The sequence below is a fragment of the Bacteroides uniformis genome, assembly GCF_025147485.1.
GTDB lineage: Bacteria > Bacteroidota > Bacteroidia > Bacteroidales > Bacteroidaceae > Bacteroides > Bacteroides uniformis.
Map to the genome: position 1 here is coordinate 1 of NZ_CP102263.1, position 57,671 is coordinate 57,671.

Genomic DNA, 57,671 nt, shown 5'->3' on the forward strand with positions numbered 1-57,671 from the left:
ATGAGTGAAATAGATCATGTCGGGCTGTGGAACCGCTGTCTTGAAATCATCAGAGACAATGTTCCGGAGCAGACATACAAAACATGGTTTCTTCCCATCATACCTTTAAAATATGAAGACAAAACGCTGGTCGTACAAGTGCCCAGCCAGTTCTTCTATGAGTTTTTGGAGGACAAATTTGTTGATTTGTTGCGCAAGACTCTCTATAAGGTCATTGGTGAGGGAACTAAATTGATGTATAACGTAATGGTGGACAAGAGCTCGCGGAAAACCGTCGACCTGGAGTCTACACAGCGTACCATCATACCGCAAAAACAAGTGATGGACAAAAGGATTCCGCAGATTCCCGTCCCCGAACTTGACCCGCACCTTAATCCAGAATACAACTTTGAAACCTTCATCGAAGGTTACAGCAACAAGCTGTCGCGCAGCGTTGCAGAAGCTGTCGCTCTCAATCCGGCTAAAACAATCTTCAATCCGCTGTTCCTATACGGAGCATCAGGTGTAGGCAAAACCCATCTTGCCAATGCTATCGGAACCAAAATCAAGGAACTATACCCGGAGAAAAGGGTATTGTATGTATCTGCACACCTATTCCAAGTGCAATACACCGATTCCGTACGTAACAATACGACTAACGACTTCATCAACTTCTACCAGACCATTGATATTCTAATCATTGATGATATTCAGGAATTTGCCGGCGTGACCAAAACGCAGAATACATTCTTCCATATCTTCAACCATCTGCATCAGAACGGCAAGCAGCTCATCCTCACTTCCGACCGTGCACCGGTATTGCTGCAGGGCATGGAAGAGCGTCTGATTACACGTTTTAAATGGGGAATGGTGGCTGAGCTGGAGAAACCTACCGTAGAACTCCGCAAGAACATTCTGCGCAACAAGATACACCGTGACGGCCTGCAGTTCCCCCAGGAAGTGATTGACTATATTGCAGAGAACGTGGGCGACAGTGTACGTGACCTGGAGGGCATCGTCATTTCCATTATGGCGCATTCCACCATATACAATAAAGAAATAGACCTGGAACTGACGCAACGTATCGTCCGCAAGGTAGTGAACAGCGAAAGCAAGGCAGTGACTGTCGATGAAATCATCAACACCGTATGCAAGCACTTCGGATTGGAAACTGCCACCATCCACACAAAATCCAGAAAGCGGGAAGTGGTGCAAGCACGACAAATAGCCATGTATTTAGCCAAAAACCATACAGACTTCTCTACTGCAAAAATCGGTGCGCTAATTGGACATAAAGACCATGCCACCGTATTGCATGCATGTAAAACCATCAAAGAACTGAAAGAGGTGGACAAATCATTCCGTGCGGAAATCGACGAGATTCAAGCCGCACTGAAAAAAGGATAAGAATAAAGGATAAGGGATTAAATGCAGCTAAGTATGCATTAGCTTAACCCCTTATCCCTTATCCCTAATCCTTAATTTTCAAAATCCCTGCTTTTTCATTATCTTCCAAAGATTCTCCGACATTGCCTCACTGTCTTTCTTCGTATAACGCACATCTGTAAAGACCTGCGCCAGCGTTTCCTTATTGTTCTCCAAGATGAACTGCTTGTTCTCAGGAAGCGATTCTTTATAGGCATACAACCGGTCAATGTCCTGAGGAGTATAATCATGATAAACCTCTTCGTGTACAATGGCCTCCAGCGGCAAACGGTCCACTTGTTCCGGCTGTTCGGCAGGCCATCCCACTGTGACTGTCGTGATGGGAAACACCAATTCCGGCAACTCCAACGCTTCGACAATCATCTGAGGGTTGTAAGTGGTAGTTCCCAGATAGCAAATGCCCAACCCCTTCTCCTCGGCAGCCACACAAAAAGTCTGTGCCACCAGCAAGGTATCGACAGCCCCCGTCACAAACCACTCAAAGTTGTTGTATCCCGGCTCAGCCTTACGTTGCTCACACCACTTGCTGAAGCGGCGCAAATCTATGCAGAAAGTAAGCACTACCGGCGCCGTCCGAACCATCGGCTGATTGAAATGTGCAGGCGCCAGTTTGGCTTTACGCTCTGCATCACGCGTCACAATCACACTATAAACCTGCATGTTCCCGACTGTAGAAGCCCGGAAAGAGGTTTCAAGCAAATCATTTAACAAATCAGCAGAAATATCCTTCTGCTGGTATTTTCGGATTGTTCTCCTTTGTTTCAAGCTTTCCATTCTTTCTTTTTTTGCAAAGATAATGTAATCCACGAACAATTCATTCAAGAGTTCACACTTTTTTTATCATCATATATCCGGAATAAAATACATCTTTTCAACAAGAAATGAACAATTATTATCTCTACGAGCAGATAAAAGTAACCTTATGTTCGACTAAACCGAGAACCTTTCAGCCCAACAAGTTGTTAATAAATTCCATTTTGGAAAACTTATTCGTTTACTCAAATCATTAAAACATTATAAACCAATAAATTAATAGCAATCAATAGAAAACTATACATCGGTTGATAAAAACATTCATTTTAATTTTGCCAAGTTGAAAAACATTCATAGCTTTGCAAATGCATTTGTTAACGATAAGTACGACTTCTACAACTTTACTTATTTGTAACTAATCCTAAGAGATACAACATTGTGGAAAAGAAAAATTATTCTTATGACGAAGCCTACGGAGAATCTTTAAAATACTTCCAAGGCGACGAGTTGGCTGCCAGAGTTTGGGTAAACAAATATGCAGTCAAAGATTCTTTCGGAAATATTTACGAAAAGTCTCCGGAAGACATGCATTGGCGAATAGCCAATGAGGTAGCCCGCATTGAGGCCAAGTACCCCAATCCATTAAGTTCAGAGGAACTTTTCGGCTTACTCGACCACTTCAAGTACATTGTTCCGCAAGGAAGCCCGATGACCGGAATCGGAAACAACTATCAGGTAGCCTCTCTGTCCAACTGCTTTGTTATCGGTGTGGACGGCGAAGCGGATTCTTATGGTGCCATCTTCAAGATAGACGAAGAACAAGTACAGCTGATGAAACGCCGTGGCGGCGTGGGACACGACTTATCCCATATCCGTCCGAAAGGTTCACCGGTAAAGAACTCAGCACTGACCTCCACCGGCTTGGTTCCCTTCATGGAACGCTATTCAAACTCTACACGCGAAGTAGCTCAAGATGGACGCCGCGGCGCACTGATGCTCAGCGTATCCATCAAACACCCCGACTCGGAAGCCTTCATCGATGCCAAGATGACTGAGGGCAAAGTGACCGGAGCCAACGTTTCCGTAAAACTGACCGACGACTTCATGCAGGCCGCCATCGAAGGCAAACCATATACACAGCAATATCCGATTGACGCCACAGAGCCGGCATTTCAAAAAGACATTGACGCATCCGCATTATGGAAAAAGATTGTGCACAATGCATGGAAATCGGCAGAACCCGGTGTATTGTTCTGGGATACCATATTAAAGGAATCCGTGCCCGACTGCTATGCAGACCTGGGCTACCGTACCGTATCCACCAATCCATGCGGCGAAATTCCACTGTGCCCGTACGACTCCTGCCGTCTGCTCGCCATCAACCTTTACTCATACGTGGTCAATCCGTTCAAGCCGGACGCCTACTTTGACTTTGAGCTATTCAAGAAGCATGTAGCTTTGGCCCAACGCATCATGGACGATATCATCGACCTTGAACTGGAGAAGATAGAGCGCATCATGAGCAAGATAGATGCCGACCCCGAAAGTGAAGACGTGAAACATACAGAACGCGTTTTGTGGCAGAAGATTTACAAGAAAAGCGCCCAAGGCCGCCGTACCGGTGTAGGCATCACGGCAGAAGGCGACATGCTTGCCGCCCTGGGATTGCGTTATGGCACTGAAGAGGCAACCGAATTCTCGGAGCAAGTACACAAGACGGTGGCACTCAACGCCTATCGCTCCTCCATAGAAATGGCCAAAGAGCGCGGCGCATTCGAGGTATACGATACAGAACGCGAAAAGAACAACCCGTTCATCAACCGCCTGCGTGAAGCTGACCCGGAAATGTACGAGGAGATGAAGAAGTACGGACGCCGCAACATTGCCTGTCTGACCATCGCCCCGACCGGCACCACCAGCCTGATGACTCAAACCACCTCCGGTATCGAGCCCGTATTCCTGCCCGTGTACAAGCGCCGCCGCAAAGTGAATCCCAACGATACGAACGTCCATGTGGACTTCATCGACGAAACCGGAGATGCCTTTGAAGAATATATCGTGTTCCACCCCAAGTTCGTGACTTGGATGGAAGCACAAGGATACAACCCCGCCAAACGCTACACGCAGGAAGAAGTGGATGCCCTGGTAGAGAAATCACCTTATTATAAAGCAACCTCCAACGACGTGGACTGGCTGATGAAAGTCAAGATGCAGGGACGTATCCAAAAATGGGTGGACCACTCTATCAGCGTAACCATCAACCTGCCGAACGACGTAGACGAAGACCTCGTGAACCGTCTGTATGTAGAAGCATGGAAATCCGGCTGCAAGGGCTGTACGGTTTACCGCGACGGTTCGCGTTCCGGCGTGCTCATCTCTACCAAGAGCGACAAGAAGTCCGAGCTTCCCCCGTGCAAACCGCCTACAGTCGTTGAAACACGTCCCAGAATATTGGATGCAGACGTTGTCCGCTTCCAGAACAACAAGGAGAAATGGGTGGCATTCGTCGGCTTGCTGGACAATCATCCCTACGAAATATTCACCGGTGTGCTGGATGATGATGAAGGCATCATCCTGCCGAAGAATGTGGTGTCAGGCCACATCATCAAGAATGTGGATGAGCACGGAAACAAGCGTTACGACTTCCAGTTCGAGAACAAGCGCGGATACAAAGTCACCATCGAGGGTCTGTCCGAGAAGTTCAACAAAGAGTATTGGAACTATGCCAAGCTGATTTCCGGTGTATTGCGCTACCGCATGCCTATCGAGCAGGTCATCAAGCTGGTAGGTTCACTGCAACTGGACAGCGAAAACATCAACACCTGGAAGAACGGTGTGGAACGCGCCCTGAAGAAATACATCCAGGACGGCACGGAAGCCAAAGGCAAGAAATGCCCCAACTGCGGTAACGAAACACTGGTTTACCAAGAAGGTTGCCTCATCTGCAAGACGTGCGGAGCTTCTCGCTGTGGATAATCCCACGGCAAGCACAAACGTTTGCATAGGAATTTAAATGACTTAGATAACGGTAGCTGCATGATTATGAGGAATAATTTCTATACTTGCATAATCATTGCAGCTATTGCTATTTCTAAATCTAATATAATATGACACTAATATTCAATATCGAGTATCGCACCAGCTGGGGTGAAGAAGTCAGAGTCCTGGGTTCCATCCCGGAACTTGGCAACAACCAGCCCAACAAAGCCACCCCCCTGCACACTGTAGACGGCATTCACTGGACCGCGGAAGTGGATATCCAGATTCCCGGTAATGGAAGCGTCGAATACAGTTACCACATCTATCGAGATGGCAGAACCATACGGACAGAGTGGAACAGCCTGCCACGCATCCTGCACGTTGCAGACAATCCGAAGAAAGTTTACCGCATAGAAGATTGTTGGAAGAATCTGCCCGAGCAGCAGTATTTTTATACATCCGCTTTCACAGAATCCCTGCTGGCGCATCGCGAACGCAGTGCCGCCCCGAAAAGCTACAAAAAGGGGTTGCTGATAAAGGCGTACGCCCCCTGCATAGACAGTGACCATTGCCTGGCACTTTGCGGAAACCAGAAGGCGCTGGGTGACTGGAACCCGGACAAAGCTGCCCTTATGAGCGACATCGACTTCCCCGAATGGCAGGTAGAAGTGGATGCCGGTAAAATCAGCTTCCCGCTGGAGTATAAATTCGTCCTTTACAACAAGAAAGAGCGCCGTGCCGTGGCCTGGGAGAACAATCCCAACCGCTATATGGCCGACCCGCAGATAGCCGCCAACGAAACGCTGGCTGTCGGCGACCGTTATGTATACTTCAATCTTCCTGCATGGAAAGGTTCCGGAGTAGCCGTACCCGTATTCTCCCTACGCTCCGAGAAAAGCTTCGGTGTAGGCGATTTCGGCGACTTGAAGCGCATGATTGACTGGGCAGTTGCCACCAATCAGAAGGCGGTGCAGATTCTGCCCATCAACGACACTACCATGACGCATACCTGGACAGACTCCTACCCTTACAGTAGCATCTCCATCTATGCCTTCCATCCCATGTACGCCGACCTGAAGCAGTTGGGCAGCTTGAAGGACAAGAAGGTGATGGCCGAATTCAACAAACGCCAGAAAGAACTGAATGCCCTGCCCGCCGTGGACTACGAAGCTGTGAACAAGACAAAGTGGGAATACTTCCACCTCATCTTCAAGCAGGAAGGGGAAAAGGTGCTGGCCTCGGATGCATTCCGTAATTTCTACGAGGCCAACAAGGAATGGTTGCAGCCATATGCCGTCTTCAGCTACCTGCGTGATGCCTACAAGACCCCGAATTTCCGCGAGTGGCCCAAGTATGCCACCTACGATGCCAAGGAGATAGAGACATTGTGCCGGCCGGACTCTGCCGACTATCCGCACATAGCCATCTATTATTACATCCAGTTCAACCTGCACCGGCAACTGCTTGCCGCCACGGAGCATGCGCGCGCCAACGGCGTAGTGCTGAAAGGCGACATTCCCATCGGCATCAGCCGCAACAGTGTGGAAGCCTGGAAAGAGTCCCACTACTTCAACCTGAACGGACAAGCCGGTGCACCGCCCGACGACTTCTCCGTGAACGGACAGAACTGGGGCCTCCCCACCTACAACTGGGATGTCATGGAAAAAGACGGTTATGCCTGGTGGATGAAACGTTTCCACAAAATGGCAGAATACTTCGATGCCTACCGCATAGACCACATCCTCGGCTTCTTCCGCATTTGGGAGATACCGATGCACGCCGTACACGGGCTGTTGGGACAATTCGTCCCCGCCCTGCCCATGACGCGCGAGGAGATAGAAAGCTACGGGCTGGCATTCCGCGAAGACTTCTTCCTGAAGCCCTATATCCATGAGTACTTCCTCGGACAAATCTTCGGCCCGCATACAGACTATGTGAAACAGACCTTCATAGAGCCGACAGACACGTGGGAGGTTTACCGCATGCGTCCCGAGTTCGACACCCAGCGCAAAGTGGAAGCCTACTTTGCCGGAAAGACGGACGATGACAGCATCTGGATTCGTGACGGGCTTTACGCCCTTATCAGCGATGTGCTGTTCGTGCCCGACCGCAACAATCCGCACGAATACCATCCGCGCATCGGCGTGCAGCACGACTACATCTACCGCGCACTGAACGATTGGGAAAAGGCTGCCTTCAACCGGCTGTATGACCAGTACTACTATCACCGCCACAATGACTTCTGGGGACAGCAAGCCATGAAGAAACTACCGCAACTGACACAGTCCACGCGCATGCTGGTATGCGGTGAGGACTTAGGCATGATTCCCGATTGCGTGGCATGGGTGATGAACGACCTGCGTATCCTTTCCCTGGAGATACAACGTATGCCGAAAGACCCGAAACAAGAATTCGGCCACACTGACTGGTATCCGTACCGTTCGGTCTGCACCATCTCCACGCACGACATGTCTACCCTGCGCGGCTGGTGGGAAGAAGACTTCCAACAGACGCAGCGTTACTACAACACCATGCTCGGGCACTACGGTGCCGCACCGGCAACGGCCACGCCGGAGCTCTGCGAAGAAGTGGTTCGCAATCACCTCCATAGCAACTCCATCCTCTGCATCCTCTCCCTGCAAGACTGGATGTCCATGGACGGCAAATGGCGCAACCCGAACGTGCAGGAAGAACGCATCAATATTCCTGCCAACCCGCGGCACTACTGGCGCTGGCGCATGCACCTGACACTGGAACAACTGATGAAGGCAGAAAGCTTGAACGAGAAAATAAGGTGCATGATAGAAAGCACCGGAAGATAAGAAAGGATTCTTAGCAAAGTATTATTTTAGGCACGGATTACATGGACAATCACGGATAATATTGAAAGCAACCGTGATAACCCGTATAATTCCGTGCCTAAAATAGTTCGATAAGTTTATTCCGACCCTCACATAATTGTATTCTATAAAAAACAATTTCGCGCTATTTTTATATTTTACAGAATACAATCCGCAACCTGAATCGTAATAACCGGATACTGATTTGCCCGTACCACAAAATATCAGTAAGTTTGCACCCGGAAGTTACGAAAAGAGTGTAATTTATTGGAAATGAGCATTGGGTAATCGCTCATAATAGTAATAGGTTACGAATTAGTTAGTTATCTACTGCATTATTCTTCTGTGCGTTGCGTAACCTTCAAAGAACTCTTCGTATGCAAAAGTAACAATAAAACGGGAGATTTAGAAATGAATCTCCTGATTTTTTCTTCTCACACAAGTTTTTCCGTAAAAGCGATTTTATCCGTCAGCACACCATCGCCCAAAAAGATTTTGAACGAACGTGTGCCGACTGCCGCATAAGCGGAGAAAAGGGCTTTGCCTCACGCCTAAACAATAGTTTAGACTGATGAGACAAGGCCCCTTTCTTTTGTGCTTATGCCAAAGAGGTGCTTTTACGGGGTTTTGACGATTTTTCTTTTTTCGTTGTCCTTTTGAGCCGGAAGCGGAAAGCCGTGTATGACCGCACATTCCATAAATGGAACAAGCCGTCACTCACGGCAGACAAACCGGGAAGAATGATTTTATCCATCCGACCAAACACGTTTGGCCAAACAGATAAAAACATACTTCCTTGCCGATGGTTTGCCCGGTTTCACGCTACCGGCTATGTTCTTTTCTGTTGGGGATGTCTTTTTCACGGATTTCTCTTTTGAAGTTTTCCTGTCTAATCTGCCTCTACTTCCGTTTACCTCCATTTTCGCGCCTTTCAGTGAGCCGCATCAGGCAGTCATTTTCGTGCTGGGTGCAAAGGTAACTCCGGGATTGTACGGGAAAGCAAGGTCAAGCCTCCTGTTTTCTGGAAAAATCTCCAGCCCTTCGGGTAGTATTTTCCCGAAAAACCTTGCATTCCCTAATCCCTACCTTTTTAAGCACCCGAAACGAAAACGACCGATGCGACAGAAAGACGCATTAAAAAAAATGTCGGATAAACGAGAGGCAGATAAGATAGTTTGAAACTCAACTCCCTCAGCTCTTGAATCCGCATTAAAAAACAAAAAATCAAAAACAAAACGGATATGAGAACGGCAATAGCAACAAAATTCGTGGCATGGGAAGTACCAAGTTTGGAGAACCTGCAAGGCAGCAAGGTGTACGGACTTCGCACCAAACTGAACAATGGTGAGAAATTGAGCCGAGAGGAAAAGGATTGGCTTACACGCAATGTGAACAGCAACACCTATTTCAAGAGCGCAGTACCCTTGCAAGGTTGGATGTTTGACTTTTCCGACATTCTCCGAACCTACATTGTAAAGCAGTATGGACATTGGGCGGAATACAAGGCTACCGACAAGACCGCACTCCGCAGTTTCCTATACGGCAGGATAGACAGCATCGTGGAACTTAACAAATGATACGGCTATGACAGCAACGGTAAATTTCAGACAAATGGCGCAATACATAGGGCTTGCGATATGCACCCTAATCATGCGCACCGCCTTTTGGGTGTCCGGCATCCTTTGGTACATCGTCAGAGAGATAATAAACGGAGTGTTCCGAGTGGCAATAGGGTTAATCGTGGCTATTCTTTCCGTTATCCTGTTCTTCGGCTTCATTCTTTGGTTATTCACCCTTTAATCCCTACCGACATGGCAAAGAGAAGAAGCAAGACAGTGGAGCAACAATGCAGATACTACGAGGTGGGCAACATCTTCGAGTACATGGTGGAAACATACCTCAACGGCAATATGTCCGTGTTCCGTGGACTCTACCACGAACTGAACAAGAACGCACGGAAGGACTTTATAGACTTCCTATTGAGCGAGGTTGAGCCGATTTATTGGAGGGAGATTTTGAAACATACTATTTGACAACTCATAAAAACGACAGCGATATGAAAGGAACAGACCATTTCAAGAGAACGATACAGATGTATTTGGAACAACGTGCGGAGGAAGACACGCTCTTTGCGAAGAACTACCGCAATCCAGCCAAGAACATTGACGATTGCGTAACCTACATTCTGAACTATGTGCAGAAAAGCGGTTGTAACGGCTTCACGGACGGAGAGATATACGGACAAGCAGTACACTACTATGACGAGAACGAGATTGAGGTGGGCAAGCCTATCCAATGCCAAGTGGCGGTGAACCACATTGTGGAACTCACGGCAGAGGAAAAAGCAGAAGCACGTCAGCAGGCAGTCCGCAGATACCAAGACGAGGAACTCCGCAAGTTGCAGAACCGCACCAAGCCGACAAAGGCGAAAACAGAAACCCAAGTTCAACCCTCATTATTTGATTTTGGCTTATGAAACCGAGAAACAAATTTGAAAAAGCAGTTCTTGCCCAAAGCAAGAAACTACGCCCGATAACCCCGATACAGATAAATTGGGCATTCCGTAATTGCGTGGAGCATTATGCACACCGCTTGCCGAAAGGTCGTACCACTTGTATGGATTGCGGTCATAGTTGGGTAATGACGGAGCAGACCGAGCATTGTACGTGTCCCGAATGTGGAGCAAGTTTGAAAGTCTGCCTCACCTATCAGCGCAAGGTAAGACAAAAGCAGTATTTCACAACCCTTACCACAAGCGGAGAATACCAAGTGCTACGAATGTTCTTGCTTGTCGTGGGTATGGAGAAAGGGGTTAATGCCAAGTCCTATGCCCTTGAAATCGGGCAGTATTGGTGGAATGAACAAGGGCGTAAGGCTGTTGTTGCCATTCCACGCACATTGGGATGCTACATCGACACGTTCTCATTCGCTTCTCCTTTTGCTATCCGCAATGACAATGAAGCGTACCGCCATATCTCATATTCCCCGATATATCCAAGATATAAGGTGTTGCCGACGCTCCGCAGAAACGGCTTTAACGGCAATTTCCACGACATTGTACCCACCAAACTAATACCGGCATTATTGTCGGACAGCCGTGCGGAAACGCTGTTGAAGGCAGGGCAATATCCCATGTTGCGCTACTATCTGTATCACTCTTTCAATATTGGAGAGTATTGGGCTTCAATCAAGATATGTATCCGCAACGGCTATACTATTGAGGACGGCTCAATGTGGCGTGACACCATAGACCTCCTGCGTCATTTCGGCAAGGACACAAACAGCCCGAAATACGTTTGCCCTGCCGACCTCAAAGTTGAACACGACAAGTTGGTGGCAAAGCGCAACCTGCAAAGGAAACATGAGCGGACTGAACAGCAACGCAGGAAAGCGATTGAGGACGAGAAACAATATCTGAAAGCTAAGGGCATATTCTTCGGACTTGCCTTTACCGACAGCCTTATTTGCGTCAAAGTCATAGAGAGCGTGGAAGAAATGGCAGAGGAAGGAAGGACGATGCACCATTGTGTGGGCGGTTACCACAAACGAAAAGACTCCCTTATCCTATCCGCCACCATTGACGGAAAACGAATTGAAACGATAGAGGTGTCACTAAAAACTTTTGAGGTGGTGCAGTGTCGTGGCGTATGCAACGAGAACTCCGAATACCACGACCGCATCATCGCCCTTGTGAACAAGAACGCCAACCTTATCCGCCAGCGGATGAAAGCGGCATAATATCGACATCTAACAACTAACATTATGGAAGTAAGATTTGAAAGCATGGTTTTCCTATGGGATGATAAAATCCCCACGATGTTCCTTGAATTTATGAACCTCCTCACTCTTTGTCAGAGTGAGGAGCAATTAAGGGCTAGCGTCAAAGACTTTGCCGAGAAACACGAACTTGACAAGTTCTTCCTTTACGGCTTCGGCTCTCATCATTTCTACCTGCACCAACGCTACACGAGCGACCCCGAAATGGTGATGCAACACAGAGTGCTGTCTGTACATTTCTAATCATCTAAATAACAACGACTATGGCAACAAAATGACAATTAACGGAGTAAGCACCTGCCAATCGGCAGGAACGGAGAACTACGAGAAATTCCAAACGGGTATCGACAGACGCAAACGCACCCTTGTGCAATACGACTACCGCCACACGGACGGGGAACTTTTCTCTTGTGTCAAACCCACATTAGACGAATGTCGAGCCGCACGGGACAAGTGGCTAACGGCAAAGGAAAGGAAGGAGGAGAAGCGATGAACGAAGCAGGCTACCAAACGCTGATAGTCAAATTCAGCGAACCCATTACGGCATTGGACGGCATCTTTGACGATGCCGAAGCGTGGGGAGTTGATACCCTAAAGGGGTGGATAGACAGCTATGAAAGCAGCCGTTTCACTGCCATTGACAGCCATACGGCAGTCATCACGAGCGAGTATAGCATGGAATGTCTGAAAGAGTGGCTGGAAAAATGCACACCCATAACCGAGAAAACAGAATTTTGAACATTGGGGCGGTGTCCGCACCGCCCGAACCATAAACCTAAAAGACAACGGATATGATAGCAAAGACAATTTTAGAGCAGATTGGCGGCAGACGCTTTGCCGCCATGACGGGAAGCAAAGACTTCACAGACATGGGCAACGGCTTGCGCATGAGCCTTGCGAGGAACAAGACCAGTGCCAACCGCCTTGACATCATCTATGACGGAGGGGCAGACCTATACAATATGCGTTTCTACCGCAAGACGTTCAGCAAAAAGACATTCGAGAGCAGGACGAAGGACATTGAAACGCACGAGGGGATATATTGCGATATGCTGGAGGAAATGTTCACGATGGTAACGGGACTTTACACCCGCTTTTGAGGGGTGGGCGGCAAAAGCCGCCTACTTTCTTTCATGAGCATGATGGCGGATAAGAAAGTAGGCAAAGAAACCTTTGTACCAATCTACGATAGTATTCACAAAAACAAGTTTTAATCATGGAAACAATCAGACAGAACGGAAAAACCATCTTGTACAGCAACGACGGCATAAGCATAAAGATGGTTTTCAAGAACCTTACGGGCAGGAATTTTCAAGGTCAGGAATATACAGACTATATCCGGCATATCGCAATCGGCAGCATGGGATTTTCACCCGGTATCATAGAGCATTGCAGGGACGGTGAGGTTGCAGGCAAAGGGACAATCCCGAATGTATGAAAACTGAAACTCCGATGAAGTTGGCGGCTTCATCGGAGTTTCTTTCGTCAGACACTTATTCTTTATGGTACATACAGCAGCGCAAACTCAGCCTTCCTTCGTTTGAGCAGCATGGCGTGGCGTTTCCCCTTATAGTTACAGAAAGCGATATACTCCCGGTAGATGTTCCTGTCACCCGCCTCCAGCTTTCGGATTAGCGTGCTTTTGGGTATCTTCCCACTCCCCAAAAGACGGTACGGACCGACATTGTAGGCGAGCGTGGCAAGCAGAAGCGAATCCTTCCCGAACTGCTGGAACATCGCGCAGAACTTCCGCAGGTCTTTTCGCAGAAGCGCGTCCGCCTGCCGCTTCGTCATGGTGCGTGCCGAATATCTTTCCCCCGGCTGCAACCGATGTCCATATCCTACATACGGGTGATGTTTTTCCGAATGCCAGCCCTCAAAATACTTCGTGCATCGCACCGCTCTCTCAAATGGTGGCAGCCGGTAGATAGCCGCCTGCCCGTCCGTTCCCTCATGGCGTCTGTTCCGTGCGGACACGGAACAGACCGCCAGAAGCGAACAGAGGATAGCCATGAATACACGCATCATCGTGTAAGGGGCTTGAAGTTCCCGATGGGGACAACAGTGATAACCCCGTCATCCTTCACGTTTCGGTTGTTGAAGTCAAATTCCAACTCATAGGAGTTGCCGAAATTGTCCTCCACTACCACGATGAAGTTGTGCGCCTCGTCACCTTGCGCCGTGTAGTACAGCCGGAACTTCTCGTTTTCGAGCAGGTAGCGGTCATTGGGCAGGAAAGTGATGCCGTTGTCCATTTTCAGTGTGCCCTCACCCTCGAACTGGAAATACCGGATGGTATAGAGGGTATTGGCGAAATCGCCCGTTTTCTTCAGCTCACAGCGGATTTCCACCGTCTGCCCCTTTGTGACCTTGTTCGGCACGGGCATGGTTTCCACCGTGAAGGGATAGGATTGCTGGATGTCCATATCGTCGTCGCACGATACGAATGTGAATGACACTGCGGCGAACAGGCAGAGTGCCAACGCCTTGAAGATTGATGTTCTCTTGTTCTTGTTGTTCAGTATGTTCATTATTCTTTGATTTTTAGATTGTTGTTCTTTTGTTGTTTTCTTGATACTTGTTGCAGGTACTCGTTCAAGTCCTTGCAGCCTTGATAGATGCCGGAACGGTCTGTCACCTTTCCTCCGTAGCGTGTCCGCAGGGCTTCCATTGCCCTGCGTCCGGCTTCGTCTCGGTCGAGGTAACAGTCGATGCGCTCGTACCCGTCCAGATGTTTCAAAGCCTTTTCCACGTTGGCGACGGAGTTCAGCACAAGGCAGTCACCCGTTGCCAAACCGAGCGTGACGGCGGACAGGAAGTCCATAAAGCCCTCGAACACGCTGCACACGTCCGCCGGGATGTCCCCCGCCTTGACCAGCGACACGTCCTTTGGTGGTACGCAACCCTTGAAACGGCGGCTTCGGGTTTCATAGCCGCCCGACACGTTCGGAAAGCCGACGGCAAAGTACCGCTTACCACGCACGCCGTAGTTCAGGCGGCAGCAGTGGCGGGATGCAACGGCATAAGGGATGCCTCTTTCCTTCAAATACTCCGTCAGCGGAGAGCGGAGCAGCGGGACGGCTTCCACTCCCTCAAAGGCAGGTTCGGACGGTTCCGGCAGGTACAACGGCTTTTCTGCTGCGGCAAGCGGCATACGGGCGGTTTCCGCTATGAATCTCGCCTGCGCCATGAAATCCCCGCTTCGGGTAAACTCCCCGACAAGCGTGAAGATGTCGCCGCCCTTGCCCAAGCCGAAGTCGTACCAGAGCTGTTTCGCCACGTTCACACGGAAGGAGGGCGTGCGTTCACTGCGGTATGGCGCACGATACCACAGCTCGTTTCCGCTCCTTCGGACAGGCTCATGTCCCAGCCGTGCGAGAAAGTCCGCAATGGGTATCTGCCTCATATTCTCAATGTCCGTCCGTTCCATGCGACGTGTCAGTTGATGATTATCTTGACGCCCGCCCCGAACTGCGTATGGAACTTCCGTGTGTCGCCACCCCACAGCAGGCGCTCCCGGAGGTTGGCGAGCAGGGCGATACGGTCAGCCACGTAAAACTCCACATCGAGCGTCAGCGCACCGCCGTAGATGAAGGCGTCCCGGTCATGGAGCGTGGAGCCGTCATGCAGCACTTTCTCGCCCCAATTCACCGACTCATATCCGGCGAGAGCCGAAGCCCCCGCATAGACGAACACTATTTTACGGGCGTCGGAGAGTATCTTGAAATAATAACCGCCCTCCGCCGTGAACTGCGCCACAGGTATGGCGGTATCCTTGTACGGGTTGTTCTTCAAGAGGTATTCGCCACCGAACACCCACTTGTTACCGTTCTTCGTGTAGGTGGAGAGAGCCGCCCCGAAACTGTAACCGCCATTGTTGCCACTTAAACGCATACCGTCCACAAGGTTAGCTCTCAATTCGATGCCCTGCATCTTCGGCAGGCACCGCTGGGCGTGCGCCTGCCCCGTGAAGAGGGCAAGCGACGCGATGATGATTGCGATGTGCTTTCTCATGGTCAGCGCACTTGAAGTTCGTTGATGGTACCCGCACGTACCAAGTCCTCGTTCTCAATCACGAAGGACTGATGACGGCCTCCGTTCTTCTCGTTCAGCTCCACCACGAGGCACTTGCCGTCGGGGATGGTGAACTTCGCCATCGTGAATACCGTGCGCTCGCTCTTTCTGCCCGGCACACAGGTGGCATAGTTCTGCGCACGGAGCGGCAGGATGATCTGCTCCTGCACGGCGGTACGCTTCGCCACCTTCTTGTCCACGATTTTCCACGTGATATAGTCCACATCGAAAGGCACGTTGCTTTGGTTCCTGATTTCCGTGTGGAAATAGAGAAGTCCGTTGTGCGTGTAGATGCCTTTCAGAAGGTACTGGATGCCGAAACGCTTGCAGCCGATGTGTTTCACCTCACGCTTGTTCTGCTTGTAAATGGACTTCATGATAAGGCGCACCAGCATGGGACTTTCGCTACCCAGCTCTTTCAGATAGATTTCCTGCGCGTTGTTCGGACGGTTCACCGCCTCGCCGTCATGGATGAAGTCGCACATCTCCACGTTGAGCAGCAGCGGTTCGGCGGCGTACTTCACGTTGAAGGTGTAGAAACTCCCGTCCTCCGTTATCACGGACATATTGGTTTCGTTCGGGAAGTTCCTCACGGTCGCTTTCACGCGGATGACGTTCTCCGCTCCGTCGGCTTTACCCGCAATCAGGTCGGGCGAGCCTAAATCGACGTAGCGCACCTCCGAGGGGAAAATGACGTGGACGGTCTTGTCGTAGGTCACTTCCAAGCCGTGCGGGGGAACCATGCGGTCGAAGGTCAGCTTCTTTGTCAGCCCGTGATACAGATCGCCGTCCGCCTCCTTCTGCGGATAGACCTCCTTTGTCAAGGTCGGTTGTTCACTTCCGTTGTCCGTTACAACGGTTACGTTCTCCTGCGCGTTGGCAGTTACGATGCCCATAGCGAGGGCAAACATGATGATTACTTTTTTCATTCTACTTTGGATTTTAGTGGTAAATAAAAATTTGGTTGTTGTTTTTTTAGTCGTTGATTGTTATTGTTTTCAATCTCTGTCCTGATATAGCATGACCTTGTATCCGGATTTCAGATGCACCTTGACGGTACGCATCTTCTTGGCGATATACTGGCTCGTGCCTTGTATCAGCCCCTTGCCCAAGTCGGAGGCGAGCTGCGCCCCTGCGTTGGTGGAGATATTAATGCTGCTGCCCAGCGAGCCGCCCATGTTGGCGGCAACCTCCCTGACGGCGTTCATCTCCATCGAGTTTGGAATGAAGATGCCGGGCTGTCCGTCCGTGTCATACACCGCCAGTTCTACCGGTATAATCGTACCTGCGTACTCCAGCGAAGTAATTTCAATATCGAGTCGTTCGCCCTGAATCTTTGCCGTGCCTACCACCACTGCATTGCGGGGTATGATTTTGTCCGCCACTGCCATCGGCTCCAGCAGCCGTAATCTTACCGCCTGCCCGTCAGTCACACTCTGCGCCCCATAGACACACGCCGATATGGTGTTCCTGTCCGATACAGTCGTGACACCCACCGCCGTATTGAAACTGCGGTTGCGCTCCTGCGAGAAGGAGGCGACAAACTCAGCGTTGCTCATCGGCTGTGAGAGCGAAGATACCACCTGATGCGTTACCTGCCTGACAGGTGCAGCCGTGTTCTTTCCGGCTTTCTGCACATGGTAAGGTTCTGCCGCCTGTCCGACAGGTGGCTGTGTACCGTTCTGACCGCCCATGTACTTCGCCGCCAGCTCGTAGGACTTTTCCATGAGTGCCACTTGATCATCCATAGAGGATGCCTTGCCTTTCTCGGTTTCCAGTTCCGATTCCAGCGAGGCGATACGCTCCAACAGTTCGTCCATTTCCGCGTTGTCGTTCTTCGGCTGCTCATAGAAGTTGCCGAGCGTGGTATTGAGGTCGCGGTAGGCAGCTGCGGAGGATTGGATGGTTTTCGGAGCGGATGATTTTGCTGTTGCATCTTCCGCATTTCCGGGATTAGCAAGGTCGAAGTCCCTGCCGCCGTCCGTTTCCGCCACCTCGCGGTCGAACATATCGCCCAGTTCCTGCATGGCGCGGCTGCGGTTCTCCTGCCGTTCCTCCATTGCTCCCTGTTCGTAGGCTTTCGCCTTGTCGCCGATGATCTGGCGGTTCGCCTTGTCAGCGTCGGGCATTTCGATGTTGTAACCACCCGTTCCCGGTTGCTGCTCCTTGTCGGAAGACGGGGCGAATATCAGCCACATAGCACCGATGAATACCAGCACTATAGCGGGCAGCACTATCATTTTCTGACGTTTCAGCCTTTGGGCTTCGGTCAGCGGCTTGCGCTCCTTCTTCGGTTTCCCGTTGTCGGGAGCCGCCTTGTTCTCGTTTTTAGGTTCATTCTTCGTCTGTTCCATATAAATAAGGTATTACATTATGATTGTTGTCCGGCTTTATGGACAGTTCCACCTGTCCGGCATGGTCTGTTACCATCCGGCTGCCGTCATTCCTGCCGATTTCATAGACGGCTTTGCCGAAGGTGTAGAGGGCAAGCACCGCAAAGGCGGCGAGCATCGCCAGCACGATGCGCCTGCGTGTCTTCGGGGGCAAACCGTCCAGATAGCCTTTGAGCCTTGCCACCAGCATTTTCTTTTTGTCGTGGAGCTTCCAGTACGCACGCCAAAATGATTTTTTGATTTTCTTCATGTCCGTTTACCTTTTGATGGTTTGTAAATCCTTGTTCTCGATGATGGTGAATCCCTCGATGGTGAAACCGTTGGGATTGTCGTCCGAACGGGACGAGTTCAAGAGGCGGCACGTAGTCACGAGGCTGCGCTCGGTGACGTTGCTCTGCCGGATGATCTTCTGCGTGGCGTAGGTCACGGCACGGTAGGGATAGCCGTTGAAATCGCACACCACGCTGTCCACCTTCAACACCTGATTGATGTTCCCGGCGATGATGCGGTTGTAGTACCCCTTCTCGGCAAAGTCCGAATAGTAGTTGTACACGCTTTTGTCCGCTAATAGCAGGGCGCGTTTCACGTTATGCTCTATCGCGCTCTTTTCGGGTGAGAGCGTGAAGAACAGCTCGTGGAAACGGCGCACGTGTTCCCTCGCTTCTGCCGGACGGTTCTGCGACAAGTCTTGCGAGAGAGCCAGCATCAGCGACTTGCCGTTGTCCAGCACGTAAATCTTTTCCCGTTGCCGCTCCGCGAAGCGGTAGGAACTCCACACGCTCCATACCGTTATTACGGCACACAACGAGAGGAAGACGATACCGAACAGGCGTATCTGCCTGAACGATGATTCGATGTTTTTAAGTGACTTAAATTCCATTGTTGTTTATTCGTTTTTAATTGTCAGTTGATTATTTCAGCAGCTTCCCGACACGTCCGACCACGTTTCCTGCGGCTGCGCCCGCCACGCTGCCCGCCATACTTCCGGCTCGTCCTGCCGTCTGGTTCACGTTGCGACCGTAGCTTCCCATGCCTCCGGCTTGGATAATCCAGCCTGCTACCGTGGGGATGGTGAAGTAACCAATGATGCCGATTATCATGAAGACGATGTACACCCCGTCGCTCGAATCCAGCGAGAAGTTCGGGTCAGCCTGCATCCGTTCGATGTCGCTTTGCAGCATCAGCACTTGTATCTTCGCCAGTATGGTGCTGAACATATCCGACACGGGCAGCCACAGATAGACCTGTATGTAGCGGCATATCCACTGTGTAAGCGTGCTTTGGAAGCCGTCCCACACCGATATGGCGAAGGCTATCGGACCGAGTATCGCCAGCACCACGAGGAAGAACGTGCGGATGGTGTCTATCACGAGGGCGGCGGCTTGGAACATCAGTTCCAGTATCTCGCGGAAGAAGTCGCGGATGCCCTTCTTCATGTTGTACATCCCGCGCTCGATGTACATCCCCGCCATCGTCACCATGTCGCCGGGCGACCAGCCCAGTTCTTCCAGTTGTTTGTCAAACTCCTCATTTGACACGAGGTAGGCGGTTTCGGGATTGCGCATCATCGCTTCGTACTCCAGTTTGTCCTTCTGCTCACGGTATCGGTTCATGTCCAGCGTTTCCGCCTCCAGCATCTTTGCCGTACCCTGCACGACGGGCGACATGATGCTGTTTATCGTACCCAGTACCACCGTCGGAAAGAACATGATGCACAGACCGATAGCGAACGGGCGGAGCATAGGGAACACGTCTATCGGTTCGGCTCTCGCCAGCGACTGCCATACCCGGTAGGCCACATAAAAGAGTGCGCCCAGCCCGGCGATGCCTTTCGCCACGCCCGCCATGTCCCCGCATAGCGGCATCATCTGTTCGTAGAGCGAGCGCAGAATTTGGTGAAGGTTGTCGAAATTCATAGGCTACCAATATCTTTCGTTCATGTTCCCGTACAGCCCCATGATGCGGTCAAGGTCGTTTTTCTTCTTCGCACGCAGGTAACTCACGCTAATGTTCTTGTTGGTGTAGTAGCTCACGAGGTTGCGGTAACGCTTCATTTTGGAGTAGCAGCGTTCCACCACGTCCATGCGCTCCTTGTCCGTCATGGAGAGCGTGGTGATATTCACCACATTCTTCAGTTCCGTCAGCACATCGTTGGATTCCTCCAATAACTTGGTGTAGCCAAAGGCGATGGCTCCCAGTTCCTCCACCGTGAAGTTGTCGTCACGCATCATCTTCTGGAAACTGGTCACATAGGTGTCGGTGATGTCACCCACCATCAGGATGGTCTGCTGCACCTTCCGGGCGTCCTTTACCAGATTGTTCACGGATTTGAGTGCGTCGTAATACTTCTTGCCCTGTTCGTAAATCTTCACGGTCTCTTGAAAATTTTTTATCATATTCTGGGCGGTCGTGGAAGTGTGTACCACGTTCTTCGAGGTGTTCACGATGCTCTGCGCGATGTTGGACGGGTCTATCACCGCCCACTGTGCGCTTGCCCTGCCGACTGCAAACAGGCACAGGCAGATAATAAGTGTTATTCTTGTTCTCATGTTACTTTGGATTTTAGTGGATTTCATTATTTATTGCTCGCCTATCGGATGGTCCGGTTTCGGGTTCACACGCACGTAGTCCCCGTTCGGCGAGAAGGTCAGGATGTCCGTCGCCTCGTTGTAGGACACGTCGATGCGGAATCCGGTGTTCATGAACAGATTGCCGTTCTCCTCCTGCAAGAGATAGGTTTCCGGCTTCAGCTTGCGGCGGATGCCGCTCCGCTTGAATACCGTCACCTTATAGGCTTCGCCCTCCTTGTAGATAAGCACGTCGGGCTTGCCCTCCACACTCTCCCAGTTCCCGCAAAGCAGGTCGCGTCGGTTGTCCGTTATGTCGCAGGATTGCAGCACCATGACCGCCAGCCCGATTAAACACTTGCTGACTTGCAGCATTTTCGTTCTTGATATACTCATACGCATTTTCTTTTTTAGTTGATGAATCTGTTTCTATTTATTCCTTTTTTCTCCGCCTTTCGGCAAGCTGCCGGATGACGGCTTCAATGTCGCCGCCCAACTGTTCCGCCAGACGGTAAACCTCTACTTTTTCCGTTTCTTCGGTGGTGTACGCCAGATACTCTTCAGCACTAACTTCGGTGGCATAGACTGCCGACTGCGTGCCGCCCAGTCCTATCCACACTTCCTTGTAGAGCCTTGACGGGTTGTTCGCCATGTTGATGGAGAGTATCTGCGACTTCTCTTTCTCCGTCAGACCCAACAGGGACTGTATGGCATCAAACTTGTTCATGTACTTCCGCTGGTCAAGGAGTATCTTGCAGTCGGAGTTGTTGATGATGCTCTCCTTGACGACGGGCGAGGAAATGATGTCGTCCACCTCCTGCGTCACCACGATTGCCTCCCCGTAATACTTGCGCACGGTCTTGTACATATAGCGCAGGTACTCAGCCATGTTCGCCGAAGATAGAGCCTTCCAAGCCTCTTCCACTATCAACTGTTTCCTTACGCCTTTCAATCGGCGCATCTTGTTGATGAAGGCTTCCATGATGATGATGGTCACCACAGGGAAAAGCTCGCGATTTTCCTTTATACTGTCAATCTCGAAGACGATGAACCGCTTGCCGAGCAGGTCGATGTTCTCCGTGGAGTTGAGCAGGAAGTCGTAGCGTCCGTCCCGGTAATACTGCCGCATGGTGGTGAGCATATTGTCGATGTTGAAGTCGGACTTCTCCACCTTTATCTCACGTTCCGCCAGTTCGCGGCGGTAGTCGTCGCGCATATACTCGTAGAAGGTGTTGAACGAGGGGACGATGCTCCGGTCAGCCCTGATACGCTCGATATAGGCGTTCACCGCACTGCCCAGTTCGCCGCTCTCCGTCTTCGTCACTTTGTCGTCCTCCGACTTCCAGAGCGTCAGCAGCAATGTCTTGATGCTGTCCTTTTTCTCCACGTCGAACACGTAATCATCGGTGTAGAACGGGTTGAACGAAATCGGTTTCTCCTCCGTGTAGGTGAAGTACACGCCGTCCGCCCCGTTTGTCTTGCACCGGATCATCTCGCACAAGCCCTGATAGGAGTTTCCCGTGTCCACCAGCACCACGTGCGTACCCTGCTCGTAGTATTGCCTCACGAGGTGGTTCATAAAAAAGGATTTGCCGCTGCCCGAAGGACCCAACACGAACTTGTTGCGGTTGGTCGTGATACCCCGCTTCATCGGCAGGTCGCTGATGTCGAGGTGCAACGGTTTTCCCGTAAGCCTGTCCACCATCTTGATGCCGAAGGGCGAGAGCGAACTGCGGTAGTTGGTTTCCTCCGTGAAGAGGCACACCGCCTGCTCGATGAATGTATGGAAACTCTCTTCCGCCGGGAAGTCCGCCGCGTTGCCGGGCATCGCCGCCCAGTAGAGCGTCGGGCAGTCGATGGTATTGTGGTGCGGCACGCACTCCATGCTTGCCAGCTGGCTGCCCACATCGTTCTTGATATGCTTCAGTTCCTCCGCGTCATCGCTCCACGCCATGACGTTGAAGTGCGCCCGTACCGAGGTCAGCCCGTAGGAATGGGCTTCGTTCAGGTACTGGTCTATCCACTCGCGGTTGATGCTGTTGCTCCGGCTGTATCGGGATAGCGACTGCATATTCCTTGCGGACTTCTCGAACTTCTGCAAATTTTCCTCGCTGTTGTCGATAATCACATACTGGTTATAGATGTGGTTGCAGGAAAGCAGCAGCCCCACGGGGGAGGCGAAGGAGAGGCGACAGTCCGAGCGGTCGGTGGAGAGTTTCTCGTAGCGGATGTCGGTAGCCACCTTTCCTGGCATATCCTCCGCGTCGGAGAGGGTGTGCAGGCACAGGCGGTTGTCACCGATACGCATTTCTTTTGCCGAGAGGTCGATGTCCTGCAAGGTCGTGTCGCCTTCGGGCATGAGCGAGAAGTAACGCTCTATCAGCCCGGCGGACTTCTCCGTCCCGACAATCTCGTCGGTGGAGAGGCGGCGCAGCCTCACAAAGCCGCTGTCGTTCATGATGCGCTCGAACTGTTCGGCGGCCTCCATGAACTTCCCGGCGGTTTCCTTGTCCAGCTCCTTCGGGATGATATGTCCCCGGCACAGCGTACTGAAGTTGCTCTGCATACGGTTACGTTCTTTCGTCGTCTTGGTCAAGTAGAGATAGCAGGAGTGTTTCAGGTACGGACGCTCGTTGAAGTGGCGTTCAAAGGAACGGCTCAAGAAACTCATGTCGTCCTTCTGTAACTCCGGCATATATTTCTCCTTGATGAACCAATCCTGCTTATGCACGACGCAGAAGTACGGTAGCACCTTGATAGCCTTGCACCAGCAGCCGTGTATCGCCTCGTACTCTGCGCCCGTCACGGTGTAAAGCTCCGGCAGTTCCACCTCAAAAGCCACCGTGATGTCGGCGTCTTTGGAGATGATGCAGCCATGCTCCACCGCCAGCAGGGGGAACTTGTTTTCCAGTGTTGTCATTTTGGATGTATTTCTCATGTCGTTTCTTCCTTTCGTTGCCGTTTGAGTAATCGGGTGATCCGCCGTCGGTTGATAAGGTATCGGGGATGGCTCCTTGCCGCTCCCAATTTCATCAGCCCGTGTTCGCCGTACCGGGCGTTCAGCGCGAAGGTCTGCCATACGAGGACGGAAGACGATGCCGCGCCGAAGCCGATACATATCCACTGGTCGATGCCGACCATATAGAGGATGACGAACAGGACGAAGAGAGCCAGCAGACCTCCGCAGAAGATGAAGAGGTACTGAGCCTTCAAACCCTTGAACTCGACCGGACGGCCGATACCCTTGTTTATCGGGTATTCAGCCATACATTGTTTATTAAAGGAAGAATGAGCGCAGGATAGTGGCGGCGACAATCAAGAAGATACAAGCCCCGAACCACGAGGCGGCGGTCTTCGAGGTGTCCGGGTCTCCGGACGAGAATTTTCCGTACACTTTCACGCCACCGATAAGCCCGACTACCGCGCCGATGGCGTAGATTAATTTCGTGCCGGGGTCGAAATACGAACTCACCATAGAGGTGGCTTCGTTGATGCCAGCCAGACCGTTTCCCTGTGCGAAAGCGGAGGCGGTTGCGGCAATCATAAGTGCCGCAGCGATGATTAACTTTTGTCTGATGTTCTTGTTCATAAACTGTTCTTTTTTGTGCCGTCCAAAGGGTGGATAGTCCTTTTTCGGGCGGTTGATACTTGATTACTTTACTTTGGTTTTAGTGGTTGCCCGTTTGTTTCTACGGACTTGGGGCTGTCCGTTGCGGGTTGGCTGTACCTTGTACCGCCGTGCGCGTGGGTGTCGTCATTTTACGTTTTCATTTCCATTCTTTTTTAGTTGTTATACATAGTTTCGGAAGTCGAACTCCTCGATGTTGTCGGGAATCACGAACACCTTTTCCTTTTGTTGTGTCACGGTCATGTTCACCGTGTCCACGAAAACTGCCATCGCCTTTGCAAGCCTCTCGCTCATTGCTTCATCGGTCAGGCGTTCCGTTATTCTTGTGAAAAGCTCTGTCCCGTCCAGTTCCGTCATGACCTTTCCGGCGTGTCGCATTTCCTCATCGGATGGTGATTCCTTCCGTATGGTGTGTACTGCCATGTCAATATCCTCGAAGCTACTTCCCGAAGCCTGCTTTTTGTCTGGTTCTTCATCCTCCGGTTCATCTTCTCCGTACTCCAGTTCCGAGGGCGGGATGCTCGTGAAGGTTTCATCGAGTTTGTCCTCCGGTACTTGTGTCGGGCGTGAGACGGTTTCCGTGTTTCCGTCGTCAAAAGTAGCCTCTTCCTCCGACAGCTCAATGCCTTTTTCCGAAGTGGCGGCTTCTTGCGTCGGTATGGCAGCGGTTGTCCGGGTCGATGCCATCTTGAAACGGCTCTTGCCAATGATGTCCGAGGTGTCTGCGTGAGGTATTTCCTTATCCTTTCCTTGCTCTGCCACCGTACTGTCCAATGACCGCCACAGCCCGGCAATATGTCTGAAGAAACGGATGAGCTTCGTGTCCATGATGCGGTCATAGAACAGCAGAAACAGAAACCACACGTTGCAAGCAACCGATACGATTAAAAACGCCTTTGTCATAATCTTACTTTTTGGGCGTTTTCAATCTGTTCCATGTACTGCTGCCCGTATTGCCGGAAATGGTCGCGGAGGATGTTATCCACAAACTTGCCGATGCTCAAACCGTTTCCCATCCGACTGGTAACGATAGCGACTTTCTCATGAATTTCTCGGCTGATGTATATACATTGCCGCGTTTTGATTTCCGATGCTTGCAGGAAAGTCGAGAGCGGTTTGTCTCTGCCTTTATCCTTGCGGAAGTCAACGTCGGTATTTTCCTGCCCGTAGTCGGTTACACACTTTGCTGCACGGACAGCGGTTCTTTCACTCTTTCCTGTTTGCAGATACTCAGCCTGACGGTTCTTATTTGTTCTTTTCATACTTCTTTGTTGTTTTTGAGTGTTTATAAATTATAGGATTCCATGTGCCGTTTGAACGATTCGGCTATCTCGTCTTGGAACAGCGTGAAATGGTGTGTCAGCACGTTGTCAAGAAATGCCGCGATAGTCACTTCGTTGCCTCCGATTACATGAAGCATCTTCTGTATGCGGTCGTGGTACTCCTTGCGGATATAGACCTGCTTGCCGAGCCTTGCCGTGATATTGGAACCGCATATGAATACTGTGTCATAATCCAATTTTTCCGGCTTGCTGTTCCTGCGCCTGCGTTCCGGCTCCTCTTTGGAGTGCGAGGCGGGTGGAGAAACGGCTTCTTGTATCGCTTCTTTCGGAGGTGGGACAGGAGCGTTCCCGTCCGTGCTTCTCGCTTCCGGCGGAATGCTTGTATCGTCCAGTCGAAACGAGTTGATTACGGCTTCGCTGTCGATGTCCTCGATTCTTGTTTTCTTTGCCATGCCATTCAGTTTTTGATGATGCCGAGAATCTCATCGACGAGTTTGTCGAGGTTGCTGCCGCGTACCAGTATTTTGTCCGCCGGAAACGCCGTGGAGCGGAATACTGCCTTGCGTTCTGCCGCCGTCTCCTTGCGGAAACGCTTGCTGTCCGGCAGATGTGTTTCCAGAATGGACAGGGCGAACTCGGCACAGACCTTGTCGTATGCTTTGTAAAGTTCCGTCTTTTCGCGCCCGTCCACCATGTTCCACACGAGGTAAATCCCTTTGATACCGGACTTGCCCGTGCTTATCATCTGTTCGTTGATAACGGTGGCGAACTTAATGGAACTCTCCATCACCACACGGTCGGCGATGATGGGCGTGAAGATGTAGTCCATTTTGGAAATGGTCTGCACCACATCGGCATTGTTGATGGTTCCCGGCAAGTCGAAGAACACGAAATCGAGGTCGGGCTGCGCTGCCACCAGATTTTCGGCAGTCTTTACCGCATCTTCCGCACGGCTGCATCTGATGGTGTACGGGTTCTTCTTCAGCCGTTTGAGCTGCTCATACGCCATCACCTTGTAATGCCCGTCCTCCATGACGGCTTTCATGTCGCGCTTGCGCATGTCATGGATACTGTACTGTGGAAAATCGCAGTCCACCACGGCTACGTTGTAGCCTTTCACATAGTGCAGATAGCTTGCTACAAGCACTGTCAGGGTTGTCTTACCCGCTCCACCTTTCTGCGTGGAGATTGCCACATAAGTTGCTTTTTTCATTTTTTTGATAATTTATTTGGTTATACATCTGTCTGGTGGCGGTAGCGTATTGTCATTAGTACGTACGCACGCGCTCCCATTCATTTATTTATTCACTCCTTAATCCGGCTGTGCCTATGGGTAATCATCGGTTTGTCCAACCGCCCATGCTTTTATCCGTCCGCATGGACGTGTGCTTGGAAAACTATCTGAATACATACACCTGTTTTCAACCGTTTGGATTGATGCCCGGATTGCTGTCCGAACATCTGGCGGAAGGAGTGTATTTTCAGTCCCACATCCGAATCACACTGCAAATAAACAAGGATATTTTGGAACTTGTATCACTTCTCCGGCAAGTGGCAGCACGTTGCGCCGGTTGGCACTGATTGTCCGGGTCAAGCCTCTGTCGGACATCGCCTTAAGGGCGTAACTTTGCACCCGAACGGCAGGGTACGCCGCAGGTGGCGCAGCCCGGAGTTTGAAAGGAATCATCCCCAATCCGTCCCCGACGGATTTTTATGTTCACCTGAACATAGCAAGGTATGTTTTCAGCCGCTCAAAACATTTTGAGCAGCCACGAAAACGCCTTGCCCTTGCAGGGGGCGGGCTTACCCTCCGAAGTCGGGAAGCCTCTCAAACCTGCGGTGCTGTGCCTCAAAGCGGCGGCTTATGCCGTCAAACCGCTAAATCCAAAGTAATATGAGTGAAAAAAGAAGAAACAAAGGCGGGAGAAATCCCAAACTCGACCCGGCGGTGTTCCGCTACACCGTCCGTTTCAGTGAGGAGGAACACAACAGTTTCCTCTCCATGTTCGAGAAGTCAGGCGTAAACGCCAAGTCGGTTTTCCTGAAAGCGCACTTCTTCGGGCAGCCGTTCAAGGTGCTGAAAGTGGACAAGACGCTGGTGGATTACTACACCAAACTGTCCGATTTTCATGCGCAGTTCCGCGCGATAGGCACGAACTACAACCAAGTAGTGAAGGAACTGAGGCTGCATTTTTCCGAGAAAAAGGCGATGGCGTTGCTTTACAAGTTGGAGCAACAGACCGTCGAACTCGTAAAACTGAGCCGTAAGATTGTGGAACTTTCAAGGGAGATGCAGGAAAAATGGTCGCAAAAATCAGTGTAGGAAACTCGTTGTATGGCGCACTTGCCTACAACGGGGAGAAGATCAACGAGGCGAAAGGGCGGCTTCTGACAACCAACCGCATCTACAATGACGGTACGGGAACGATGGACATCCACCGGGCTATGGAGGACTTTCTCGCTCTGATGCCCGTGCGGTCGAAGGTGGAGAAACCGGTGGTGCATATCTCGCTCAATCCGCATCCCGACGATATTTTGACGGACACGGAGCTTCAGAACATCGCACGGGAGTATCTGGAGAAGATGGGCTTCGGCAACCAGCCGTATCTCGTTTTCAAGCATGAGGACATCGACCGCCACCATCTGCATATCGTGACGGTCAGGGTGGACGAGAACGGCAGGAGCATAGACACCCGGAACAATTTTTACCGGAGCAAGCAGATAACACGCGAACTGGAACGGAAGTACGGGCTGCATGACGCGGAACGCAAGAATCGCCGTCTTGACACGCCGCTGCGCAAGGTGGACGCCTCTGCGGGCGACGTGAAGAAGCAGGTGGGGAATATCGTTAAGGCTTTGAACGGGCAATACCGTTTCCAAACGATGGGAGAATACCGTGCCCTCCTTTCCTTATATAATATGACAGTGGAGGAAGCACATGGCAATGTGCGCAGACGTGAGTATCACGGGCTGGTCTATTCCGTCACGGACGACAAGGGCAACAAGGTCGGCAATCCTTTCAAGTCCTCGCTGTTCGGGAAGTCCGTCGGCTATGAAGCCGTACAGAAGAAGTTTGCCCGTTCCAAGCAGGAGTTTAAGGAGAGGAAACTTGCCGACATGACGAAACGCACCGTCCTTTCCGTGCTGGAAGGCACGTATGACAAGGAGAAGTTTGTAGCCACCCTCAAAGGAAAGGGCATCGACACCGTACTACGCTACACGGAGGAAGGGCGCATCTACGGAGCCACGTTCATCGACCACCGTACGGGCTGCGTGCTGAACGGCTCACGCATGGGCAAGGAACTTTCCGCCAACGCCTTGCAGGAACACTTCACGCAGCCTTACGCTGGACAGCCGTCGATTCCGCTTTCCGTTATGGTGGAGGGACAAGAGGACAAACAAGGATATTCCGGAGGGGAATACGAGAACCATTCGGGTGGTATGAACCTGTTTGCCCCCGAAGGTCCGGCAGTGGACGCCGAGGAGGAAGCCTTCATCCGGGCGATGCAGCGCAAGAAGAAAAAGAAGAAGCGCAAGGGCTTGGGAATGTAATCGAAAATATCAACAATCAAAAAAATCAATGTATGTCACAACAAGAAGACGATTTGAGGGCGTTGGCGAAAATCATGGATTTTCTGCGTGCCGTGAGTATTATTTTAGTGGTCATGAACGTGTACTGGTTCTGTTATGAAGCCATACGGCTCTGGGGTGTGGACATCGGTGTGGTGGACAGGATACTGATGAACTTCAACCGCACGGCGGGGCTGTTCCGTTCCATCCTCTACACGAAACTATTTGCCGTCCTCCTGCTTGCCCTGTCCTGTCTGGGGACAAAGGGCGTGAAGGGCGAGAAAATCACGTGGGGGAAAATCTGGGCGGTCCTTGCCGTGGGCTTCGTGCTGTTCTTCCTCAACTGGTGGATACTGGCCCTGCCATTGCCGGTGGAGGCGGTGACGGGACTGTATATCCTGACCGTTGGCGCGGGCTATGTATTCCTGCTGATGGGCGGTCTGTGGTTGAGCCGCCTGTTGAAGCACAACCTCATGGATGATGTGTTCAACAACGAGAACGAGAGCTTCATGCAGGAAACAAGGCTTATCGAAAGCGAGTATTCGGTCAATCTTCCGACACGGTTCTACTACAAAAAGCGTTGGAACAACGGATGGATCAATGTGGTGAATCCTTTTCGTGCCTCCATCGTGTTGGGTACGCCGGGTAGTGGAAAGTCATACGCGGTGGTAAACAGTTTCATCAAGCAGCAGATTGAAAAGGGCTTTTCGATGTATGTATATGACTTCAAATTCAGCGACTTATCTACAATCGCCTACAACCATCTGCTGAACCACCCGGAGGGTTACAAGGTGAAGCCGAAGTTTTATGTGATAAACTTCGACGACCCGCGACGCTCGCACCGCTGTAATCCCATCCACCCGGATTTCATGGAGGATATTACGGATGCCTACGAGAGTGCCTATACGATAATGCTCAATTTGAACAAGACCTGGGTGTGACCTGTAAAGTCACGTAATTGATTGTTAGACAGTGATATTAATTGCATGATTTAACCCGCTGTTCCGTCAGCGGTAGCCTACTATAAGGTGCATCTCCAGTGATGGGTTGTGCCAAGCTTATAGGACAAAGTACACTTTCCGAAAGGACAAGACTGAACCGTGAGGGAATGTCAAGGACGGTTAGTATCATACCGTTGAGTGGCGAGGCTGGATAGCATGGTTAACGTAAGTGAACTGACTTTAGCCGTCGTAAGGTTTGAAGGAGCGCAAGATACTTTAGCTCTCACCAAAAGGTAAGCAGTCGGATAACCCTTGCCCATGTTGGGGTTACACGGACACAGCACTGCCGGCGGACTTGGCAGAACCTAAACTATCCGTTTGTCAATTACGTGGAACAGGGCAAGCCTGTATCTCTCTCGTAAGAATGCGAGTAAGCGAACCGCAAGGCAAGCCGAATGGGGTGCAGGTATGAGATAACGGAAAAAGCGAATGCCACCCTGTAATGGGGTGGATACGGATTGAATCAACATCACGGGTTGTTATTGGTGACATCATCCGACACGAAAGTGGGCAGACTTCCGTATATGGTAACTCTTTACAAGATAACTTTTAGAACTTTCAAAAGGAGGAAAGCAAATGAACGAAACTAAAACATCGTGTGCGCCTGCTGATAGTAGGAATCTAACTTGGGACGGCATGGACTGGTCCAAGTGTGAAGCCTATGTCCGAAAGCTACAAGCGCGTATTGTAAAGGCTCAAAAGGAAGGCAGACATAACAAGGTGAAAGCCTTGCAGTGGATGCTGACCCACTCTTTTTACGCCAAGGCATTGGCGGTAAAGAGGGTTACTTCCAACAAAGGGAAGAAAACGTCTGGAGTAGATAAACAGCTTTGGGATTCTCCCAAGCGCAAGTACAAAGCAATCGGTGAACTGAAACGTCGTGGTTACAATCCGCAGCCGCTTCGTAGGGTTCACATCAAGAAAAAGAACGGTAAACTCCGACCGTTGGGAATACCGACAATGAAAGACAGGGCGATGCAGGCATTATATCTCATGGCATTGGAACCGATAGCCGAAACGACAGGCGACCGCTTTTCTTATGGTTTCCGCAAGAAACGCAGGACAATGGACGCTATCCGTCAGATTGATACGGTTCTAAACCGCCAGCATTCCCCCGAATGGATTTTGGAGGGAGACATTAAAGGCTGCTTCGACCATATCAGCCACGACTGGCTTCTTAATCATATCCCTATGGATAAGACGATACTCAGAAAATGGCTGAAATGTGGAGCTGTATTCAATGGCAAACTATTCCCGACAGAAGAGGGTACACCACAAGGAGGTATCATATCACCGACACTTGCAAATATAGCACTTGACGGACTTCAACCACTCTTGGCTGAAAGATTCAAAAGATTATGGCGCAACAATAAGACATTCCACTACAAGGTAAACCTTATTCGTTATGCGGATGACTTTATAATCACAGGTCGAGATAAGGAGCTATTGGAAAACGAAGTCAAACCTATCGTGATAGAATTTCTCAAAGAAAGAGGGCTGACCTTATCCGAAGAGAAAACTACCATTACGAACATATACGACGGTTTTGATTTCTTAGGTTTCAATGTGAGGAAGTTTGGCAAAAGGCTATACACATCCCCGTCCAAAGATGCACAGAAACGCTTCAGGGCAAAAATCGGTGACATCGTTAAAGGACATAAAATGTGTAAGCAGGAATCGCTGATACGAATGCTTAATCCTGTAATCACAGGTTGGGGCAACTATTACCGATATGGTGCATCAACCGATGCTTTTCATGGTTGTGACAATCACATTTACAATCTCACGAAGAAATGGGCTTTACGTCGCCATCCAAAGAAACGCAAGTCTTGGGTTGCAGACAAATATTGGCATGAAATTCGGGGGCGTAAATGGACGTTTGCATGGAAATATGAAACCAAGAGCAAGAAAGTGAACTACCTGACCCTTAAAAGGTTGTCGGATATACATTATACCCCGTACAAGCAAATCAAAGGTGAGGCAAACCCTTTCGACCCGGAATACGATGATTATTTCTTTCAGCGAAAGGAGCAACAAATGCTGGAATCTCTCAAGGGACGTAAGTCTCTCTTATATTTATGGAACAAGCAGAACCGGATTTGTCCGTTATGCGGCAAGGAAATAGATTGTACAAAAGCATGGAACGTCAACGAAATATCTGTTGGTGGTTCGATTGTACGGCAACTTGTCCACAACAACTGCTACAAGCGAAATAAACGAAAATGTTGAAAGTATGAGCCGATTTCTAACAACAAATAGAAATATTGAGTTGCTTGAGCCGTATGAGGGGAAACTCTCATGTACGGTTCTTAGGGGAGAAGGGGGCAGCAATGCCCTTGACTTACCCGATGTGCAGAAGCAGGGCGACTTCTTTGTGGAATCACCTATTATTTTGTTTGCCAGCATTATATGGTATCTCAAAATCTATCAAGGCGGCAAATACTGCACGTTCCCCCATGCGATTGAGTTCCTGAACCGCCGCTATGAGGATATTTTCCCGATACTGACCTCTTACCCGGAATTGGAAAACTATCTTTCTCCGTTCATGGACGCATGGCTCGGAGGGGCTGCGGAGCAGTTGATGGGGCAGATAGCAAGCGCGAAAATCCCTTTGTCAAGGATGATTTCCCCGCAGCTCTATTGGGTGATGTCGGACAGCGAGTTCACGCTGGACATCAACAATCCCGAAGAACCGAAAATACTCTGTGTGGGCAACAATCCCGACCGTCAGAATATCTACGGGGCCGCTCTCGGTCTGTATAACTCCCGTATCGTGAAACTCATCAACAAGAAAGGGATGCTGAAGTCGTCGGTCATCATCGACGAGCTGCCCACGATTTATTTCAAGGGGTTGGACAACCTTATCGCCACCGCGCGAAGCAACAAGGTTGCCGTGTGTCTGGGCTTTCAGGATTTCAGCCAGTTGGTGCGCGACTACGGTGATAAAGAAGCGAAGGTCGTGATGAACACCGTCGGCAATATCTTTTCCGGTCAGGTGGTGGGTGAAACCGCCAAGACGCTTTCCGAACGCTTCGGTAAGGTGTTGCAGAAACGGCAGTCCATTTCCATCAACCGGCAGGATGTTTCCACCTCCATCAACACGCAGATGGATTCACTCATCCCGCCGAGCAAGATTTCCGGCTTGACGCAGGGTATGTTTGTCGGTTCGGTGTCCGACAACTTCAACGAGCGTATCGAGCAGAAGATTTTTCATTGTGAGATTGTCGTGGATGCCGAGAAGGTGAGGCGCGAGGAGAAAGCCTACAAGAAAATCCCCGTCATTACCGACTTTACGGACGGGGACGGCAACGACCGCATGAAGGAAACGGTTCAGGCGAATTACAGGCGCATCAAGGAGGAAGTGAAGCAGATTGTTCAAGAGGAACTGGAACGTATCGCAAATGATGAAAACTTGAAACACCTGTTGCAGCAGAAATAACAGATTCCTTTATATATGAAAAAGGGGATGTGTCAAAACACCCAAAATATGAAAATTACCCCTGTCACAGATATCTGTAGCAAGGGTAATTTTGTTAAAAAGAGAGTTTTGACGCCCTCTTTTTATTCTCAGATTTGAGATGCTTGTTGATGGTGGTAATGGCAAGCGTCAGCAAATAATTTTTCAGCTCTGTATCGTCTTTAAGCAGTATGCTGTATTCTTCGGCAAACATTCTCAACAGTCTGGTTCTGAGTTTCGACATTTCTTCACCGAAAGGTATCTGTCGGTTTTCTTGCCAATACTCAATCACTACGGAAGATACCAGCCACTTGAACTCGGATTTCATCTCTTTGCCGAGTTTCTTGAAGCGGATTTGTTCGCTAATTGGCGGCTCGTTGTATGGCATCATGTCTGCCGGGTCATAAACGGATATACTGCCGATACCATAATCCATGATTATCGGTAAATCAGTTTTTACATCATTCTTATGTTTCTTCTTTTTAGCCATACCCGTTATTGTTGCAGGAAACCTTTACCTTTATCAGTAAGATAGTATTTCTGTTGCGGACTCTTGGAGCCTACGGGATAAAGTGAAAGGACCAAACCGGAATTTATTGCCGGATGGATATAGTTCTTTAAGAAATTCCTTTTATCTTTCATTCCCGTTTTCTCCATGATTTCTTTAGCAGAGAGAGTGTTGTTCCCAATAGCAGACAACAGTTTTCCTAACTGTGGGGTTACTGTGGGGTTACTATAGGGTTGCTGTGGGGTTGCTGTGGGGTCTTGTCCTACTGTAGTTCTTGTATAATGAAACACAATCCATACAGCATTGCCGTCGGTATGAAACTCCGGATCCGGAATACCGACACGGCGACATTCGTTTACCATAAGGGCTATGCCACGTCCCCAACTCTCCAATACTGCACTTTTGTACAGCACATTGGCTACTATCAGATTTTGTGGTTCGGAATTGTGGCCACCCAACAGTTTCTCAATGGTAATATCAGGCGGAAATGTTCCGCTGTTTTCAATCTCCACGCGGTCATCATAGATAGCAATCCCGACTGAACTGCCGGGGCGATGGTAAACACGATGTGCAAAAGCATTTATGCAACATTCTCTCAATGCCTTATATGGCACATTCAGTTCCTCTTCTCTGTACAAACCTTCAATTTTACCGGAAAGGGACAAATGCTTGAAGAAAAATGCCATTGCAGCATCCAGCAAGTTGAATATATTGCCTGTCACACGCTGATTATCTAAAAATTCATCTTTTGTCGTTCCTTTGAACCGGGCTAAACGGAGCAGACATTGGGGATAATGGTAGAAGTTTCGTCCGAATAGGACAACGGAAGCATTGTTCAGCTTTCCATCATTCAACAAGTCAAATTTTTCAAGGATGGTTCGGACATCCTCCTGCATAGAACCTTCCGGCAAACGTCCGCCTCTGATTCCTCCACGTACTGCGCCCAAGATTGCCGTTTCGTCAAGGTCGGATATTTTCAAGCCGGGATTTTGCATGGAATCCCAAGCATAGGTTCCGCCTCGCTGCATAACCAACAGGTTGTATATACCCTGCGGCATGGCAGATGTAACGCTCTCTATCCGTTGATAAGCCCTCCCCTTATAGGTGAACGGGCGCATATATCGTTGTTCTTCCGCTGATAAAGCTATAACACTTTTGTTCGTTCCCGGAATGTCTGTATAGGATATATCAATGGTCGCAAACGGCTCGATTCGTCTGATGGTTTCAGCAATATCGCGCTTCGTCTTGTCGCTCACTTCCTGACCGATAATCTTTCCCTTGTCGGTTACACCGAACAGCACCGTGCCGCCCGTACCGTTCAAGAAGGCACAAAGAGTTTCAATTCCACGCTCCAACTGCCCGGTAGTTTCTTTGAACTCAACTGTCCCGCCTTCGGCTCCGGCAATCAGTCCATTCAATATTTCGAGGTTATCTATTTTCATCCGTCATTGATTAATACTTGCAAAGTTAATGATTTTAATCGGCTTTCCGGCAGATAATAGAGTGATTGTAAATGAAGAAGGATAAGAAACCGTATAATCCGGCCGCTTATCCTTTGTTTGGCATTCGTTTATCTCCTCATCCGCTCCAATTCATCGTCATGTCGCATCTTCGCGTTCAGTTTGTCCTGCATCTTTTCAAGGAAGTAGGTGCGACTGTCGCTTTTCCTGCGTTTGATGTCCGTATAGAAGCGGTAGCAGTCTTTGGACTCCACACCGAAAAAGGAATAGAGGACAGGGGCAAGCTCTTTCAGCGAAGCCTTGCCGCCATTGATGCAGCCGGTGGCGTAGAGGGCATAGATTAGTTCTACCAACTCGACGGCATTACCGGTCCATTGCAGGGCTGGGACTGTGGCTTTGGTTTCGGATGTGGATGTTAGTGGTGGCACGGAGGTAATTGCAGAAGCGGATACCATCTTCTGCATCTTTCGGATGAATGATAACGCCTTGCGGATATACACAGTGACGACATTCTCCTCCGATGCCGACAAGTTCTGCGGATGGTGCTGTAATTCGATTTCGGCAAAAGCCAACGCCACAATAATATGCTTGGCATCATTGCCGCCGTAGCACAGGTTTATTACTTCCTGCACGAATCCGCCGTATGCCGTTTCCGTGCTACCGTTGTCTTTTCCGTTTATCAGGGCGAAAAACTGTGTTTCCGCCAATATGAGATGGTTCATTATCTTTTCTGTTTTGAGGGTTTACACTTGTTTATCAGTGTGCGCACACTGATATATGGGCAAATCATAGCCCTAAACACGAGAAAAGATTGTGAGAAAATTGTACTACATTGTTTTTCAGAAAGATAAAATTCAAAAATAATTTTATCCTTGATTGCATCCCTTGTGAAATGTGTTCAGATTCTGAACATGTGTTCACTTTCTGAACACGGAAATTCCGCCAAGATGTTCATAATCTGAACATTTTATGCCCGTGGCTCTTTATGATAGGTAAGCCGGATTACTCCGTCCCTATAAGTTTTGTTCTCCATAAGCCGCCAGTCATTCATAGGTAGTGCTGACTTGAAAAAATGCGCTCCGTTTCCGTCGATGGTTGGAACAACGTATAGTATGATTTCATCTATCACGTTCATCCGTAACAGTCCGTTGGCATATTCGGTATTCCCGGCAGTTACTTCCAACAAATGGCAAATGCTTCCACCTTCCTCTCTCCATTCTTGAAGCACGGATACCGAATAGTCGGATGTCAGCTTATACAGGGCATTGGCACGTATTTCATCCATACCGTAATCTTCGGTTTGAAGCAACCGCTTCCGGGGATGCAGTTTCATCGGACAGCCATCTATTGAGATAACGGCAAGTAATTGTATTTTCGCCATAACGTATTTCCTTTCCTTTTTGGCGAGGCAAAAAAGTAGCGTGCAATTCACACTACTTTCAAGCGATGGCTCTGGTAAAGCCTTTACGGAGAGTACGTGAATGCACGCTATGCGTAGGCATAGCATAAGCATCACGCAATCGTCTCCGTAGTTTCAATTTACCAGATTTTCGCTCGAAACGCCTTGCGGTCTTATGTCTATATCATCGGCGAAAAGTTACCCAATCGCCTGCTATTTTCTGAAATACAATTGCAAAGTTAATCAATTATTGCCATTTACAGCCATACTCCGGTCAGTTTTCTTCATTCAATCCATATTCTACCAATTTATTATACAGCGTTGTCCTGCCGATACCCAGTATCTTTGCAGCCATTTTCTTGTTACCGGCTGCTTGTTTCAAAGCACGCAGGATACGTCCTCTTTCTTCATCCCCGCTCTTCAATGTAAAACAAGCGGAAGTAGCGGACGGTTCATTGTCAAGTTCCAAATCGGCTTCGGTTATCATATCGCCTTCTGATTGCAGGACTGCCGTCTGTATCTTCTGTTTCAACTCGCGCACGTTGCCCGGCCACGCATGGGCGAGCAGGGCATTACGGGCAGATGCGGCAAAACCTTTTACTTCACGTTCCAACTCACGGTTTGCCATTTCACGGAAGAACTCGGCCAATGGCATGATGTCTTCCGGGCAGTCGCGCAAGGGCGGCATGGTTATCACATACTCCTGCAAGCGATAGAGCAAATCCTGCCGGAACCGCTTTTCCGTTACGGCTTTCTGCAAATCCTCGTTGGTTGCAGCCACTATCCTCACGTTGGCTGTTTTGTCCTCCTTTGCTCCGACGGGACGGTAACGGCGTTCCTGTATGGCGCGGAGCAGCATCTGTTGCATCTCCATTGTTAGGTTGCCCACTTCGTCAAGGAACAGCGTGCCGCCATCCGCTTCCAGAAAATACCCCGTCTTGTTTGCTTCGGCACCCGTAAACGCGCCCTTGACGTGTCCGAAGAAGGCGGATTGTATCAATGACGGGGACAAGGCTCCGCAGTCCACTGCCACAAAAGGTTTATCGGCAAGTTTGCTTTGTTGGTGTATATGTTGTGCGATATGTTCCTTGCCCGTACCGTTCTCGCCCAGTATCAGCACGCTCATCCGGGTGGTGGCTACAAGGCGCACACGTTTCTTGATTTTCTGATAGGCTTCGCCCTGCCGGACGAATATCGGAATGTTCCATTGTAGTCGCTTTTCATGTTCTTTTTGCAGGGTGCGGATAAGCGGTATCAGTTTATCCTCCAACAACTGTTTCTGTATGTAATCCTTTGAGCCGAGCTTCATACTTTCCACTGCCGTATGCACCTCCCCGTAATTGGTCATAACGATAAACACCTGTTGTTTGTCGTTGGCACGCATCCACCGTAACAACTCTATGCTTTCACCGTCGGGGAGGCGTAGGTCGGCAACGACAATATCATCCACCTCTGACTTTACCAATAGTTTCTTGGCAGTGGCAAGATTATATGCCGACATAGTATCGAAGCTGTCTTTCTTCAGCAGGTTGCAGACATAATCGTTATAGACGGGGTTGTCCTCAATCACAAATACTTTCATCCGACAACCTCCTTTCCTTTTGCGCAAGTTCTATGATAACTGTTCCCATACGAAGCATGGCATCCACGCATTTCCGCAATTCCATTTCGGAACATTCAGATTCTTGATGCAGCAGTTCATACAGGTTCCACAAGGGTTTGTCAGCACGGATAACAGCCCATGAACTTCGCTGACGGTGTATCCATTCGTCCAACGCCTTGCGGTCATTCCTCTCCATGATTTCCCGGACAGCCTGCATATCCTTTTCTGTTTCGGTTATCAAACGGTCGAGCATCGCCCGTTTGTCACCATATGCAAGCAGAGAGGACAAGTCGGGAAGTTCATCCTTGTCCGTACTTGTCAAAAGGCATTTGTCTGATACAGCAACCAGTTCGGAAATGGAAAATGGCTTGAACAGGCAGGCGGTAAATCCATTTTCCAACAGCTCCTCTTCGCTGCAACTGCCGGAGGCGGTCGCCACGACAATGGGAATCTCTTTCGAGTTGCTGACACTTGACGAGCGTAACAACTCCAACACCTCATAGCCGTTAATCTCCGGCATCTTCATATCGGTTATCATGAGGTCGTATGTGTGCTGCCGCATGGCTTCCATTGCATCGCCAATAGTGGTGAACGTGTCGCAATGCACACCTATACCAGCATACATTTCCTTTGTCATGGATAATACCATCGGATTGTCGTCCAATACGATGACAGAATAAGGTCTTTCTATATGAGCCAGACTTTCTGCGGCTGTCTGTTCTTCAATACCAATATCGGCAGTGTTCATTGGCAACTCCACAGTAAAACGACTGCCTTCTCCTTTTTCGCTTTCCAAGCGTATAGTGCCGCCAAGCATCCCGACTATCTGTTTCACAATGCTTAACCCCAATCCGAAACCGTCTTGCGTGGCGGCGTTGGAAAGCCGCTCGAACGCTCCGAACACTCGCTGTTGTTCTTCCGCACTCATGCCGGTTCCGGTGTCCTCTACTACAAGGGTCAGCCTATTGCCGTCATAGCTTATGACAAGTGAAACGCTTCCGGCATTCGTGAACTTGACGGCATTGCCCAGCAGGTTGTCGCATATCTGTATGATGCGCTCCTTGTCGCCATTCAGGATAATACCCTCCGGGCACTCGATGGTAAGTTTAAGATCTTTTGCTTCTGCTTGTTGCGTAAACTCCGTTTGCAACAGCTCCGCGATGTTTTCCAAACGAAACGGACGGACATTCGCCTGTTCCTTGCCGCTGTCCAAGCGGAAGAAGTCAAGCAGGGAGTTGAGCATGTCGGTCATTCTCTTGGAGGCTTGCAGGATATTGTCCGCATAACCGCTTATCTTTTCTTCTTCGTTGTCCTGCATCAGTTCCGCATATCCATGTATGGCAGTCAGTGGTGTGCGTAGCTCGTGGGTGATGGTGTGCATCGCTTTCTTGCGTGAGGCTATCAACGATTCGTTTTGTTTTACGGACTTTTGCAGTTGCCCGATTAAATCTGTTGTCTTACGTTTGTACTGCTTGATGCGGGTGGCATAGCGGTGAATGATGATGTATGAAATAATGAGCAACAGCAGCATGACACCCGTTATGATACCTACCTGCAAGAACGACTTTTCACGCATAGCGGATATTTCCGCCTCACGTTCCTGCAAGTCAGCCTGCACCTTGTGGTCCATCTGCTGGATAAGGGTTTGCAGTTGGCGGTTCAGTTCCGCATTGCGGCTGGCAAGGCTGTCGGCATATTCCGACAGACGATGGCTTTGGGCACGTTGTTGCGCTATCATATCACGGTTCAGTGTGTAGAGCATCGTGGTGGTCGTCGTCGGAGGTGCTTCCTGTTTCTTGCCGAACAACCCGAGAAAACCTTTCCTCCTCTGTTTCTTCGGCTCTTCCTGCCTGCTCGTTTGCACTATCACCGGCACCTGCTTGGCTATCCGGCGGTTGATATCCGCCTGTTGTTCCAGAGCCTCCATGATGGCGCACAGCCGCTTTTCCTTGTCCTCCAGCAAGTGGCGCACGCTGTCTATGCGCACCGATTCGTAATGGCTCTTGAAGCGGCAAAGCATACTATCCACCGTCATCCGTTGCCGCCGGTATGCCGCCACATCCTTATCGTCCCATTCCAGCACCGACTCGCCCAAAAGAGACAACTCCACCACACCCACATACGCATCGTGTGTTTCCTTGCGGAAGCGGTTGATTTCACGGTTCTCCCGTTCCAGCAACTCCAAGTCGCGCCATTCTCCGAGCCACGTGCAGATGATGCCGCCCACCAGCAGGACTATCAACAGATAGCCTGCGGCAAGCATCTTGCGGAAATGCTTGGTAGTGGTAACGAATTGTTCGCTCATTTGCTGTTTGTGTAAATACCGTTATTTAAAATACGCATATAGGTCGTGGAACTTCGCAGGTTCATGGATGAGAATGGCGGCCATGCTGCCTATGACCGCCACCAGAATTATATATCCGAATAGAATTCTACTCCTCAATGAAACAACCATTCTTCCCTTATTTACAATTGTTATAATTATTAAGGCATCTGACCACCGGCGATAGGTGGAATTTCTGTTAGTATGGGATTTCTCGGGATTGAGTTAAAAATTCTTTGGCCACGTATGGCTTGACTTGGAGGAGCGTTTTCATTTACATCAAGCCGATAACATCTATCGTTAAATGTTATAATTCCCCAAATACCAATGGTTCCTGGGATTCTCGCCAATCCTTCAGTAGGTTTAAAAAGAACAACATTATCTATTATTCGATTTTTAACCGCCCGATTCCATGATGTTTTAATACTATTGTTAGGCGTTGGAATATGAGCAACATACCTAATGCCATTGTGCCTAAAACTGGCCATATAACACCCCGAAAAACCTGAACTTAAAGTATCTATGCCATTTGAAGCAACGACTGCTATTCTATCCGCAATATATATGACACAGGCGTAGTCTAATCTAAGAAAACGATAGTTACGGGTATATCCTTTTATTTGAAATGTCAAATTACTTTGCGTGAAAATCGGAGGGGTCAAACCTACATTATAAATATTTTGATAATGAAACCGTGCAATATTTGTCATTACTGCTTGACTGTTTGGCAATCTTAATGCTTGAATCAAATTCATATATTTACTTACTGTTACTTTCGTTTGTTATAGGCTCGATACATGATGCCATTATATCCATCAGTTTAGACAGACCTTCGGTCTGCGGCTGCTGACTGGCTGTCACATGTATCTGGTATTTTGCCGTTTGGTTGGTCATGCGGGTGTTCTCGCGGGCGGTCGTGACTTTGCCGCTGATTTCCGCATTTATAAACCAATGTTTTGCAGAAGCTTTTGCCTCTACTTCTGCGTCGGTAGTGCTTTTTACGTTTGATGTATCGGTAACCTCCATCTGGAAATCGACATCCACGCGATCTATGAGCAGGGAAGGAATAGGCACCAATCCTATAAACGGAGCCTTGACACTTTGTGACATTGTTGTCATTTTTCCATCCTGCTGTATCGGTCTTTCGACATCGAATTCCAATATACGCGCTTTATTGCCGCTTTTACCATCAAATGCAATTTGCTGGTAGAAATTCCATGCTGTCGCTGCCAATTCCTGTTGTGCTTCGGCTGCTGCAATAAGTGGAGCTGCAATAAGTTCCCGCATGGGAAGCCCCTTGAATTTGTCAGTCACGTTTGAATCTGCTTTAAGAACTGGAGAAGTTTCTCTGTTTTGAGTCTCTTCCAATGCAGCGGAGATAATTTCTTTCGCCTGTCCGCTTACATTTTCATTCAAGTTTTCCGCATTTTCTTGTTGCCCTTGGTTCTTTATTTCTTCTGCCATAACATTTGAATTTTAAAATTGTTAGATATTTTTTACAAAATCGTCAATGATTCGGGAAATACTCTCCGGAGTCTCCTGAACTTTAAAATTGACGCAAACCTCCATGATATCATCTGTATCTGGTTTTATGTTGCTCATCTGCATCTGGAGATTGGCTCTGTGCGGACTGGATAACAGCAAGTTGTTTTCCGGAATCTGTGATTCCACGCTTCCGACCTTCGCCTTGAACTTTATCTGCACATTATCCATTGCAAGATAATGATGGGATATCAAGGCTATAAGTGGAATATCAATAGTCTTGTCTCCAACCATGATTTTTTTTGATTGGAACGTATTTGCGTTATTTGCATTTGTTCCTTCAAAAAGTCTGGTCAGATTTTGTATCTGATGATTCTGTAATGTATCTTGTGCACAGTTTACGGCGTACTGCAAACCATTCATAATATCAGAGAATGAATTGGTTTGAACACTGTCCGGCTCATCGTCATTATTTTTCTTGCCTCTGTGAAAAAGTCCCATGTTTTTAATTTAAATACTTGATTTGTTGTCTTTAATGAGCACCAATCTTGACAATGTCCGGCTTACAGCTTCCATATTTACACTGGAGACTATATTATTATTGACAATGCCTTGATGCCAAAACCAATATGGTGGATTCTCCGTGTGTTCCATCACGTCCTCCTTTCTTTATTGGGGTTATACTTCGGTTCTTTCCGTTGCGGGCGGAACTTTTTCCGCCCGACGGTTTACTGCTTCCTCAAGGTAGGCAATGCTCCATTAAGTTCGTAACGCCACTCTGAGCCTGCGTTCTGCAAGGCGGTGTTCATGGCATCGACGGCTTTCTGCCAGGTAACGTAAGTGCCGTCCACCTTCGTGGATTCGGGGGCGGTCTTATAGCCTCGTTCCTGATTGTTCTTCCAATAGCAGGCGGTCACGGTGGTGTAGCTATCTCCAAACAAGCCGCCGATATGCACATTGCCGGTGCTGCTACCCGTACTGGTTACGTTGCCCGTGGCATAGCAGGCAAGGACGCGGCTTCCTCCGTTTAATCCCACTACACCGCCGCCAAAGTTATTCTTTTGGGAAGCTATTTCTAAGGTCACGTTGCCTGTGGCATAGCAAGCTGTCATGGTGCCCCATTTTTCTCCTGCCACACCGCCGACATAGTGCTTTCCCTTCACAGTGGCAGAGGAGCTGCATCCGATGATGGAACCGGCCTTTTGTGAACCCACCACACCGCCGACACAATCTGTGCCGCTGACGCTACCCGACACCGAGCAGTTTTCAATGGTGCCCCAGCTATATCCTACCACGCCGCCAGTACAGCCAAACATGTGATTGCTTGTTATCTGTATGCCTTCCATCACCACGTTCTTCACCATACCAGCTCTATTGAGATAGCCGAACAGACCCACAAATTGGTCATTTGTCGTAACGGTCAACCCCGTGATGGTATGGCCGCCGCCGTCGAAAGTGCCTTTGTATGAGTTATCGAAGCTTGTGCCTATCGGCGTCCAGCCTTTGCCCGTCAGATCAATGTTTTTGTCGAGGGTAATGTTAATGTCGGTCTTACCTCCGTTCACTAATTCGGCTACATTCATCAGGCCATCGGCGGAGGTCACGGTGTAGCTGCCGTCGCTCTCTATGGTATAGCCCAGGTCTTTTGCCGCAGCGAGGGAGACGGTGTAGGTATATTCACCGCCCGCCTGCCAGTCGGTAGCATTCTTCATCTTATAAACGAAGGTTTTGCCGTTAGTGAAGGTGCACGTAATGAAGGTCCTGCCAGCTGCCACACTTTGCGGGGCTACGAGGGCGATGTAGGTGTTGCTGCCCTTGTCATACGGGGTGATTTTATCTGGATTGTCATTCTCGGTGGAGAGACCCGTCAGCTGCACGGATGCCAGCCCCTCGGTGTAGTCCGTCAGAACGACGGTCACCCGCGCCGTGCGGTGGGTGAAGCGGAGCGTGGGGCTACCATAGGTCACCGTCTGTCCGTCGGCTACGATGAGGTCGCTGCCCTCGAAGTCTTTCCGGGCACTTTGGTTGGCTTTTACCTTCACAGCAGAAGGGGTTGTCTCGCCCTCGGTGTAGGGCCACCACGCTGTGACGGTGATGTCGTTGTGGTTGGTCCAGTAGTACGGGTCGGTGGAGGTCAGCGTGGCGCTGGTGGGGTCGGCGGTGGAGGGCGTCACGTCGTACGTCTTCACCATGCCGTCCATCAGCACTGCCACGCTCTGCACACCCTCCCAATTGCCATCCGCGGGGGCACGGGTGCCGGCGATGGCTTTCGCGGCGGGATTCAGCCCCGTGGCGGTGAAGACGATGGGTGTGCCTTCCGCCCCTTCCGGCAGAAAGCCCGCTTCGTCCTGCGTGCAGGCGGCGAGTGAGAGGGCGAGCGCTGCAAGTGCAAAAAATCTTATCCTCATAATATCTGTTATTTTATTACTCTGGTTGTTTCCGTTGCGGGCAGAACTTTTCCGCCCGACGGTTTACTGCTTCATCAAGGTAGGCAATGCTCCTTTAAGTTCGTAACGCCACCTTGAGCCTGCGTTCTGCAAGGCGGTGTTCATGGCATCGACGGCTTTCTGCCAGGTAACGACAGAGCCGTCCACCTTCGTGGCTCCGGTGCTTTCCCTATTGTAGCCGATGCCTTGTTCATGATTGTTCTTCCAATAGCCGGCGGTCACGGTGGTGTAGTTATTTCCCAAAAAGCCGCCGATATGTACTTTGCCAGTGCTACTACCCGTACTGGTTACGTTGCCCGTGGCATAGCAGGCAAGGAGGCTGCTTCCTGCGTTCATTCCCACCAGACTGCCGCCAGCGATATTCTTTGCGGGGTTTATTTCTATGGTCACGTTGCCCGTGGCATAGCAAGCGGTCAGGGTGGCACTCGAATTCGTCTGACCTGCCACGCCGCCGACATCGACCGTTCCCTTCACTGTGGCAGAGGAACTGCATCCGGTGATGGAACCGCCTATTTGAGCACCCACCACACCGCCGACATACACCGTGCCGCTGACGCTGCCCGACACCGAGCAGTTTTCAATGGTGCCCCAGCTATATCCTACCACGCCGCCAATACTGCCGCCATATATTTGATTGCTTGTTATCTGTACGCCCTCCATCACCACGTTCTTCACCGTACCAGCTCTATTGAGCCAGCCGAACAGACCCGCATATTCGTCATTTGTCGTAAAGGTCAGCCCCGTAATGGTATGGCCGCCACCGTCGAAGGTGCCTTTGTATGAGTTGTCGTAGTCTGTGCCTATCGGTGTCCAGTCTTTGCCTGTGAGGTCAATGTCAGTGTCGAGGGTAATGTTAATGTCGCTCTTACCTCCGTTCACTAATTCGGCTATATTCATCAGGCCGTTGGTGTTATAGACCGTGTAGGTCTTGGTGTTGCTGTCGTAGATGTAGCCCAAATCCTCGGCTGCGCCGCTCTCGCCGCCGCCGTCAGCCCAGCTGCCGATGGTGCAACCCTCTAACGTCAGGCCGGTGGCGTTCACCTTAACGGTATATTTATAGCGGCTGCCCGCTTCTAATACGACGTTGTTCTGCGGACGGAAGTAGAAGGTGCCGCCGCCGAGTTCCACCTTGACGAACGGTTTGCCTGCCGCAATGGTCTGCGGGGCGGTTAGTGCCTCGTAGGTGTTGCCGCTTGCGTTGTAGGTCTTGATGGCGGTCGGGTTGCCGTTATCGGCGGACAGGCTCACGAGGCTCACCGTGGCACCAGCGACGCTCGTGAATCCCGTGCCGGGCTTCAGTTCGATTGTCACGCGTGCCGTGCGGTGGGTAAATTCAAGAGTCGGGTTGTTAAATTCCACCTTCCGGTTCTCAGCAGAGATGAAGTCGCTGTTCTGGAAGTCAGCCAATTTGCTTTGGTCTTCGGCCACCTTCACGGCAGGCATCTGTGTGATGTCGGCATTGTTGAAGGGCCACCATGCCGATACGGTAATCGGGTCGCGGCTGGTCCAGTAGTACGGGTCGTTCTCGCGTGAGAGCGTGGCACTCTTGAAATCGGTAGAAGCCGTAACGGTGTATTCCTTTACCGCATCGCCCATCTTGAGTGCCACGGAAGTGACGCCCTGCCAGTCGCCGTCCACAGCGGCACGGGTGGAAGAGGCTGCCAGCGGCGTTGCTTCTACGGACAGTCCGGTGGCACGGATGAATACAGGGTATTCACCTTCGGGCAGACGGTTATCGCCAGCAAGTTCGTCCTGCGTGCAGGCGGCAAGGGCGAACAGCAGTGCGGTGGCTGCGGGGATAAATAATCTATGTCTCATAATTCTTCATTCTAATCGATTAATTATTAAAATCCTACAGGTCAGCACCCACATCTCCACCGTCTATATCGTTCCACTTTGCAATGGTGGCTTCGCTGACTTCAAGGACTTTGTTGCGTACCTTGACGGTATAGGTGTAGTTGTTGCCCGCCAGCAGTGCGCCTTCGGGCACGGTGAGTGTGGCATGATATTCCTGACCTTTGTAATTCACAACCAACGGCAGGGATGCAACTGTCTGCGGGAAGAGGATGATCGATGACGTGAGAACGCCGTCTGCCAAATTCATGGCCAGTTCTCCGGTCTGTGCCCCGTTGTCTGCGGTGGCAATACCGTCGGCCGTGTTGAACGTACCGGTGAGTAACAATCCGTCCAGCGTGTAACGTTCAGGCTTGACCACGCTGAAATTCACGCCGTCGCCCGCCTCGAAGGTAAGGGTTATCTGGCTCATGCGGTGGTGGAAGGAGTTGTCTTCACCGCCTTTGGCGGTTTTGTCGGTGAAGCTTACTACCGGGTTGTTTTTGTCTCCCGTGGCTCCTGAAGCAAAGAGGAAGTCGATGGCAGGCTGGTTCTGCTGCGCCGTGGCATCGGTCGTGGCTGTGAGGATGCCTCCCGCCGCGTTGTACGGATAGTAGGCGCGGAAAGTATGGGTCTTTGTATCTTCGATATAGATAACCTTTCCTTCTGCCTCAAATTTCCCGTTTTTCAGGATGAAAGGCACGTTGCCGTACTGGGAATCGTTGCCGATGTCGGTGATGCCGATACGGTCGCCGGCAGTCCAGGTGGTTCCGCTGGCGCGGGTGGCGGGGGCGATGTCGGCGGTAAACTGGGCGGCCACGGGGTCACCGTTCAGGTTCTCGTTGTCGTTGTTGCAGGCTGCCAGTGCGAGGGCGAGCATCGCAAGTGCAAAAAATCTTGTCTTCATTATATTCTGTTATTATATTAGTTAAATTCCATTTCAATAATTGCTGCACCTTAGCAAAATCAAAGCAAGCTTTGCTTCTGCGTTCGGTTTGCTAATTATTTACAAATCGGCATTTACATCATCACCTTTCACTTCTTCCCAGCCGTTGATTTCGACTCCGTCCACTTCCATGCCTTCGGGAGTCTCAACCAGCGTTCCGCCGAGGGTCAGCGATTCGCCCTTTCCGGTGTTGAACCCCTTGAGGGCTTCCGTGATGTCGCTTTTCAGCGTCGTGGGGGTCGGGTTGCCGTCCGCATAGCGGATTTCACCCGTCAGCAGTTGTTCCGTGCCGGTCACACCCAGCAACCGCACCGTGGCTTTCCACTTGCCGGCATCGTCACCTTCGGTTATCTTGGTGAAGGGCAGCACGACGTTTGAAGCGGCTCCGTAGGTATCGGTAGCGAAATCGAGAGTTCTGGCTGCACCCGTCAGATGGGCAACAATCTCCGTGATGCGTCCGGCGGCATCCCCCGTCGGTTTGATGATAAGCGTCAGTTCGCGTACCTGCTGCTTCATTGCGGCGGTCAGCGGATAGTCCTTGTCTTTCTCGATGCTCACCTGTTTCGTATAGGTGAAGAACCATCCCGGGGCATTGTTCACAAAGGCATCCGTTCCTGCCCGGTTTCCCGTGGCTGCGGCAATGGTGGCGGTGGTACCATTTACCATGATTCCTTCAGCAGGGTTCCACACCGCAAGGGTGTAGCTGCCCGGAGCAAACAGATGGTTGGGGGCATGGGTGGCGGAAGTCTCCGTACCCGTATAGTCACCCATGGTAACCGTCCATGTGGTAGGTATGTCGATACCCTCACCGCGTGCCGACCAGTCGGCTGTCACCGCAATCTTCCCATAGTCGGGATGCGGCGTGTCATAAAGCGTGTCCTTCACGCAGGAAGAGAGCAGCACGGCGGCTGCCATTCCTACCATATTTATATATTGTCTTGCTTTCATACTCTATTCCTCCGTATTAGAATAACTTCCATACCAATGTCACACCGGCGTTGATGGGGCCACACCAATTTTTTGTCTCGTTGCCACAGCGCACGCGCACACCATCGATGACTTCATATTTTTCGAAATCGGCATTCAGGTAGCCCAAACCGAGGTTGAAATCAAGATCTAATGCCTTGTTTAGTCGCAGCTGATAGCCGGCGGTGATGCCGCCACCCATCAGGTCGCCCTGCTTGCCTGTTTCGGAAAGCTTGTAGTTGAACTGTCCAGCCTTGAACATCGCGCCCAGATGCCAGGCTTTCTTCTCACCCATATAGTAACGTACTTCCGGAGCCACTTCCCAGAGTGCATAGCGGCGGTCTTTGTCACTCCAGCTCCAAGAAGTCCACGAGCCGTTTACGGCAATGCCCCACGATGGACAGATGCGCCATTCAAGTCCTAAATCTGGTGTCAAGGTAGCCCAGCGCAGCAGGTTGGCACGCAGGGAGAGATGATAATCAGTTGTGATTTTGGTTTCCGACAGCGTGTCGGCAAGTGTATTTTGTTGAGCGGTTTTCTCGGCTTCTGCCTTTTCAGCGGCAAGTCGGGCTTCTTCCGCCTTGCGCTGCTCTTCGGCAAGCCGTTCCTGCTCGGCACGCTTCTCGGTTTCTAAGCGTTCGGCTTCCGCCTTGCGTCGTGCTTCTGCTTCCGCATCCGTCACGGCTGTTTCCTTTACCGGTACCGTCAGGCGCACGGTGACAAAATCACCCTCTGTCACATGATTGCGGGTAATGAAGTTTTCTTCCTTGATTTTCGCTCGTGTAATCAGTTCTGATTTAACACGGTTGGCACGAATCTTCGCTGTTGCAAGGTTCTTGACTTCACTGCTCTGCGAATTGCAATATCCGTCAACCAATAGCGGCAGTTTGCCGTCAAGAATTGTTGCTTTGTTGTTTTCGATACATTCCAACAGGCGGGCAAGTTCCGTGTCATTGCCATTCCAAGGCACGTAGAACATGTCCTTCTGCGTAACGAACCGGAAGGTGTAGGTCGTGTCTGCTTTCTGCTGCGCAATGACAGGAAAAGTTACCGTCATCAGCCACAGAAACAGGGTGAGAAAAGTGATTTTTCTGCTCATATAAACTTGAATTTATTATCTTTGTCTTCTCCAAAGGTAATAAATGCCATTCAGCGCCCAAAATATTACAAAAACTTTTTCTGTTGAAATACAGCGTTTTATAAAAATTGTCGTTTGAGCACTTTTCAAATTGTCGTTTGAGCACTTTTTTTGTCGAATTAGCACTTTTTTGTCGCTTGAGCACTTTTTGAAAATGAGCTTCTGAGACCTTTTTCATCGGCTTTTTACCACACAAATTATTCCAGATTTGCTTTTTTCCACTTGCCAGGCGTACATCCTTCCTTCTCTGTAAATGATTTGATAAAGTTACTGCGGGAAAGAAAACCGGAAGACTCAGCCAGCTTCTGTATATTGATTTCCGGATGCTCCTTCAGTATGTTTTTCGCATACTCCAACCGGAGACCGGTTATCCATTCGCGGAATGTCATTTTATACGTAGTCTTGATATAAGCGGAAAGATAGGTACGGTTCGTATGAAGTATTTCGGACAGTTCTTTTATGGTAAGTCCCTGCTGGACATAGCCGTCTGTCTTTATCCAGTTGGCCACTTTCTCTATAATTTCTGTATAGGACACTGGAACTTCTTTCTCAGAAACTATTTCAGGTTCTGTTTCCGTATCTGTCAGAAGTTCTTCTTCAGACTGTATATCTTGCTCAAAAGCATTTTCCACCTGTTCATAGAACAGCAGGTAGTTCTGATAGCTGTAGAAAAGATAGCTGTAGAACGGTATTGACGACAAAATCCAGATAAAAACATATTTGTCTGGCAGAAATGTCAGCAATCCGCATCCGACACCGAAGATAACAGCCCAATAAGTGAATATGGAAAGCCATTCGATATATGTGCCTATATCATCCGCCTGAGTTTCATTGAAAATCCGAATGGCTCTACGATATGCAATTATGACTCTGCGAGCTAAAACGATTCCAAAAACGACTAACCATACAGCTAAAGCAAATAAAGAGATTTTTTGCATGATTCCGCTTGGCAACAGGAACAACACAACTCCGGAAAGAGTTGAGAATATAATCCATAAAATGATATGTGTCCACACACGCCGTTTGGTAATGTAAAAACGATCAAGCAACATTATCAATGCCGAACTGAACAGAGAATAGCACAGGAAGTATGTGGACATGTTCATCAATATGGCAGAATCCGCATTTTTGAATCGGATACCAAAGAAGAAATGTACCGAATAGTTTGCCGAAAGCAGTAGCATAGCTATACCCATAATCTGTCGAGAGCGGAGATAATTCTTGAAAATTTTCTTTTCAGGAGTCTTTGCAAACAAAAAATAAAAGCCGAAGAATAACATCAACGGCAGTGCGGTATAAAGTGAAAAACTGTATATAGATGGTTCCATTGTTATGCTTATTTGATTTTGATACAAAGTTACGTCTTTTTCTTCACAAATAGACACATAATCTATGATTTAACGTTATAGATTCGGTCATATTAGATTGAAAAATTATTAGAATTAAAGCCAGTGGTGAAAAATTCAACCACTGGCTTTTTCTGTCAAGACTTCGATATTAAAGTTTTACACCTTTGGATTCCGATAAACCGGGTCTCCCTATAATTAAATGACTGCGTACAAAGTCCACGTGCGGGCTTTCCGGCTGTTGTTCCGTCTGTTTTTTCTCGTTGCCTTGCCGGTTCTCTTCTGTGTTTTCCTGAGCCGGAGCCAGCTCAAGCTGTATCTTGCGGTCCAGTGCGGCGAGTTCGGACTTCAGCTGTTTCAGCTCGTCCTCCTTCTTCCACACCTTGCCCGCTATCTCCTGCAACTGCGGAATCTCCTTTTCCAGCACTTCGTTCTTAGACTTGTACTGGTCGATGATGGTCGGAATCCTCTCCAATGCGTTCAGAAAGTTTCGTGCGGCAGCAATCGGGTCTGCCATCGCCAGATGCCCGTTGTTGTAGGTGTACTTGTAGTTCCCCTCCACCACGAAGCGGTTGTCGGTGAACTCCAGACCTTCTTTGAGTGTCCTCTCGCTGACCACCTTTATCGGAAAGCCGTAAAGTTCCCCGACAGCCTTGTACAGTCCACCAGTCGTGGCGTTCTTGGCGATTTCCTGCAAACGCTTACCGATGACCTTCTCATCCGTTGAATCCACGCCGTCCACCTTGACAAGATTAAGGCGGCTGCCTTCCTTATCAGTCTGCACAACGGAAAGAAAACGGTTCCAGTCTTCCGTCATGGCTTCGATGAAAGCCGTGTTGTTGCGCAGTTCTCCCGTCTTGGATTCCAGCTTGAACTCCGAATCGCGCTTGCCCTTGTTGAACGACTTGCGTTCCCCTTCGAGCGAGGCGATACGCTTCTCTAATTTCGCCTTATCCAAAAGGTCGGTATTGCCGGAGAGCAACGCCATATACTCCGAGAAGTTCATACCCGATTTTTCGTCCATTGCTCCCTCGTCGATGGTACGTGCGCCCATCGCTCCACTTTTGAGCTGCGATATGAACGTCTGCTTGCAGTGCAGCAGATTGAACTTGTAGCTGTCCAGCGACTTTTCCACCGCGTAGATGATGATATCCACGTTGTTCTCGGCAAAATGCTTAGCAATCTCGTTCCCGGCTCTAACACCCCGTCCGTCACGCTGTTGCAGGTCGGACGGTCGCCACGGTGTATCAAGGTGATGGATGGCGACGCATCTTTTCTGCGCATTCACGCCCGTTCCGAGCATACTTGTGGAGCCGAACAGCACTCGCACTGTCCCTGCGTTCATGGCATCTATCACCGCCTTACGAGCCTTATCCGTCTTACACTCCTGAATGAAGCGCACCTCACTTGCCGGTATGCCGTAATCCTCCACCAACTTGCGTTTTATCTCGCTGTACACGTTCCATCCTTCCCCCGGCTGATATGTACCCAAGTCGGAGAACACGAACTGCGTTCCTTTGTGCGCATCGTATTTGTGGTAATACTCCGCTATCATTTTGGCGCAGTGGCTCGCCTTGTTGTCGGAGTGGTCTTCGTAATTGGGGTCTATCATGCGCATATCCAAAGCCATCTTCCGCGCGTAGTCGGTAGCGATGAGCATCTTAGCCTTCTCTTCCGTTTCAGACAGCGGCAACCTGCCCAACAACGTCGCGTCACCTGTCTTGGCAAATTCCATCAGTTGTTTGATGAAATACTCTTGGTCGGGTGTAGGCGGTATGTGGTGCAGTATCTCGTTCTTGTGCGGACGATCCACACCCACGTCCTCCGCCGTGCGGTAGTCGGTGATTTCGTTGTAAAAGGCGGCAAGCTCCGGCACTTTGATGAAGTAGCGGAAACGCTCCTTCTGCACCACGTTGTTTGTCACGTTGAACTCGAAGTCGGTCGTCTTCTTGGCGAAGATAGCCGCCCATGCGTCGAAACAGCGGATGTCCTGCCGTTCCAGTTCCTTCGGGCGCAGGTACTTAAAGAGCAGGTACAATTCCGTCAGACTGTTGGAAATAGTCGTGCCGGACAGGAACGTAGCCCCTAAGTCTTTGCCCGTACGCTCCTGTATAGTTCGTATGGCAAAAAGCATATTCAGGGCTTTCTGGCTCCCCTCCGAGTTTCCCAACCCCGCCACACGGTCATGCCGGGTGTTGAAAGTCAAGTTCTTGAATTGGTGGCTCTCGTCTATGAAAATGTGGTCGATGCCCATCTGTTTGAAGTCCACCACGTCATCTGTGCGCGACTTGATGGCGTGTTCCACTTTCTCTAACTTCGCCACAAGGTTGTGCTTGCGCTTCTCCAATCCTTTCAGCATCGCCCGCGACACGTTCTTGCCTTGCTGCCGTAAGACTTCGAGGTTTTCCTCCACCGTGTCAAGCTCCGCTTGCAGGATGCGTTGCTGCAACTCCGGTGACTGCGGTATCTTGCCGAACTGGTCATGCGACATGATGACGCAATCATAGTCATTGTTTTTGATGTTGTTGAAGAAACGCACACGGTTGGCGGTCGAGAAATCCTTTTCCGAAGCGTAGAGGATGCGGGCATTCGGATAGGCAGCTTGATAAGTGGCGGCAATCTCCGCGACATTGGCTTTCAGACCAATAATCATCGGCTTGTGCGCCAAGTTCAGACGCTTCATTTCATGCGCTGCAATACACATTATCAGTGTTTTACCTGTTCCGACTTCATGGTCGCATATTCCGCCGCCATTCTGTTTTATCATCCAGACGCAATCCTTCTGCGACGGATAAACGCTTTGAATACCCCGGCTTGCCAATCCTTTCAGATTGAGGTCGGGAAACGTCTGGTGCGAACCGTCATACTTCGGGCGCACGAAACAGTTGAACTTGCGGTTATACATTGTCACGAGCCGTTCCTTGAACTGCGGCGACTGCTCTTCCAACCATTCCGAGAACCCGTTGCGGATTTCGTCAATCTTGGCGTTGGCGAGCTGTATGCCCTCGCTGTCACGCACCTTGATGTCGTTGCCGTTCTCATCTTTGCCAATACTTTTCATCATGTCGGGACAGGTGTTGTGCAAAGCGTGTTTCAACAGGTGCATACCGTCATAGTTCCGGTAATAGCCCTTTACCAGAAACTCGTCCGTGATCTTCATGGTGCGGTAGCCGCACGCCACGGAAAACTCGTCCATGCTGGCGGAATAGGCGATTTTCACGTCCGTGTCGAAAAGATGGCTCATGTAGGCGGCATACACGCCCGTGGGAATCCAGCGTTCACCGAAGTTGAAGTCGAGGTCTTCAAAGGCGATACGCTGCGGCTCGGCTTCCTTCAAAGCCTCCAAAGCCTGTTTCACTTCCGGCAATCTTTTGCTTTCCAGATTATTTTCCATCCATGCCTCTATACGCTCCGCCTTCTCTATCACGTTTCCCGCGATGAAGCGGTCTTTAATCTCGTAACCGGTTACGAGCGGATTGTAGAAGATACGCCCCTTGAGGGCATTGAGAAGCTCCTCTTCCGTACTGTCTGTTATCCCCCGCATATAGTTGAGATTGACCGTACCATACTTGTTGAGCGATGCAGACAAGGCTTCTTCCGGAGAACCGACGTTGGCATGGTTCTCCACCGAGAAGGAAACGGGACGGTCGAAGATGTCCGCTTTGACGAACTTGCCGTCCTCCGCACGTTCCAGCGAAAGGATGTCGCGCCCTCCGGCGTCCATCATCACCAGTTTCACGTTCTGTTTGGCGTTGAGGTTGCCATAACGCATGACAAACTCGTCGTAACAGGTGTTCAGGTGTTCACGCCAAGGTACATTTTCCTCACGTCTGTTCGATTCATAGCGGTACAACCGCTCGTATGCGTCACGGAGCGATACATACAGCAACGCTTTCTCTTTCTGATAACCGGTTAGTCCAAGCGGCTGGAAGGTTGCACCGTAGGGAGTAATGTCCTTCAGATAACCGATGTCGCGTGCCCTGTTTGCCACCAGCGACCCTTCACGCAGGTGCATTTCCGGCGTGCGGTGATAGGGACGCGGCGTAAGGTCGAGGGCTTCTTTTTTCGGCTTTTCCGTTTCAAATTCCGGGAACAGGGAAGTGGCAACCGTTTCGGAAGTAGGCACAACTTCTGCCGGTGTTTCAGGTTGCTTTATTTCTTCCGTTTGTTCCGGCTTTTTATCCATATTGTCCGAAGAAGGCGCAAAAGCAGGGTTCAACGTGTCTTTGATACCCATCTTTTTCAGTTGTTCCTGCCTGTGCCGTTCTGCCTCAAGCCGTAGGGCCTTGCGCCGTTCCGCTGTCAGACTCATCATTGTCTCATAGAAGCCGTTGATGGGAGGATTGGTTTCCCAATCCAGAGTGGCGTAAATGTCGTCCGGGTCGTTTGGCTTTTCGGCATTTTCCGGCTTTTCTTCCTTATTACCGTTTACCGGCTTGGCGGCTTCAACGGGTGGAGTAACTTTGACCTGCGGTTTAGGCGTGGACGGCATAGGCTTCGGCTTGCTTTCCTTTTTCGCTGCCTTTTTCTTTTTTGCCGGTTCCTCTATGGGCATACCCCAAAGGTCGAGCAGGGTAAGCTGCACGGCTGACGAATGGTTGGGTTGGCGCGGCTCAATCTCCGGCTTTTCCTCTATGGGCTGTGCCTGCGGCTTCTCCACTCCCTTGACAGGCTCAATTACAGAAACGGGGGCTATTACAGAAGGTGATACCTTTTCTGTTTTCGGAGCAGGTTGCACTTCCGCAGCCGTGCTTTCCTCCTTTGTCGGATGCAGGCTGTGTTTCTCATACAGTTTCCTGTCAAGTTGTTGCAGTTCTATTTTCAGATGCTCCCGCAAGTCTTCCGCCAGTTGTGCGATGTCCCCACGGTGCAGGAGTTTATAGGCTGGTTTCCCGTACGGGTCGGTACTTCTGATCAAATCCGTGTGTGAAAGCGAGCCGATGCTCCATACATACCCATTTACGGAAGTGCCGATAGGGGTCTGTTCGGTCTGCACGAAGAGTTTTTCGTTGTAATACAGTTCACCATTCTTTCCGCTGTTCTTTTGCAAGATAATCAGGTCGCTGCCCACCTCCGTTCCCGCGTTATCCGTAAAGAGGTTGTTCGGCAGGCGGGCTACGCCCACCAGATTGGTATGGTTCATCATATACTCGCGTATGGGCGCGTTGGTCGGGGCATCCAGTACCCCCTGCGAGGTGATGAACGCCACGATTCCGCCTTCACGCACCGCGTCAAGGCTTTTCAGGAAAAAGTAATTGTGTATCGTCCGTGCCGCCGAGTGCCTTGCAGGATCCTTGCTGCCCGAAAATTCCGGGTCGAACACCGCCACATCGCCAAACGGTATATTGGAGACAGCCAAATCAAAATGGTTCATGAACGGCTTTTCTATCTTCTCGAAGCCCTGTACCCTTACTTTCTGTCCGGGATGCAGGTGCTTCAGTATCTTGCCCGTCATCAGGTCTTTCTCAAAAGCCATGATGTCCGCGTCCGGTCTGTTCTCCAGCACGGCGTCCACGAATGCACCGACACCTGCCGACGGCTCCAGCACCCGGTCGGGACGGATGCCGTGTTCATGCAGCACGTCCGCGATGGTCCCGGTTATCTCCGGCGGGGTATAGAAGGCGGTCAGCACGGACTGCTTCATGGCATCCATATACCGTTTGTACTCCGTCTCGTCTTTTGTGTTCTCCCGCAGCAACCTGTGCAGTTCCACGGTAGGGGCAAACAGTTCGAGGTCGGACTTCGCCCAGTGGACGGCATCCGTCAGTTCCCTTGCAGGGTTGAGTATGCTCTTCAGTCCCCCGAAACCGCAATAACGCTCTAACAAGAGCCGTTCGCGTGCGGTGGGTGTGCGCTGTTCCCTGTCAAGGAGGAATGCCGTCCGTATCGCCTCGATGTTGTCCCTCAGCCTCTGTTTGCGGTTAAACGCCATACTCTTCGATATAGAGGATGACGGCTCCCGTCAGCTCCGTGTAGAGCAGGTCATATTCGGGCGACAGGGCGAAATTGTCGTCCGAGAGGTCATAGATGGAGAATACGTTTCCGACAAGCGGTAGCAGCTTCTGGGTAAAGGCTTCACATTTTTCTCCCGGTACTTCACCCGCAAATTCGTTCTCCACGACTTCGCGCAGGATGGCGTGCCTGGAGTAGCGAAGGCCCTCCGTCAGCACCTTCATCGCCAGTTCCTGCGCCCCGTCGGCAGGATAGCCTTCGAGCCTTGCCCGTTCATACGCTTCGGCGGCACGGTCGGTTCTTTCTCGGATGAAGGCTTCATCGGCTGCCTGTTCGAACTTGTTCGTGGTGAGGTAGTCCAGCAGGTACAGACCGTAATAGGAAAAGTCGGTCCGACCCTCGTTTTTCTTCTTGTTGTTCATTTCTTTGGAATTTAGTGGATTGATAATGATGATAGGGATAATCGTTGGAAAACGAGAAGAAAAAGGCACCCGGTATCCCTCCGAGTGCCACCACTAAAT

The 57,671-nt window shown here is 50.2% G+C and carries 53 protein-coding genes and 4 pseudogenes; 20 read left to right on the forward strand and 37 right to left on the reverse strand.

All coding sequences use genetic code 11. From position 1 onward, the window contains the following. Complete coding sequence (gene dnaA, locus NQ510_RS00005) at nucleotides 1-1,386, forward strand: chromosomal replication initiator protein DnaA (protein ID WP_005827286.1); 1,386 nt, start codon at nucleotides 1-3, stop codon at nucleotides 1,384-1,386. Between the two features lie 78 nt (nucleotides 1,387-1,464). Here the strand turns inward: dnaA and NQ510_RS00010 are convergent, their stop codons facing one another. Beyond that, nucleotides 1,465-2,199, reverse strand: coding sequence for an NADPH-dependent oxidoreductase (locus NQ510_RS00010; RefSeq protein ID WP_044468986.1), 735 nt, complete (start codon nucleotides 2,197-2,199; stop codon nucleotides 1,465-1,467). A gap of 417 nt (nucleotides 2,200-2,616) precedes the next feature. Between NQ510_RS00010 and NQ510_RS00015 the strand changes: the two genes are divergently transcribed. From NQ510_RS00015 to NQ510_RS00075, 13 genes are all read left to right on the forward strand, one after another. Then, nucleotides 2,617-5,154, forward strand: coding sequence for an adenosylcobalamin-dependent ribonucleoside-diphosphate reductase (locus NQ510_RS00015; protein WP_005827290.1), 2,538 nt, complete (start codon nucleotides 2,617-2,619; stop codon nucleotides 5,152-5,154). 131 nt (nucleotides 5,155-5,285) lie between these two features. Then, nucleotides 5,286-7,979 carry a 4-alpha-glucanotransferase gene (locus NQ510_RS00020; RefSeq protein WP_005827292.1) on the forward strand — a complete coding sequence of 898 codons (2,694 nt, stop codon included), beginning with the start codon at nucleotides 5,286-5,288 and terminating at the stop codon, nucleotides 7,977-7,979. Nucleotides 7,980-8,765: 786 nt separating this feature from the next. After that, nucleotides 8,766-9,176 (forward strand): hypothetical protein, encoded by a 411-nt coding sequence (locus tag NQ510_RS00025; RefSeq protein WP_005827299.1) that lies wholly within the window; start codon nucleotides 8,766-8,768, stop codon nucleotides 9,174-9,176. Nucleotides 9,177-9,238: 62 nt separating this feature from the next. Next, on the forward strand, nucleotides 9,239-9,574 hold the full coding sequence (locus NQ510_RS00030; RefSeq protein WP_004310306.1) for a hypothetical protein: 336 nt from the start codon (nucleotides 9,239-9,241) through the stop codon (nucleotides 9,572-9,574). A gap of 7 nt (nucleotides 9,575-9,581) precedes the next feature. Further along, nucleotides 9,582-9,797 carry a hypothetical protein gene (locus NQ510_RS00035; protein WP_005827303.1) on the forward strand — a complete coding sequence of 72 codons (216 nt, stop codon included), beginning with the start codon at nucleotides 9,582-9,584 and terminating at the stop codon, nucleotides 9,795-9,797. An 11-nt stretch (nucleotides 9,798-9,808) separates the two neighbouring features. Then, a complete protein-coding gene (locus tag NQ510_RS00040) occupies nucleotides 9,809-10,030 on the forward strand; it encodes a hypothetical protein (RefSeq protein WP_005643956.1) in 222 nt (73 codons plus the stop codon). Between the two features lie 23 nt (nucleotides 10,031-10,053). Next, entirely contained in the window at nucleotides 10,054-10,473 is a 420-nt protein-coding gene (locus NQ510_RS00045; protein WP_004310304.1) for a PcfK-like family protein, read from the forward strand. Then, complete coding sequence (locus NQ510_RS00050) at nucleotides 10,470-11,735, forward strand: PcfJ domain-containing protein (protein ID WP_004310303.1); 1,266 nt, start codon at nucleotides 10,470-10,472, stop codon at nucleotides 11,733-11,735. Before NQ510_RS00045 ends, NQ510_RS00050 begins: the two co-directional genes overlap by 4 nt. 24 nt (nucleotides 11,736-11,759) lie before the next feature. Continuing rightward, nucleotides 11,760-12,017, forward strand: a complete 258-nt coding sequence (locus NQ510_RS00055; protein WP_005827305.1) for a hypothetical protein — start codon at nucleotides 11,760-11,762, stop codon at nucleotides 12,015-12,017. 31 nt (nucleotides 12,018-12,048) lie between these two features. Further along, entirely contained in the window at nucleotides 12,049-12,267 is a 219-nt protein-coding gene (locus NQ510_RS00060) for a DUF3873 domain-containing protein (RefSeq protein WP_008770680.1), read from the forward strand. Beyond that, nucleotides 12,207-12,512, forward strand: a complete 306-nt coding sequence (locus NQ510_RS00065; protein ID WP_004310302.1) for a DUF6956 domain-containing protein — start codon at nucleotides 12,207-12,209, stop codon at nucleotides 12,510-12,512. Before NQ510_RS00060 ends, NQ510_RS00065 begins: the two co-directional genes overlap by 61 nt. Before the next feature lie 53 nt (nucleotides 12,513-12,565). Then, nucleotides 12,566-12,874 carry a hypothetical protein gene (locus tag NQ510_RS00070; RefSeq protein ID WP_004310301.1) on the forward strand — a complete coding sequence of 103 codons (309 nt, stop codon included), beginning with the start codon at nucleotides 12,566-12,568 and terminating at the stop codon, nucleotides 12,872-12,874. A 116-nt stretch (nucleotides 12,875-12,990) separates the two neighbouring features. Further along, complete coding sequence (locus NQ510_RS00075; protein WP_004310300.1) at nucleotides 12,991-13,212, forward strand: DUF7688 family protein; 222 nt, start codon at nucleotides 12,991-12,993, stop codon at nucleotides 13,210-13,212. Between the two features lie 62 nt (nucleotides 13,213-13,274). On the opposite strand, the gene NQ510_RS00080 is transcribed toward NQ510_RS00075, so the two are convergent. The 18 genes from NQ510_RS00080 to NQ510_RS00165 all read right to left on the reverse strand — a co-directional run bounded on the left by NQ510_RS00080 (nucleotide 13,275) and on the right by NQ510_RS00165 (nucleotide 26,932). Further along, nucleotides 13,275-13,802 carry a glycoside hydrolase family protein gene (locus NQ510_RS00080; protein ID WP_005827312.1) on the reverse strand — a complete coding sequence of 176 codons (528 nt, stop codon included), beginning with the start codon at nucleotides 13,800-13,802 and terminating at the stop codon, nucleotides 13,275-13,277. After that, entirely contained in the window at nucleotides 13,799-14,305 is a 507-nt protein-coding gene (locus NQ510_RS00085) for a DUF3872 domain-containing protein (protein WP_005827314.1), read from the reverse strand. The genes NQ510_RS00080 and NQ510_RS00085 overlap by 4 nt, the downstream gene beginning before the upstream one ends. After that, the gene (locus NQ510_RS00090; protein WP_004310298.1) at nucleotides 14,305-15,204 is read right to left on the reverse strand and encodes a toprim domain-containing protein; all 900 of its coding nucleotides are present in this window, start codon (nucleotides 15,202-15,204) and stop codon (nucleotides 14,305-14,307) included. The genes NQ510_RS00085 and NQ510_RS00090 overlap by 1 nt, the downstream gene beginning before the upstream one ends. 8 nt (nucleotides 15,205-15,212) lie before the next feature. Further along, a complete protein-coding gene (locus tag NQ510_RS00095; protein WP_005827316.1) occupies nucleotides 15,213-15,788 on the reverse strand; it encodes a conjugal transfer protein TraO in 576 nt (191 codons plus the stop codon). Between the two features lie 2 nt (nucleotides 15,789-15,790). After that, nucleotides 15,791-16,777 (reverse strand): conjugative transposon protein TraN, encoded by a 987-nt coding sequence (gene traN / locus NQ510_RS00100; RefSeq protein WP_005827318.1) that lies wholly within the window; start codon nucleotides 16,775-16,777, stop codon nucleotides 15,791-15,793. A 69-nt stretch (nucleotides 16,778-16,846) separates the two neighbouring features. Then, the gene (gene traM, locus NQ510_RS00105) at nucleotides 16,847-18,202 is read right to left on the reverse strand and encodes a conjugative transposon protein TraM (RefSeq protein ID WP_004308923.1); all 1,356 of its coding nucleotides are present in this window, start codon (nucleotides 18,200-18,202) and stop codon (nucleotides 16,847-16,849) included. Continuing rightward, a complete protein-coding gene (locus NQ510_RS00110) occupies nucleotides 18,183-18,491 on the reverse strand; it encodes a TraL conjugative transposon family protein (protein ID WP_004308924.1) in 309 nt (102 codons plus the stop codon). Before NQ510_RS00110 ends, traM begins: the two co-directional genes overlap by 20 nt. 6 nt (nucleotides 18,492-18,497) lie before the next feature. Continuing rightward, nucleotides 18,498-19,121 (reverse strand): conjugative transposon protein TraK, encoded by a 624-nt coding sequence (gene traK / locus NQ510_RS00115; RefSeq protein ID WP_004308925.1) that lies wholly within the window; start codon nucleotides 19,119-19,121, stop codon nucleotides 18,498-18,500. 31 nt (nucleotides 19,122-19,152) lie between these two features. After that, nucleotides 19,153-20,157 carry a conjugative transposon protein TraJ gene (gene traJ, locus NQ510_RS00120; protein WP_004308926.1) on the reverse strand — a complete coding sequence of 335 codons (1,005 nt, stop codon included), beginning with the start codon at nucleotides 20,155-20,157 and terminating at the stop codon, nucleotides 19,153-19,155. A gap of 3 nt (nucleotides 20,158-20,160) precedes the next feature. Further along, nucleotides 20,161-20,790: a DUF4141 domain-containing protein gene (locus tag NQ510_RS00125; RefSeq protein WP_004308927.1), complete on the reverse strand. Its 630-nt coding sequence runs from the start codon at nucleotides 20,788-20,790 to the stop codon at nucleotides 20,161-20,163. A gap of 30 nt (nucleotides 20,791-20,820) precedes the next feature. Next, entirely contained in the window at nucleotides 20,821-21,204 is a 384-nt protein-coding gene (locus NQ510_RS00130) for a DUF3876 domain-containing protein (RefSeq protein WP_004308928.1), read from the reverse strand. Between the two features lie 37 nt (nucleotides 21,205-21,241). Beyond that, nucleotides 21,242-23,746, reverse strand: coding sequence for a TraG family conjugative transposon ATPase (locus NQ510_RS00135; RefSeq protein ID WP_005827325.1), 2,505 nt, complete (start codon nucleotides 23,744-23,746; stop codon nucleotides 21,242-21,244). Further along, nucleotides 23,743-24,075: a DUF4133 domain-containing protein gene (locus NQ510_RS00140; protein ID WP_004311206.1), complete on the reverse strand. Its 333-nt coding sequence runs from the start codon at nucleotides 24,073-24,075 to the stop codon at nucleotides 23,743-23,745. Before NQ510_RS00140 ends, NQ510_RS00135 begins: the two co-directional genes overlap by 4 nt. Nucleotides 24,076-24,085: 10 nt before the next feature. Further along, nucleotides 24,086-24,397, reverse strand: coding sequence for a DUF4134 domain-containing protein (locus NQ510_RS00145; RefSeq protein ID WP_004311205.1), 312 nt, complete (start codon nucleotides 24,395-24,397; stop codon nucleotides 24,086-24,088). Nucleotides 24,398-24,598: 201 nt separating this feature from the next. Further along, nucleotides 24,599-25,339: a hypothetical protein gene (locus NQ510_RS00150; RefSeq protein ID WP_005827331.1), complete on the reverse strand. Its 741-nt coding sequence runs from the start codon at nucleotides 25,337-25,339 to the stop codon at nucleotides 24,599-24,601. Next, complete coding sequence (locus NQ510_RS00155; protein ID WP_287647342.1) at nucleotides 25,336-25,725, reverse strand: DUF3408 domain-containing protein; 390 nt, start codon at nucleotides 25,723-25,725, stop codon at nucleotides 25,336-25,338. The genes NQ510_RS00150 and NQ510_RS00155 overlap by 4 nt, the downstream gene beginning before the upstream one ends. Further along, the gene (locus NQ510_RS00160; RefSeq protein ID WP_004311202.1) at nucleotides 25,722-26,171 is read right to left on the reverse strand and encodes a DUF3408 domain-containing protein; all 450 of its coding nucleotides are present in this window, start codon (nucleotides 26,169-26,171) and stop codon (nucleotides 25,722-25,724) included. Before NQ510_RS00160 ends, NQ510_RS00155 begins: the two co-directional genes overlap by 4 nt. 5 nt (nucleotides 26,172-26,176) lie before the next feature. Continuing rightward, nucleotides 26,177-26,932 carry a ParA family protein gene (locus tag NQ510_RS00165; protein ID WP_005827337.1) on the reverse strand — a complete coding sequence of 252 codons (756 nt, stop codon included), beginning with the start codon at nucleotides 26,930-26,932 and terminating at the stop codon, nucleotides 26,177-26,179. Between the two features lie 116 nt (nucleotides 26,933-27,048). On the opposite strand from NQ510_RS00165, the gene NQ510_RS00170 reads away from it, so the two are divergent. From NQ510_RS00170 to NQ510_RS00195, 6 genes and pseudogenes are all read left to right on the forward strand, one after another. Then, a complete protein-coding gene (locus NQ510_RS00170) occupies nucleotides 27,049-27,300 on the forward strand; it encodes a hypothetical protein (protein ID WP_005827339.1) in 252 nt (83 codons plus the stop codon). 313 nt (nucleotides 27,301-27,613) lie between these two features. Next, entirely contained in the window at nucleotides 27,614-28,042 is a 429-nt protein-coding gene (mobA, locus tag NQ510_RS00175; RefSeq protein ID WP_004310286.1) for a conjugal transfer protein MobA, read from the forward strand. Continuing rightward, the gene (gene mobB / locus NQ510_RS00180) at nucleotides 28,021-29,271 is read left to right on the forward strand and encodes a conjugal transfer protein MobB (RefSeq protein WP_004310285.1); all 1,251 of its coding nucleotides are present in this window, start codon (nucleotides 28,021-28,023) and stop codon (nucleotides 29,269-29,271) included. Before mobA ends, mobB begins: the two co-directional genes overlap by 22 nt. A gap of 32 nt (nucleotides 29,272-29,303) precedes the next feature. Then, nucleotides 29,304-30,227, forward strand: a pseudogene (locus NQ510_RS00185) (YWFCY domain-containing protein); the annotation flags it as partial. Nucleotides 30,228-30,866: 639 nt separating this feature from the next. Further along, nucleotides 30,867-32,519, forward strand: a complete 1,653-nt coding sequence (gene ltrA, locus NQ510_RS00190; protein WP_004308488.1) for a group II intron reverse transcriptase/maturase — start codon at nucleotides 30,867-30,869, stop codon at nucleotides 32,517-32,519. Nucleotides 32,520-32,640: 121 nt separating this feature from the next. Then, nucleotides 32,641-33,729 (forward strand): annotated as a pseudogene (locus tag NQ510_RS00195) (TraM recognition domain-containing protein); the annotation flags it as partial. Nucleotides 33,730-33,823: 94 nt separating this feature from the next. Here NQ510_RS00195 and NQ510_RS00200 read toward each other — a convergent pair. The 18 genes and pseudogenes from NQ510_RS00200 to NQ510_RS00280 all read right to left on the reverse strand — a co-directional run bounded on the left by NQ510_RS00200 (nucleotide 33,824) and on the right by NQ510_RS00280 (nucleotide 57,572). Continuing rightward, nucleotides 33,824-34,237, reverse strand: coding sequence for a hypothetical protein (locus NQ510_RS00200; RefSeq protein WP_005643906.1), 414 nt, complete (start codon nucleotides 34,235-34,237; stop codon nucleotides 33,824-33,826). Between the two features lie 5 nt (nucleotides 34,238-34,242). Next, on the reverse strand, nucleotides 34,243-35,697 hold the full coding sequence (locus NQ510_RS00205) for an ATP-binding protein (protein WP_005827354.1): 1,455 nt from the start codon (nucleotides 35,695-35,697) through the stop codon (nucleotides 34,243-34,245). A 128-nt stretch (nucleotides 35,698-35,825) separates the two neighbouring features. Continuing rightward, nucleotides 35,826-36,437, reverse strand: a complete 612-nt coding sequence (locus NQ510_RS00210; protein ID WP_004309735.1) for an RteC domain-containing protein — start codon at nucleotides 36,435-36,437, stop codon at nucleotides 35,826-35,828. 245 nt (nucleotides 36,438-36,682) lie between these two features. Next, nucleotides 36,683-37,096, reverse strand: a complete 414-nt coding sequence (locus NQ510_RS00215) for a hypothetical protein (RefSeq protein ID WP_004315319.1) — start codon at nucleotides 37,094-37,096, stop codon at nucleotides 36,683-36,685. A gap of 292 nt (nucleotides 37,097-37,388) precedes the next feature. Beyond that, complete coding sequence (locus NQ510_RS00220; RefSeq protein ID WP_004309733.1) at nucleotides 37,389-38,696, reverse strand: sigma-54-dependent transcriptional regulator; 1,308 nt, start codon at nucleotides 38,694-38,696, stop codon at nucleotides 37,389-37,391. Continuing rightward, a complete protein-coding gene (locus NQ510_RS00225) occupies nucleotides 38,677-41,022 on the reverse strand; it encodes a hybrid sensor histidine kinase/response regulator (RefSeq protein ID WP_005827358.1) in 2,346 nt (781 codons plus the stop codon). Before NQ510_RS00225 ends, NQ510_RS00220 begins: the two co-directional genes overlap by 20 nt. Before the next feature lie 179 nt (nucleotides 41,023-41,201). Then, nucleotides 41,202-41,795: a hypothetical protein gene (locus NQ510_RS00230; protein WP_005827362.1), complete on the reverse strand. Its 594-nt coding sequence runs from the start codon at nucleotides 41,793-41,795 to the stop codon at nucleotides 41,202-41,204. 4 nt (nucleotides 41,796-41,799) lie between these two features. Then, the gene (locus NQ510_RS00235; RefSeq protein ID WP_004309731.1) at nucleotides 41,800-42,504 is read right to left on the reverse strand and encodes a DUF2589 domain-containing protein; all 705 of its coding nucleotides are present in this window, start codon (nucleotides 42,502-42,504) and stop codon (nucleotides 41,800-41,802) included. 21 nt (nucleotides 42,505-42,525) lie between these two features. Then, nucleotides 42,526-43,023, reverse strand: coding sequence for a DUF2589 domain-containing protein (locus tag NQ510_RS00240; RefSeq protein ID WP_005827365.1), 498 nt, complete (start codon nucleotides 43,021-43,023; stop codon nucleotides 42,526-42,528). Between the two features lie 227 nt (nucleotides 43,024-43,250). After that, the gene (locus NQ510_RS00245; protein WP_004309727.1) at nucleotides 43,251-44,930 is read right to left on the reverse strand and encodes a fimbrillin family protein; all 1,680 of its coding nucleotides are present in this window, start codon (nucleotides 44,928-44,930) and stop codon (nucleotides 43,251-43,253) included. 63 nt (nucleotides 44,931-44,993) lie between these two features. Next, on the reverse strand, nucleotides 44,994-46,787 hold the full coding sequence (locus NQ510_RS00250) for a fimbrillin family protein (protein ID WP_049100623.1): 1,794 nt from the start codon (nucleotides 46,785-46,787) through the stop codon (nucleotides 44,994-44,996). A gap of 34 nt (nucleotides 46,788-46,821) precedes the next feature. Beyond that, a complete protein-coding gene (locus NQ510_RS00255; protein WP_005830234.1) occupies nucleotides 46,822-47,709 on the reverse strand; it encodes a fimbrillin family protein in 888 nt (295 codons plus the stop codon). 99 nt (nucleotides 47,710-47,808) lie between these two features. After that, nucleotides 47,809-48,696 carry a FimB/Mfa2 family fimbrial subunit gene (locus tag NQ510_RS00260; RefSeq protein ID WP_004310046.1) on the reverse strand — a complete coding sequence of 296 codons (888 nt, stop codon included), beginning with the start codon at nucleotides 48,694-48,696 and terminating at the stop codon, nucleotides 47,809-47,811. 16 nt (nucleotides 48,697-48,712) lie between these two features. Continuing rightward, nucleotides 48,713-49,813, reverse strand: coding sequence for a DUF3575 domain-containing protein (locus NQ510_RS00265; protein ID WP_004310047.1), 1,101 nt, complete (start codon nucleotides 49,811-49,813; stop codon nucleotides 48,713-48,715). 236 nt (nucleotides 49,814-50,049) lie between these two features. After that, entirely contained in the window at nucleotides 50,050-51,132 is a 1,083-nt protein-coding gene (locus tag NQ510_RS00270; RefSeq protein ID WP_005830228.1) for a helix-turn-helix domain-containing protein, read from the reverse strand. A gap of 217 nt (nucleotides 51,133-51,349) precedes the next feature. Continuing rightward, nucleotides 51,350-55,348, reverse strand: a pseudogene (locus NQ510_RS00275) (helicase-related protein); the annotation flags it as partial. A 116-nt stretch (nucleotides 55,349-55,464) separates the two neighbouring features. Beyond that, nucleotides 55,465-57,130 (reverse strand): annotated as a pseudogene (locus tag NQ510_RS18855) (N-6 DNA methylase); the annotation flags it as partial. Further along, nucleotides 57,120-57,572 carry a DUF1896 domain-containing protein gene (locus tag NQ510_RS00280; protein WP_005830224.1) on the reverse strand — a complete coding sequence of 151 codons (453 nt, stop codon included), beginning with the start codon at nucleotides 57,570-57,572 and terminating at the stop codon, nucleotides 57,120-57,122. The pseudogene NQ510_RS18855 and the gene NQ510_RS00280, both read right to left, overlap by 11 nt. Between the last annotated feature and the right edge of the window lie 99 nt (nucleotides 57,573-57,671).

What these genes read in the sequence shown, in the direction of transcription:
- dnaA (WP_005827286.1), top strand. Translation starts at nt 1, where the DNA reads ATGAGTGAAATAGATCATGTCGGGCTGTGGAACCGCTGTCTTGAAATC.
- NQ510_RS00010 (WP_044468986.1), bottom strand. Translation starts at nt 2,199, where the DNA reads ATGGAAAGCTTGAAACAAAGGAGAACAATCCGAAAATACCAGCAGAAG.
- NQ510_RS00020 (WP_005827292.1), top strand. Translation starts at nt 5,286, where the DNA reads ATGACACTAATATTCAATATCGAGTATCGCACCAGCTGGGGTGAAGAA.
- NQ510_RS00030 (WP_004310306.1), top strand. Translation starts at nt 9,239, where the DNA reads ATGAGAACGGCAATAGCAACAAAATTCGTGGCATGGGAAGTACCAAGT.
- NQ510_RS00035 (WP_005827303.1), top strand. Translation starts at nt 9,582, where the DNA reads ATGACAGCAACGGTAAATTTCAGACAAATGGCGCAATACATAGGGCTT.
- NQ510_RS00040 (WP_005643956.1), top strand. Translation starts at nt 9,809, where the DNA reads ATGGCAAAGAGAAGAAGCAAGACAGTGGAGCAACAATGCAGATACTAC.
- NQ510_RS00045 (WP_004310304.1), top strand. Translation starts at nt 10,054, where the DNA reads ATGAAAGGAACAGACCATTTCAAGAGAACGATACAGATGTATTTGGAA.
- NQ510_RS00050 (WP_004310303.1), top strand. Translation starts at nt 10,470, where the DNA reads ATGAAACCGAGAAACAAATTTGAAAAAGCAGTTCTTGCCCAAAGCAAG.
- NQ510_RS00055 (WP_005827305.1), top strand. Translation starts at nt 11,760, where the DNA reads ATGGAAGTAAGATTTGAAAGCATGGTTTTCCTATGGGATGATAAAATC.
- NQ510_RS00060 (WP_008770680.1), top strand. Translation starts at nt 12,049, where the DNA reads ATGACAATTAACGGAGTAAGCACCTGCCAATCGGCAGGAACGGAGAAC.
- NQ510_RS00065 (WP_004310302.1), top strand. Translation starts at nt 12,207, where the DNA reads ATGTCGAGCCGCACGGGACAAGTGGCTAACGGCAAAGGAAAGGAAGGA.
- NQ510_RS00070 (WP_004310301.1), top strand. Translation starts at nt 12,566, where the DNA reads ATGATAGCAAAGACAATTTTAGAGCAGATTGGCGGCAGACGCTTTGCC.
- NQ510_RS00075 (WP_004310300.1), top strand. Translation starts at nt 12,991, where the DNA reads ATGGAAACAATCAGACAGAACGGAAAAACCATCTTGTACAGCAACGAC.
- NQ510_RS00080 (WP_005827312.1), bottom strand. Translation starts at nt 13,802, where the DNA reads ATGATGCGTGTATTCATGGCTATCCTCTGTTCGCTTCTGGCGGTCTGT.
- NQ510_RS00085 (WP_005827314.1), bottom strand. Translation starts at nt 14,305, where the DNA reads ATGAACATACTGAACAACAAGAACAAGAGAACATCAATCTTCAAGGCG.
- NQ510_RS00090 (WP_004310298.1), bottom strand. Translation starts at nt 15,204, where the DNA reads ATGGAACGGACGGACATTGAGAATATGAGGCAGATACCCATTGCGGAC.
- NQ510_RS00095 (WP_005827316.1), bottom strand. Translation starts at nt 15,788, where the DNA reads ATGAGAAAGCACATCGCAATCATCATCGCGTCGCTTGCCCTCTTCACG.
- traN (WP_005827318.1), bottom strand. Translation starts at nt 16,777, where the DNA reads ATGAAAAAAGTAATCATCATGTTTGCCCTCGCTATGGGCATCGTAACT.
- traM (WP_004308923.1), bottom strand. Translation starts at nt 18,202, where the DNA reads ATGGAACAGACGAAGAATGAACCTAAAAACGAGAACAAGGCGGCTCCC.
- NQ510_RS00110 (WP_004308924.1), bottom strand. Translation starts at nt 18,491, where the DNA reads ATGAAGAAAATCAAAAAATCATTTTGGCGTGCGTACTGGAAGCTCCAC.
- traK (WP_004308925.1), bottom strand. Translation starts at nt 19,121, where the DNA reads ATGGAATTTAAGTCACTTAAAAACATCGAATCATCGTTCAGGCAGATA.
- traJ (WP_004308926.1), bottom strand. Translation starts at nt 20,157, where the DNA reads ATGAATTTCGACAACCTTCACCAAATTCTGCGCTCGCTCTACGAACAG.
- NQ510_RS00125 (WP_004308927.1), bottom strand. Translation starts at nt 20,790, where the DNA reads ATGAGAACAAGAATAACACTTATTATCTGCCTGTGCCTGTTTGCAGTC.
- NQ510_RS00130 (WP_004308928.1), bottom strand. Translation starts at nt 21,204, where the DNA reads ATGAGTATATCAAGAACGAAAATGCTGCAAGTCAGCAAGTGTTTAATC.
- NQ510_RS00135 (WP_005827325.1), bottom strand. Translation starts at nt 23,746, where the DNA reads ATGAGAAATACATCCAAAATGACAACACTGGAAAACAAGTTCCCCCTG.
- NQ510_RS00140 (WP_004311206.1), bottom strand. Translation starts at nt 24,075, where the DNA reads ATGGCTGAATACCCGATAAACAAGGGTATCGGCCGTCCGGTCGAGTTC.
- NQ510_RS00145 (WP_004311205.1), bottom strand. Translation starts at nt 24,397, where the DNA reads ATGAACAAGAACATCAGACAAAAGTTAATCATCGCTGCGGCACTTATG.
- NQ510_RS00150 (WP_005827331.1), bottom strand. Translation starts at nt 25,339, where the DNA reads ATGACAAAGGCGTTTTTAATCGTATCGGTTGCTTGCAACGTGTGGTTT.
- NQ510_RS00160 (WP_004311202.1), bottom strand. Translation starts at nt 26,171, where the DNA reads ATGGCAAAGAAAACAAGAATCGAGGACATCGACAGCGAAGCCGTAATC.
- NQ510_RS00165 (WP_005827337.1), bottom strand. Translation starts at nt 26,932, where the DNA reads ATGAAAAAAGCAACTTATGTGGCAATCTCCACGCAGAAAGGTGGAGCG.
- NQ510_RS00170 (WP_005827339.1), top strand. Translation starts at nt 27,049, where the DNA reads ATGGGTAATCATCGGTTTGTCCAACCGCCCATGCTTTTATCCGTCCGC.
- mobA (WP_004310286.1), top strand. Translation starts at nt 27,614, where the DNA reads ATGAGTGAAAAAAGAAGAAACAAAGGCGGGAGAAATCCCAAACTCGAC.
- mobB (WP_004310285.1), top strand. Translation starts at nt 28,021, where the DNA reads ATGGTCGCAAAAATCAGTGTAGGAAACTCGTTGTATGGCGCACTTGCC.
- ltrA (WP_004308488.1), top strand. Translation starts at nt 30,867, where the DNA reads ATGAACGAAACTAAAACATCGTGTGCGCCTGCTGATAGTAGGAATCTA.
- NQ510_RS00200 (WP_005643906.1), bottom strand. Translation starts at nt 34,237, where the DNA reads ATGGCTAAAAAGAAGAAACATAAGAATGATGTAAAAACTGATTTACCG.
- NQ510_RS00205 (WP_005827354.1), bottom strand. Translation starts at nt 35,697, where the DNA reads ATGAAAATAGATAACCTCGAAATATTGAATGGACTGATTGCCGGAGCC.
- NQ510_RS00210 (WP_004309735.1), bottom strand. Translation starts at nt 36,437, where the DNA reads ATGAACCATCTCATATTGGCGGAAACACAGTTTTTCGCCCTGATAAAC.
- NQ510_RS00215 (WP_004315319.1), bottom strand. Translation starts at nt 37,096, where the DNA reads ATGGCGAAAATACAATTACTTGCCGTTATCTCAATAGATGGCTGTCCG.
- NQ510_RS00220 (WP_004309733.1), bottom strand. Translation starts at nt 38,696, where the DNA reads ATGAAAGTATTTGTGATTGAGGACAACCCCGTCTATAACGATTATGTC.
- NQ510_RS00225 (WP_005827358.1), bottom strand. Translation starts at nt 41,022, where the DNA reads ATGAGCGAACAATTCGTTACCACTACCAAGCATTTCCGCAAGATGCTT.
- NQ510_RS00230 (WP_005827362.1), bottom strand. Translation starts at nt 41,795, where the DNA reads ATGAATTTGATTCAAGCATTAAGATTGCCAAACAGTCAAGCAGTAATG.
- NQ510_RS00235 (WP_004309731.1), bottom strand. Translation starts at nt 42,504, where the DNA reads ATGGCAGAAGAAATAAAGAACCAAGGGCAACAAGAAAATGCGGAAAAC.
- NQ510_RS00240 (WP_005827365.1), bottom strand. Translation starts at nt 43,023, where the DNA reads ATGGGACTTTTTCACAGAGGCAAGAAAAATAATGACGATGAGCCGGAC.
- NQ510_RS00245 (WP_004309727.1), bottom strand. Translation starts at nt 44,930, where the DNA reads ATGAGGATAAGATTTTTTGCACTTGCAGCGCTCGCCCTCTCACTCGCC.
- NQ510_RS00250 (WP_049100623.1), bottom strand. Translation starts at nt 46,787, where the DNA reads ATGAGACATAGATTATTTATCCCCGCAGCCACCGCACTGCTGTTCGCC.
- NQ510_RS00255 (WP_005830234.1), bottom strand. Translation starts at nt 47,709, where the DNA reads ATGAAGACAAGATTTTTTGCACTTGCGATGCTCGCCCTCGCACTGGCA.
- NQ510_RS00260 (WP_004310046.1), bottom strand. Translation starts at nt 48,696, where the DNA reads ATGAAAGCAAGACAATATATAAATATGGTAGGAATGGCAGCCGCCGTG.
- NQ510_RS00265 (WP_004310047.1), bottom strand. Translation starts at nt 49,813, where the DNA reads ATGAGCAGAAAAATCACTTTTCTCACCCTGTTTCTGTGGCTGATGACG.
- NQ510_RS00270 (WP_005830228.1), bottom strand. Translation starts at nt 51,132, where the DNA reads ATGTTATTCTTCGGCTTTTATTTTTTGTTTGCAAAGACTCCTGAAAAG.
- NQ510_RS00280 (WP_005830224.1), bottom strand. Translation starts at nt 57,572, where the DNA reads ATGAACAACAAGAAGAAAAACGAGGGTCGGACCGACTTTTCCTATTAC.